The following is a 54,316-nucleotide window of genomic DNA, read 5'->3' as shown; positions in this document are numbered from 1 at the left end:
CAGGTCGGCGGCGATCCGCTCGTGCAGCGAGCGACGGTCGGCGGCGTCTGCTTCGGTTCTGTGCACGGTCATCCGATCGCGATCTCGTAGTGCAGGCGCTGGCGGTGTGCGGGCATGGTCATGAGGTCCACCTGGACCGGGCGCCCCCGGCTGTCCAGCGTGAGCCGCGTCAGCTGCAGAACCGGCTCGTCGGCGGCGGTCTCGAGCACCGACCGCTCTTCAGCGCTCGGCATGCGGGCGGTCACGTCCTCCCGGACCGTCGTACCGACGTGCCCGAGTTCGGCGAGCAGGGTGACCGCGCCGCCGCGGATCCTGGCCGTCTCCGCGAGACGGGTGCCACGCGCAATGGCCACTGGGTAGTACGTGTCGGTCAGCTCATTGGGCACGCCGTCCAGCAGCATCATCCGGCGGCGCACGACAACAGGCGCTCCTTCGCTCAGCCCCAGCAGCTCGGCAACGACGGGAGGGGCAGGCGCCTCACCGGCGTGGAGGATGCGCTGGCTGCCCCGGCGGTTCGCGACGGTGGTCTCGGCAGTCCACGCGTCGGTCGAACCCGGCCGGCGAGGTGTCAGGTACGGCATCGAGCTGCTGACCCATTGTCCGTTGCTCACGCTTCCTCCTCCGGCCGGCGCCCACTTCGGCACCAACGGTATGCGACGTCGCTGACGGCTACAGCAGAGCCAAACCCAGGTCCGGCGGCCGGGTGGGGGCCTGGAATGGGAGGTGCCGCACTCGGCGCTCCGACCCGCCACGTTCGACGAGCGCAGGGCTGCGGGAGCGTACGTGGGCGACGCCAAGTCGCCGGTGGGCTGTATGGATTGCGTGCGGCTGGAGGCGGCACGGCGACAGGCCGTGGCCGAATGCCACGACCACGATGCCGTCGTCGACGCCACCGTTGCGATCCGCAGCCACTTCCGTGACGCCCACCTGCTGTTCAGGACGGCCTGATGGCGCGCGCCCGATCAGCCACAGCGCACACCGTGGGTCGCCTGATGCGTCATTGTGAGCATCAGGCGGGATGGACCCACGCCGCCGGACGGTCGCACTGCCGGCGCTGCGGCGTGCTGCGGTTCACCGACTACGGCGCCCTGCGGCCGCCCCGTCTGCCCCAAAGGACGCCCTTCTGATCCAGCCGGTGCCCCCCTCACAACCGTGACAGGGACGCCGTCGCGTACAGCACGTCGCGGACCGCCTCCTGGTCGCCGATGGCGCCTGCTGCTGCGTCCTCCGGGTGGACGTGACCCGCGGCGAGGCGGGAGAACTCGACGCCGTCCAGGGCGATGTGGGCCACCGCGTCGTCCGGGGTGGGGGCCGCGGCCGGGGTGTCGAGGGGGATGTACCAGTGGCCGGCGCCGCGGCCCTCGATCTCCAGGTGGAGGGCGCGGCCCGGGGAGCCGGCCGTGGTGAGGGTGCGGGGCGGCGGGGCCAGGCCGGCGCGGCGGCGGCCGGCTATCGCTGTGGGCAGGAGGCGCGCCGACAGGTCGATCATGCGGTGCAGGTGGGCGGAGGAGGGCGGCTCGTAGGGATAGTCGACGGCGTCCGCGATGTCCTCGGCGTGCACCCAGCACTCGAAGGCGCGGTCGAGGAAGGCGTCGCTCAGGGCGAGGCTGTAGGGGCCGTAGTCGACGTCGCGGCCGGCCACGTCCTCGTCGGCGAAGGAGACGGTACGGACCAGGGAGCGGCCCTGGTCGCGCCAGGCGGAGCGCACTTCGGCGGGCGGCGCTCCGGACGGTGCGCAGGCCCAGGCGGCCTCGGTGCGCTCGGTGGGCGAGCCGGTGCCGAGCGGGTCAGGGAGGCCCAGCGGGCCGGCGACCAGGCCGTCGACGGCGGCGAGGTGGCTGATGACGCAGGCGACCGTGGCGTCCCGGCCGACGCCGCGGTCGCGGCTGCCGTCGAACCACGACAGCCGCACCGGGGCCCGCCAGTCCGCCTCGCCGATGTCGTGCAGCAGCGCGTCGAGCCGGGCGGCCTCGGCCTCGTACGGCGCGGCCCAGCCGGGGACCGGTATGCGGGCGGGGCGGCGGCCCAGGGCTCCGGCGAGCACGCGGGTGCGCAGCGCCGGGTCGAGGTCGAGGCCGTCCTCGGGGTGCAGCAGGGCGACGGCGTCCCGCAGCCGTACCGCTTCCTCCGCGCAGCCGGCGCAGTCGGTGAGGTGTGCCTCGACAGCCACTGTCTCCTCCGGGGAGCAGGCGGCCAGCGCCCACGCGCCGAGCAGCGACTTCAGCACGGCGTGCGAGGTGCCCGGGGAGAGCGTGGCCCCGGAGGGTACGGGGGTCATCGGAGCGCCCCCGGGTCGGGCGGGGAGACGGCGCGCGGTCCGTCGTGCGCGGTGGAGAGCAGTTGTAAGCCGAGGCGCAGCCGGCGCCGTGCCTCGTCCTCCGTGACGCCGAGCCGGGCGGCGGTCTGGTGGTAGTCGAGGCGGCGGAAGTACGCGAGGTCGAGGGCGGCGCGCAGGGGCGCGGGCATGGACGTGACGATGTAGTCGGCGCGGGCATGGACGTGACGATGTAGTCGGCGCGGGCCGCGGCGCTGGCCGCGCGGACCTTGCGCTCGACGTCGGCGGCGGGCCGCTCGCCGTCGTCGGCGGAGCGGCGCAGCCGGCTGACGGCGTACCGGCGGGCGAGCCCGGCGACCCACGAGCGCAGGGAGCCGTGCCGCGGGTCGTACTCCTCGGGGTGCTCCCACACGTGCGCGAACACCTCGCGGGTGACCTGGTCGGCGCCGGCCTCGTCGGCCAGGACGCGGTGGGCCAGGCCGTGCACCAGGCAGGCGAAGCGGTCGTACAGCTCGCCGAGCGCCGCGGCCTCGCCGTGCGCGAGGCGCTGGCGCATTCTGCGGTCCCAGTGCTGCGGTGCGTCGTTCGTCATGCGGCCCCTCCCCACGCCCTGCCCCTACGCACGGCTGTACGCCCTCCACCGAATGTAACCGCCGGGTAGGACACCGCACGAGCGTTTGAGCGGAAACCCCGGATGAAACCGGGGAAGACCCCGATCAAGCCCGGAGAGTGTGATACGCGGTTGTCAACCCCTCCGGGCGTTGACCGATGTTGACCGTGTAACGACCGAGCTCGTTCGAATGTGCCGATGTGTTATGCGGGTGTGACCGGATCTAGGGGGATTAGGGCCTCCCGCTGGGCATAGGCTCATCAGCGGTCGGCTTATGCCAGGTGATCATGCGCCCGGTCCCCGGAGGAGCCGCATGGGGGTTCCATGGGGGTCCGCGGGGGTCCACGGGGGTTTCGCCCTCTCCTGCACGGGGGAAGCGCCAGGCAGCCACACCGCGGAAGGGTCCATTCCATCTGAGTGACTGACCGAGTGAAGGGGCTCGAGCGCGTGACGTTGAAGGTGTTGGAGCACGAGCAGGGGGACTGGGCCGTGCTCCAGGTCTGCGGGGAAATGGATCTCATGACCTCGCCGGCCGTCCGCCAGCATGTGCACCACGCGGTGGCGGAGGGCCGGCGCAGTCTGGTGCTCGACCTCGGTGAAGTCCGCTTCTGCGACTCCAGCGGCGTGGGCGTCCTCATCGCGGCGCGCCGGCTGATGCGCTCCTGCCGGGGCAGACTCCGGATCGTCCTGCCCGCCCAGGACGCGCCCGAGGGCTCGCACGTCAACAGGGTCCTCGCCGCGCTGGGCGTGCGCCGGCTGTTCGACGTCTACCCCGACCTGCCCAGCGCCACCGCCGAGGCCACCGACCCGCTCTCCGCCTGAGCCGCAGGGCCCGAGGGCCCGAGGGCCTGTCCTACTCCCGCGGGAAGCGCGCCCGTACGGCGAACCCGCCGTCGTCCGTCCGCCCCGCCTCCAGCGTGCCGCCCAGGCTCTGCGCCCGCTCCCGCAACCCCACCAGACCGTGCCCGCCCCCGGGCAGCCCGGGCGCCGGAACCGCCGCGTCCGGCGGCCCGTTGCGGACCTCCACCACCAGCCCCGCCCCGCCCGGCTCCTGCCGGACGGCCACCCGCACCTTCGCCCCCGGCGCGTGCTTGCGCACGTTCGTCAGCGCCTCCTGCACCGTACGGAACGCCGCCCGCTCCACCGCCTCGGAGTACGCGCCCGACTCCCCCTGCCCGGCGCCGTTCTCGTACGTCACGTCGAGCGCGCTCAGCTCGATCAGCCGGTCCAGGTCGGCCAGGCGCGGCTGCGGGCTGAGCTCCTCGGTGTCCGCCCCGGCCGCCCGCAGGATGCCGACCATGTGGCGCAGCTCGTCGAGCGTGCGGACGGACAGCTCGCGGATCGTCCGCGCGCCCTCCCGTGCCCGGTCGTCGTCCGTGCTCACCTGCACCGCACCGGCCTGGAGGCTGATGAGGCTCACCTGGTGGGCGACGACGTCGTGCATCTCGCGGGCGAGCCGGGCGCGTTCGGTGGCCAGCACCCGGTCGGCGAGCAGCCGGTCCTCCCGCTCGCGGCTGCGCGTCAGTTCCTCCAGCCGCCAGGCGAGTTCGCGCCGGGTCCGGGTGAGCAGCCCGAGGGCGAGCGGGGTGGCCGCCACGACGAACGCGTCCACCAGGTCGACGCCGAGCTGGCGGTGACCGGCCACCGTCAGGGCCGCCAGGTCCGTCACGGGGTACGGGACGAACTGCGCGCCCGCCATCAGCAGCCCCGCCGCCCCCAGCACCCACCGGTTGGAGTGACGCACCGCCACCGAGTACAGAGCGATCATGGCGGCGATCCAGGTGTACGACAGGTACATGCCCGGCAGCGTGAGGAGGAAGGCCGTCAGCGGGAACCGGCGGCGCCACAGCAGCGCCACGGCCGCCAGCAGGGACGCCCCCAGCGGCGCTCCCGGGCGGACGCCGTTGACCAGCAGCGCGTCCCCGAAGGCGACCAGGGGTGGCAGCACCAGGGGCGCCCAGCCCGGCAGCCAGGGCGGCAGGGAGGCGCGCCAGACGCTCATGCCCGGCCGCCCCCGTGCCCTGCGGGCGGCCGGACCAGCCCGGCGCGGTCGGCGACGATCGCCGCCTGGACGCGGTTGACGCCGCCCAGCTTGGCCAGCACGGCCCGCACGTGGTCCTTGACGGTGCTGGGCGCCAGGCCCATGCGCTCGGCGATCCGCTGGTTGCCCAGGCCCTCGCCCAGGTGGGCCAGCACCTCGCGCTCGCGCGGCGTGAGCGCCCGTACGGCCTCGGCCGCGCTCCGGTCCGCCGCCGCGGAACCCGTCGCCTTACCCGCCGCCGCACCTGGGGCGCCCGGGTCGCCCGTACCCGCCGCCACGTAGCCGCCGATCACCGCGCCCGTGACCGCCGGGTCCAGTACGCTGCCGCCCGCCGCGAGCGTGCGCACTGCGCGGACGAGCTGCTCGGGGTCGGTGTCCTTGAGCAGGAAGCCGGTGGCACCGCCGTGCAGCGCGGCGGCCAGGTACTCGTCCGCGTCGAAGGTGGTGAGCATGGCCACGGCCGGCGGGCGCGGCAGGGCGCGCAGTCCGCGCAGCACGGTGAGGCCGTCGACGTCCGGCATCCGTATGTCGAGCAGGACGACGTCGGGCAGGAGGGCGGCCACCGTCCGTACGGCGTCGCCGCCGCCGCAGTCGGCGACGACCTCCAGGTCCGGGGCCGTGCCCAGGATGAGGCGCAGCCCCGACCGGACGAGCTGTTCGTCGTCCACCACCACGACACGGACCACCGGCCGCTCCCCTTCTGTCGTCCGTCTTCCGGCTCCCGGCCGGTCACCCGACCGGACGCCTGACCGATTTCGCCCCTCCAGCCTGCCTGACGGCACGGACATACGCGGCACGGGCCTACGCCCGACGGCCCTGCGCCCACGGCGTACGCCCTACGGCCGCCCCCACTGCGGCGGCGCGGTCGGGGCCGGTCCCAGGGTCGTCGTGCCGGGGGCCGCGCGGTGGCCCAGGCCGGTGCGGTACGCGTCCAGGGCCGCCTCCGTACGGCCCGTACGGCGCAGCAGGTCGCCCAGGAGCCGGCACAGGTCGGCGAGGTCGCAGGCGGCGCCGGTGCGCTCCAGCAGCGACAGGGCGGCGCAGTAGTGCTCCTCGGCGGCCTCCGTGTCGCCGCGCTCCTCGGCGATCAGGCCCAGCAGCCGGTGTGCGCCCCCCGCGTGCACCGCGCCGCGCTCGGCGCCCAGTGCCGTGGGGGCCAGCAGCGGCCGCAGCAGTGCCTCGGCCTCGTCGGCCTTGCCGCGCCGCCGCAGCACGTCGGCGAGCTCGACCTCCACCTGCACGGTGAAGAGGGCGGCGCGCTTGGAGGCCAGCATGTCGCGGGCGGTGCGCAGCTCGGTCTCGGCCTTGCGCAGGTTGCCGTCCTGGGCGTGCACGTAGCCGCGCATCCAGTGGCAGTGGGCGAGCTCGGTGCGGATGTGCAGCTGCTGGTAGAGGTCCTGTGCCTTGGCGAGGGAGGCGTCCGCCTCGGCGATGCGCCCCTCGGCAATGAGCGTGCGCGCCACGCCGCGGTGCATGGCGGCGACGAGCGCCGGCTCGTGGACCTGCGGCGCCAGCGCGAGGGCCAGTTCGGCGGCGTGCGCGGCCCGCGCGTGCGCCCCCATGTCCATATAGGGCGCGATGGACGCCGTATAGAGCAGCAGCAGGGCGTCGGGGTCGTGCAGACCGGAGGCGTTGAGCTCGTCGACGGCCGTCTCCAGCAGGTAGCAGGCGTAGCGCAGCTCGCCGGCCAGGAGGTGGGCGGTGGCGCGGCCGCGCAGCGCGGGCACGCGGCGCGGCAGGGGCTCGTCGGCGTACAGCGCCTCGGCCTCCGCGAACAGGTCGCGGGCGTCGGCGAGGTCGCCGGTCTCCAGGGCGCAGTCGCCGAGCCCCAGCAGCGCCGTGAACTGCTCGGGGACGAGCGCGAGCACCGCCGCCTCGGCGCGCAGCGCGCGGAAGAGCACGGCGGCGTCCTCGGCGTGCCCCGTGGCGAGGATGCGCCGGGCGTCGGTGAGCCGCAGCCGCAGTGCGGTGGCCAGGTGCGGCGGGCGGCCGGTGGCCAGTTCCTCGACGGTGGTGCCCAGCCGCTGCGCCAGGTGCCGCAGTGCGGCCTCGGAGGGGCGTACGCGGCCCGCCTCCAGGGTGGAGATGTAGGCGGCGGTGTAGGCGGGTTCGGCCAGCTGCCGCTGGGTGAGGCCCTTTTGGGTGCGTAGTCTCAGGACGCGCCGTCCGATGTCGGAGGGCTCGTCCACCGGTATGCCGTGGGTGCTGTTCTCGGCCAATTCCGCCCCTTGGTGCGTTGTCGCCGCGTCACCACGGCGCGCGTTCGATCCGTGTGACGAGGACGAGGACCGCGCCACTGCCCATTTATGCCCAGGACGGACGCGCGTCGCACGGGGCCGCGGGTGCCGGACACCCCCAATCACCGCAGCTCGAACGCCACTTCGACAGAAGATCACACTTTCCCGGGAGCCTGTGCATTGTCATGCACCGCTCCACACCCCTAGGTTGAGCGGCACCTCAACCCGGTTTAACCCGCCGCTTAACATGCCACATCCCGAGGCGGCGGGCCCACAGGAGGACAACCCCCCATGCAGAACAGACGAATACGGGCAGCCGTGCTCACCGCGGCCGCCCTCTCGGCCCTCGTCGCCGCCCCCGCCGCAGCCACCACCCCGGCCGCGCCCGGCCGCACCGCCCAGCACGTCGAGTACTTCACCGAGGACGGCCACCCGGCGCACACCACCGTCGCCGCGTCGCCCACCCCCGCCCGGCCGCTGCGCCCCGCCGTCCGGGGCGACGGCGCCGTGACGCCCGTCGTCACCAACGGCCCCGTCGGCACCAAGCTCGACGTCGTCTTCGTCGGCGACGGCTACACCGCCGGCGAGCAGGACGCCTTCCACGCCGCCGTGCGCGCCAAGTGGGCGAAGATCTCGGCCGTCGAGCCGTACGCCTCCTACCGGCAGCTGTTCAACGTCTGGGCCGTCGACGCCGTCTCGCGCGAGTCGGGCGTCTCCGGCGACCCCGCCCCGGACGTGGTCAAGGACACCGCGCTGCGCTCCCGCTTCTTCTGCGACGGCATCGAACGGCTGCTGTGCGTGGACACCGGCCGGGTCGAGCAGTACGCGGCCAAGGCCCCGGCGGCCGACCTGGTGGTGGTCCTGTCGCACTCCTCCAAGTACGGCGGCGCCGGCTACAACGACGTGGTGTCCGGACCGGGTTACGACGGCGTCGCCACCGCGTCGTCCGACAACGCCCGCTCCGACCAGATCGCCGTCCACGAGACCGGCCACTCCCTGGGCAAGCTGGCCGACGAGTACCAGTACGACGAGTACGGCACCTACACCGGCGCCGAGCCCGGCGAGTCCAACATCAGCACCCTCACGGCGGACCCCATGGGCGCGCAGCGGGCGAAGTGGTACCGCTGGCTCGGCCGCACCTCGCCGGACGGCGGTACGGTCGGCACGTACGAGGGCGGCGGCTACTACCCCAAGGGCCTCTACCGGCCCACCGACAACTCCCTCATGCGGTCACTGGGGCGGGAGTTCAACCTGCCCGGCCGCGAGGCGATGATCGCGGGCTTCTACCGGCACGCGCGCGTGCTCTCGCCCGCGCCCGGCACGCCGGACAACGGCGGCACGGTCCGCCGCGGCCAGGGCGTCGGCGTGCGGCTGCCGGTGCCGACCGCCACGCTGCACTGGTACGTGGACGGGCGCGAGGCGCGGGCCGCGCGCGGGAAGACGACGGTCGTGCCGGCCCGGCTGGGCGTGCCCGCCGACGGCCGCCCGCACACGCTGACGGCCAAGGGCGCCGACCTCACCGACGCGGTCCTCGACCCGGAGCTGGGCAAGCGGCTGCGCGGTGAACTGACGTGGCGGGTGGTGCGCTGACCCGGACGCGGGCCGGCGCCGGCCCGTAAGGGTCAGTGACGTGCGTAGGAGGGCTCGGCGTCGAGGACGTCCGAGCCCTCGTACGCGCGGGCCAGCCGCCCGAAGCCGCGGTCGAGGGCGGCCGTGGCGGCGGCCCGCACCCGCTCCGCGGGCTCGCCGGCCGCGAGCCCCTCGTGCACCACGCGGAACGCGTTCTCGCCCACCGTGCCGGCCAGCGCCGCGAACAGCCGCAGCTCCTCGCGGTCGGCGTGCGGGGCGCGTTCGGCGAGCAGGGCGGCCATCACGTCCTGCCGTTCCTGCGCTATCTGCAGGTAGCTGCGGGTGAGCGCGGGGCTGTCGAGCAGGACGCGGGAGAAGGTCCGGGCGTTGACCGGGCCGGCGGCGCCGCCGGCGCCCTCGTCGCCACTGCTGTCGTCACCGCTGCTGTCATCACAGCTGCCGTCGTCGCCGTGCAGCACGGTGCGGATCGCGCGGTCGTAGAAGCCCCGTACGGCCTCGACGACGTCCGGGCCGGCGGGCCCGGCGGCCGCCAGTGCCTCGGGCAGTCCCGCCCGGAACTCCTCCCGGCGGCGGAAGAAGATCTCCTCCTTCGACGCGAAGTGCGTGAAGACGGTCGCCGGCGCGACGTCCGCCTCGGCGGCGATGCGCGTCAGCGTCACGGCGTCGAACCCCTCGTCGGCGAAGAGCCGGTACGCCGCGTCGAAGATCGCGCGGCGCGTGCGCTCGCGCTTGCGGCCGCGCAGCGTCGTACTGGCGGCCGGCCCGGGGGTCGGAGTCATGGCCACAGGATAGCCCCTCAAGGCCGTCAGAAATAGAGTTGCTCTATTTTTAGAGGAGCTCTAGTCTCGCCGTCATGCAGACCGCCACCTCACCCGGGCCCACCGGGACAGCCCCCGCCCGTCCCGCCGCGGCCGGGCCGCGCTCCACCGCCGCGATCCTGGCCATCGCCTGCGTGGCCCAGTTCATGGTCATCCTCGACGTGTCGATCGTGAACGTGGCGCTCCCCGCCATGCGCACCGAGCTGCACCTCAGCGGCGCCGGCCAGCAGTGGATCGTCAACGCCTACACGCTCGGCTTCGCCGGGCTGCTGCTGCTCGGCGGCCGCCTGGCCGACCTGGTCGGCACCAAGCGGGCGTTCCTCACCGGCGTCACCGCCTTCACCCTCGCCTCGCTCGCCGGCGGCCTGGCCACCGACGGCGCCTGGCTCGTCGCCGCACGGGCCGTGCAGGGCGTCGGCGGCGCGCTGCTCGCCCCGGCCACGCTCACGCTGATCATGACGACGTTCACCGAACCCGCCGCACGCACCCGCGCGATGGGCGCCTGGAGCGCCGTCATGGCGGCCGGCGGCGCCACCGGGGCCGTCGTCGGCGGCCTGCTCACGCAGTACGCGGGCTGGCGCTGGGTCCTCTTCGTCAACGTGCCCATCGGCGCGGCGCTGCTGGCGGCCGCCCTCGTATGGGTGCCGGCGGCCACCGGCGCCCAGGGCGGGCTGCGCCGCCTCGACCTGCCGGGCGCGCTGACGGTGACGGCCGGTCTGACCGCCCTCGTCTACGGGATCATCTCCGCCGAGACGCACGGCTGGGACGCGCCCGTGGTCTGGGGCCCGCTGCTCGCCGCCGTCGCCCTGCTCGCCGGCTTCGTCGCCCTTGAGGCGCGCGTCGCCCACCCGCTCGTGCCGCTGCGCGTACTGCGCCGCCGCACCCTGGCGACCGCCAACGTCGTCGTGCTGGCGATCGGCGCGGCCATGTTCTCGATGTGGTTCCTGCTGTCGCTCTACTTCCAGCAGGTCCTGCACTACAGCGCCATGAAGGCCGGCCTGTGCTTCCTGCCCGGCTCGCTGTCCATCATCGTCGGCGCGCGCATCGCCACGCGCCTGATGCCGCGCACCGGCAGCCGCCCCCTGCTGATCACCGGTGCCTTGCTGAGCACGGCCGGCTTCGCCTGGCTGTCGCGCATCAGCGCCGACGGCTCGTTCGCCACGGACGTGGCCGCACCGCTCGTGCTGGCCACGCTGGGCACGGGCCTGGCGACGATGCCCACGACAGTCGCCGCCACCAGCAGCGCCGCCCGCGACGAGGCCGGCCTCGCCTCCGGCCTGGTCAACACCTCACGCCAGATCGGCGGTGCGCTGGGCCTCGCCGTCCTGGCCACCGTCGCCTCGCACGTCACCGCCGACCGCCTGGCCACCGGTGGTCACGACCTCCCCGCCGCCCTGGCCGCCGGGTACGGGCGCGGCTTCCTCATCGCCTCGGCCGTCATGGTGTGCGCCGCCCTGGGCGGGCTCGCGCTGCCGTCACGCAACGGCGCCAAGCGCTGAAGGACACGAAGCGCCGAAGGGTGCGCGCCGGGGGGCGGGAGCGCCCCACCGCGCCCCCTCACCGCACCAGTTCGCGCTCCAGCGGCGTGCGGAAACGGGGCGTCACGCGGACGTCCCCCAGCCAGCCGGAGAGCCGGGCCGCCTCCGCCTCGATCGCGGTGCGCGCCGCCCGGCCCACGTCCGTCAGGGTCCGCCACACCACCTCGCCGTTCGCGCGCTGCGCCCAGCCCCCGACCACCCGGCCGTTCCACCACACCGTCGGGCCCACGTTGCCCGCCCGGTCGAAGAGGAACGGCACGTGCTCCGGGTCCAGGTACCAGTCGCGGTCGCGCCAGCCCATCGCCGTCGGGTCGAGACCCGGCAGCAGCGCCGCCCAGTCGCCGCCGTCCGCGACGGGCTCCACGTCACTGGGGAGCGCCAGCCCGGGCCCGTGGTCCAGCCGTACGGACACGGCCCCCACGTCCGCCAGCGCCGCCCGCGTGTCGCGTAGCGACCAGCCCGTCCACCACTTGAGGTCGGCCTCCGACGACGGCCCGTACGAGGCCAGCCAGCGCCGCACCAGCTCCGCGCGCGCCTCCCGCTCCGGCGGCTCCGGCAGCTCCGCCGCCACCGCCCAGCGGTGCAGGCTGCTCGTCCACGAGCCGCGCGGCCGGCCGCGCCGGATGTGCCCGTCCGCCGCCAGCACCCCCAGCACCCAGCTGCCGACGCTGCGCCGCGCCTCGTACGGCTTGCCCGGCGACATGACGACCGTCTCGCGCAGCGCCGGCACGTCCTGCGCCAGCTCCGACGTCGTCGCCTCGCCCCGCGCGGCCAGGGCGGCCAGCGCCGCCCGCTCCGTCTCCGCCAGCCGCCGCTCGTCCCACGGTTCGGCCGCGTCCGCGCACGTGGCCAGCGCCTTCATCATCTGCGCCCGCTCGCGCCGGGCGATGCCACGGGCCGTGGACGCGTTCACGTACGGCGCCAGCTCCGTCGTCACCGCGAACAGGGTGCGGCGCATCGACAGCAGCCGCACCACCGACACGTCCTCGTACAGCACCCGGTCGACCTCGGCGGCCGACGGCTCGGCCAGCCGCGCGCAGGCGGCGAGGTAGACGGTGGCGGGATCGGTGGCGTGCAGTCCCACGACGGCGTCGGCCACGTCCTCGGCACGGGCCGCACGGCGGGCGGGCGCCAGCAGGTGGCGGCGGGCGAGGCGGGCCCGGCGCTGCTCGTCACTGATGTGAGGGCTGTGCGTCATGGGACGACGGTAGCCGCGCTATAGGACGAATCCTGTCCTGAAAGGGTCCTGAAAGGGTCCTGAGAGGTCCGGACAATGAGAAGACCCCCGGGCCACTGGCCCGGGGGTCTTCTCTGCTGTGCGCTCGGCAGGATTCGAACCTGCAACCTCTTGATCCGTAGTCAAGTGCTCTATCCGTTAAGCTACGAGCGCTCGGCTTCCCGGCTGGTCTCCCTGCCGGTCGGCGTTGCGGGAACAACTGTACATGACTCATTCCGGTGCTCCGTACACACCCGCAGGCCGTCGGGCAATATGAGCTCATGGGGACCTACGCTGCACACGGCGGTCTCATCGCCGGGCGGTACCGGCTGGGCCGGAAGATCGGGCGCGGCGGGATGGGCACCGTATGGCGTGCCACGGACGAGTTGCTCGGCCGCGAGGTGGCGGTCAAGGAGCTCCACGTGGACGACCCGCGTTCGGGGCGGGACGCCCGCGCCCAGTACGACCGGACGCTGCGGGAGGCGCGCACGGTCGCCCAGATCAAGCACCCCAACGTGATCGTGATGCACGACATCGTCGAGCAGGACGGCCGGCCGTGGATCGTCATGGAGCTGGTCGAGGGGTGCTCCCTGGCGGGCCGGCTGGCGGCGGACGGGCCGCTCGGCCCGGAGGAGGCGGCCCGCATCGGCCTGGGCCTGCTGGGGGCGCTGCGCGCCGCCCACGCCCGCGGGGTGCTGCACCGCGACATCAAACCGCCCAACGTGCTGCTGGAGGCCGGCACGGGGCGCGCGGTCCTCACCGACTTCGGGATCGCCCAGGTGCCGGGCGCGACGACGATCACGGAGGCGGGCGCGTTCGTGGGCTCGCCCGAGTACACGGCGCCGGAGCGCATGTCGGGCGGGGCGGCGGGGCCGGGCTCGGACCTGTGGTCGCTGGGCGTGCTGCTGTGCACGTCGCTCAGCGGCGCCTCGCCCTTCCACCGCGACTCGCTGGGCGGCATCCTGCACGCCGTCGTGCACGACGAGATCCGGCCACCGGAGGCCGCCGGTCCGCTGCTGCCCGTCGTCCGCGGCCTGCTGGAGCGCGATCCCGGGCGGCGGCTGACGGCCGAGGAGGCCGAGGCGATGCTGCGGGCGTACCTCGACACCGGCCGGATGCCCGCGGCCGCCCCGCGCCCGCCGGCCCGGCGCGGCACCACGCATGTGCTCCGTACGTCGCCCCGCACGCTCACCCGTACGCTGACGCGCCGGGGCGTGCCCGTCGCGCGCGCCGCCCCGGCGTACCGCGGCAGCCCCGCCCGTACGGCGCTGATGGCCGCGCTGACGGTGGTGGCCCTGGCCGCGCTGGCCGCCGGGATGGCGGCGCTGCTGGTGGACCGCGACAGCACCGCGGGCGACAACCGGGCCGCCCGCCTCACCACCCGCCCGGCCACGGCCGTCGTCGCCGAACCGCCGGCCAGCGCCTCCGTCGCCGCCCCGCCGGGCTACCGCTCCGTCCAGGACCCGGCCGGCTTCGCGCTCGCCGTGCCCGAGGGGTTCACCCGGTCCTTCGAGCCGCCGCGCGTCTTCTACTACTCGCCGGGCAAGGAGTTCCGCATCGGCGTCCTCATCCAGGACGTGCAGGAGGGCGGCCCCATCGGGGTGATGCGCAGCTCGGCCGCCATCGCCCCCGACCGCTACCCCGGCTACCGCGACGGCACGGTGGAGCGCACGACGCACAACGGGCACCGTGCGGCGTCGTGGGAGTTCAGCTGGGACGGCTTCGACGAGAACGAGAACAAGGCGCCGGGCGGTTCCCGCCACACCTATGACGTGGCGTGGGACGAGGGGGAGAAGATGTACGACGTGTGGGTCTCCTCCCCCGTCGGCAAGGCGGCCGAGGGCCGCCGCTACTTCGACACGATGCTGGCGACGTTCGTCCGGACGAAGCCGGTCTCGTCGCCGTAGAGCGCCTGTCGCCGTAGGGCGCCGCCGCCCCTTACGCGAACCCTTACGCGAAGACGACCGTACGGGTGCCGTTGAGCAGCACGCGGTGCTCGCTGTGCCACTTCACGGCGCGGGCCAGTGCCTGGCACTCCACGTCGCGGCCGATGGCCACCAGCTGCTCCGGGCTGACCTCGTGGCCGACGCGCTCGACCTCCTGCTCGATGATCGGGCCCTCGTCGAGGTCCGCGGTGACGTAGTGCGCGGTGGCACCGATCAGCTTGACGCCGCGGGCGTGCGCCTGGTGGTACGGCTTCGCGCCCTTGAAGCTCGGCAGGAAGGAGTGGTGGATGTTGATGATCCGCCCGGCCAGCGCCTTGCACAGGTCGTCGGAGAGCACCTGCATGTAGCGGGCGAGCACGACCAGCTCGACCTTCTCGGCCTGGACGAGCTCCAGCAGCCGCGCCTCCGCCTCCGGCTTGTTCTCCTTCGTTACCGGAATGTGATGGAAGGGGACGCCGTACGAGCCGACGAGCTCGGCGAAGTCGGTGTGGTTGGAGACGACCGCCGCGATCTCCACCGGGAGCGCCCCGATCCGGCTGCGGAAGAGCAGGTCGTTGAGGCAGTGCCCGAACTTGGACACCATCAGGACGATCCGCATCTTCTCGTCCGCGCGATGGATCTGCCAGTCCATGTGGAACGAGTCGCCGATCGCCGCGAAGCTGGCGCGCAGCTTGTCGACGGTGACGGGGGCCTCGGCACTGAAGTGGACGCGCATGAAGAACAGGCCCGTGTCGTGGTCGCCGAACTGCCGGCTGTCCTCGATGTTGCATCCGGTCATGAACAGGTAGCTGGACACCGCGTGGACGATGCCCTGCTTGTCCGGGCAGGAGAGGGTGAGGACGTACTGGTCGCGCGGCGCGGCCGCGGGCGCGGACGCTTCGGCAGGGGTCTGGGCGGCGTTCATAGCCCTATAGCGTGGCACATTCCGGTGGGGTGCCGGACCGCGCGACGGAGCACGGGACGGGATGCGGGCGGGATGCGGGCGGGATGCGTGCGGGGTGCGGGCCGGGTCAGGCGATCCGGGTGAGCATCTCCAGGACGCCGAGCGGGCGGGGCGGCAGGTCCGGGTCCTCGCCGTCGTTGACGGCCAGCCGTACGTGGGCCTCGCGGGCGGCGTGCACCGCCTCCGGCCAACCGGGGTGGTCCAGGTACGCGGAGACGTGGGCGTCCGCCCCGACCTGGTGCATGATCCGCAACACGCGCAGCACGGCGACGTCGACGAGGGCGGCCTCGCCGGAGTCCCGGAAGACGGCACCGACGTACTTCTCGGCCGACCAGTTGTCCAGCCAGGTGTCCTCGACCAGGCGGTAGACGGCGTCCGTCACGTCCCCGTAGCCCTCGTGGCCCGCGAGCCAGCACTCCCTCTGGAAGACCGGGTCCGAGAGCATGTGCAGCGCCGAGCGCACGTTCGCGCGCCAGCGCCACCACGGCATGTCATAGAGCGGCATACCGCCCATGGTGGTCGAGCGGCGGCCGCGACGGGAAGACTTCTCCGAACCCTGCACAGCGTTCGATCGTACGTTCCCGGGCGCCGGCGGCACCTCTCGGGTCCCTACAACTGCGACCACTCCCGCTTCGGGAGGCCGTACTTCTCCGCGATCGGGTTCCACAGGGCGGCGGCCCGCTTCTTGGCGTCGGTGGCGTCGGCACTGGCCCGGTCGCCGGCCACGCTGTCCTTGGTGGGCCGGGCGTGGCCCTTGACGCAGCCCTTCTTGCTGTCGGCCTGCTTGGCCCACGTCGCGTACTTGCTGTCGGCCGTGCCCGACGACTGCCAGGCGCGCGTGAGCTGCGCGGTGAGGTCGTCGTGGTTGGGCAGCTGGTCGGTGGCGGTCTTGCCGAGGCGCGTCACGAGCGTGTTGCGCTCCTTGGCGGCGGCGCGCAGGTCGGACGCGGCGTTGTCGAGGTTCTTGCAGTCCTTGACGGAGTCCACCGCCTTGATGACGGCGTCGCGGCTGTTGTTGCTGTCCTTGAGCAGCGCGTCCAGCGCCTTGGCCTGGGCCTGTACGGGGTCGGCGGGCGTGGCCGACGCGGCGGCGGACGGGCTCGCGGACGCCGGCGCGGACGTCGCCGGGCCGGCGGCGGGCACGGACGCCCCGGCCGGCTGCGGCTGCTTCTTCCCGTCGCCGTCGCCACTGAGCAGCGCGCCGACGCCGAGCCCGGCGACGATGCACCCGCCGACGACCGCGGCCCCTATGAGGAGGGTCTTCCTACGTCCTGCGGGGCCGGCGGGCGCCGGGCCGGATGCCGGCGCCGGTGCGGGCGCGGGCGCGGCCCTACGGGACCGGGGCCGGGGCGCGGCTGCGCCTACGGGTGCGGGTGCCGGCGCCGGCGCCGGTGTGCCGGCGGCGGGCACAGGGGGCAGCTGCTGGGTGGGCGTGGCGGCGCGGAAGAGAGTGTCGAACTCGGCGGGCGGGGTGCGCTCACCGGGCGGCGCGATGACGGAGAAGGGCGCGGCGGGGGTGTGCCCGCCTCCGGGCGCCTGCGGAGAGGCGGCGTTGCCACCGACGGGGGGCAGGACAGTGGTGGCCTCACCGGCACCCGCGGCACCGCCCCCTATGGGCGGCAGGACGGTCGTAGCCTCGCCCGCACCGCCGACGGGCGGCAGCACCGTCGTCGCCTCACCCGCACCACCGACGGGCGGCAGCACCGTCGTCGCCTCACCCGCCCCGGTGACAGGGGGCAGCACCGTCGTCGCCTCACCGGCACCGCCCCCTATGGGCGGCAGCACCGTCGTGGCCTCACTCGCACTGCCGACGGGCGGCAGCACCGTCGTCGCCTCGCCCGCCCCGGTGACAGGGGGCAGCACCGTCGTGGCCTCGCTCTCGCCCGCCGGCACCCCCGCGTGCCGGCCCGCGCGCGTGCCGCTCTCCGCCTGCGGCGTGCCGACCGAGCCCTCGGCCACCGGCCACACGCCCAACTGCGGTGCCCCGCCCGGAGGAACCGGTGGAGGGGCCGACGGCATCGGGGGGTAGGCGTGGCCCTGGGAGACGCCCGGAGGGGTTTCCGGGGGGAGGGGGGCGCGCGGGGCGGTGGCCGCGCCCCATTCCTGGGGGCCGTTCCCCTGTCCGCTCTGCGTCACCAGGAACTCCTCAAGGCTCTACGGACCTACGACAAGCGGCGGCTCACGCTACCGGTTCGTACTCTCGCACGAACACACAGCGTCCGTTCGCCGCGCCCCGCAGGCCCGGGCCTTGGTTGCCCCAGACCCCGGAGAGCGTGCCATCCGGGCCCTGGGGCCGTCCCTCATGTCGCGCTATGCCGCTGCCAGCTCCATCCGCGCCCCGAACTCCCGTACCGCGGGCTCGTCCCGGAACGGCGCCAGCCGCTGCTGGAAGTCCTCCAGGTACTCCGCGCCCCGGTTGGAGCGCAGCGTCCCCAGGAGTTCCAGCGCCCGGGCGCCCGTGGCGCACGCCTCCTCGACCTCGCGCTGCTGGACGTGCGTCGTCGCCAGCAGCAGCAGATCGATGGCGCGGCGCCGGACGCGGCTCTTGGGGTGCACGGCCAGCGCCTCCTCCGCCTGCCGGCGGGCCGGCTCGGCCTGCCCCAGGTCGCGGTGGCAGTGGGCGAGTTCGTCCGCGAGGTACGCGCGGTCGAAGTGGCGGATCCACGGCGGGTCGTCGCCCGTGTCGGTCGCGTTCTCCGCGGCGTCCAGCCGGGAGACGGCCCGCGCCGCCACCGTCTGGCAGGACCGCGCGTCGCCGAGCAGCGCGTGCCCGCGCGCCTCGGCGGCGTAGAACATGGCCTCCGCCCGCGGCGGGACCTTGCCGCGCGCCCCCTCCTGCGCCGCCTTCGCCAGCTGGGCGATCTCCCGGGGGTTGCCCAGGGAGGCCGCGAGGTGGCTCATGCTGGCCGCCAGCACGTACCCGCCGTAGCCGCGGTCGCCCGCGGCCTGCGCCAGGCGCAGCGCCTGGATGTAGTACCGCTGGGCGAGCCCCGGCTGCCCGGTGTCCACCGCCATGTAGCCGGCGAGTTCCGTCAGGCGCGCGACCGCCGCGAACAGCTCGCGGCCGACGGCCTCCCGGTACGAGCCGGCCAGCAGCCCGGAGACGACGCTGTTGAGGTAGTGCACCACCACGGGGCGCACGTGCCCGCTGCCGTAGCGGTGGTCGAGTTCGACCAGCGCCTCGGTCGTGGCGCGCACCGCCTCGACGTCGGCCACGCCGACCCGTGCGCCCGCGCTCCGTGCGACCTGTGCGTCGGCCGCGGTGATCAGCCAGTCGCGGCTGGGCTCGACCAGCGCGGAGGAGGCCACCGACGTCCCGCTGAGGAAGTCGCGGCGGCCCACGTCACTGCGCCACAGCTCGCAGACCTGCTCGATGGCGCCGAGGACGGTGGGCGAGAACTGCAGGCCCACGCCCGAGGCGAGGTTCTTGCCGTTGGCCATGCCGATCTCGTCGATCGTGACCGTACGGCCCAGCTTGCGGCCCAGGGCCTCGGCGATGATGGCCGGCGCGCGCCCGCGCGGCTGCTGGCCGCGCAGCCAGCGGGCCACGGACGTCTTGTCGTACCGCAGGTCCAGGCCGTGCTCGGCGCCGCACATGTTGACGCGGCGGGCGAGGCCGGCGTTGGAACAGCCGGCTTCCTGGATGAGCGCCTGCAGCCGTTCGTTCGGCTGCCGCGCCACGAGTGGCCGTGCGGCCATGGTCAACCCCCTGAGACTGCTGTGCGTTCGCGATGCACCCCACTGGATGCGGGGCACCGCCCACGGCGGATTCCGCCTTCTCCTGTTTCTCCTTCTCCTGTGATCTTTGCCCCCCTGATATGCGGAGAATGCAGGATTTTCCCGGTATTGCGGTGTGTTGACGCCGCAGGTCCCGGTGACACCGCGGTGACCTGCCCGGTCAACCGCCGCCCAGGTGGCTACCCCTTCGCGGCGGCGAACCCTCGCCTGCGCCCCCGTACATGCATCCGTGCGCCCCGTGTGCTGTCGCCCGTGGTTGCGAGGAGCCCGTGCCGGGGCCGTAACCCCTGGTGGCAGGGGGAGTTGTGATGAACGTGGAAGAGACCCAAGAGACCATCGGAGTAGGAGCCCCGCACATCCCCCAGCAACGCGGCGAGCGCGCGCTCGACGCGGCCGTCAGGTACGCGGAGGACCGGCACTGGGACGTGAGCCCCGGCACCTGGCTGGAGGCCGTGGACGGGCGCGAGTGCTGCTCGTGCGGCGAGGTGGACTGCCCCGCGCCGGGGGCGCACCCGGCCCGCCCCGACTGGGCGACACAGGCCACCGGCAGCGCCTCGACGGCGCGCCGGATCTGGACGAAGCAGCCGCGCGCCTCCATCCTGCTGCCCACGGGCCGCACGTTCGACGCCCTGGAGGTCTCCGATTCCGCCGGCTTCCTCGCGCTGGCGCGCATGGAGCGGATGGAGATCCAGCTGGGGCCGGTCACCTGCACGCCGTTCCGCCGCATGCTGTTCTTCGTGCTGCCCGGCGGCGCGGCGAAGGTCGGCGAGCACGCGCGCCGGCTCGGCTGGTCGCCCGCCACGCTCGACCTGGTCGCGCGCGGCGAGGGCGACTACGTGGTGGCGCCGCCGACCCGCATCGGCAACCGCGGCCCGGTGCAGTGGGCGCGCCAGCCCACGGCCGCCAACCGCTGGCTGCCGGACGCGGAGGAGCTGGTCAGCGCGCTGGCCTACGCGTGCGGGCGCGAGGCGGCCCTGACCCGCGGCCGCTGAGCCCTCGTCCCCCGCCGAGCCCCGCCCGCTCCTGACAAACGTCATCAGGGTCCTGACAAACGTCACCGGGATCCGTCGCCGTCCCCCTCTAGGGTGAATTCCGGGGGCCGGGGAGAAACCTCCTGGCCCCCTTCGTATCACCAGCAAGCACCACCTCACGGGGACGAGGACGTAGCAGTGGGACGGGACACGGAGACCGCCGTACCGGCGGTTCGCATCGAGGGACTGTGGAAGCGGTTCGGCGAACAGGTCGCGGTCGCCGGGGTCGACCTCGCCCTGCCGGCAGGGCAGTTCATCGGCCTGGTCGGCCCGAACGGTGCCGGCAAGACGACGACCCTGTCGATGGTCACCGGGCTCCTCCGGCCCGACCAGGGCCGGGTCGAGATCTGCGGGCAGGACGTGTGGCAGGACCCCGCCGCCGTCAAGGCACGCATCGGCGTCCTGCCCGAGGGGCTCCGCATGTTCGAGCGGCTGTCCGGCCGTGAGCTGCTCGCCTACACCGGGCGGCTGCGCGGCCTGCCGGGCGCCGAGGTCGACAAGCGCGCCACCCAGCTGCTCGACGTCCTCGACCTCGCCGGCTCGCAGCACAAGCTCGTCGTCGACTACTCCACCGGCATGCGCAAGAAGATCGGCCTGGCCGCCGCGCTGCTGCACAACCCCGAGGCCCTCTTCCTCGACGAGCCCTTCGAGGGCGTCGACCCCGTCTCGGCCCAGACGATCCGCGCGGTCCTGGAGCGCTACACGGCCTCCGGCGCCACCGTCGTCTTCTCCAGCCACGTGATGGAGCTGGTCGAGTCCCTCTGCTCCTGGGTCGCGGTGATGGCGGGCGGCCGCGTCCGCACCCACGGCCCGGTCGCCGAGGTGCGCGGCGACGCCCCGACCCTCCAGGACGCCTTCCTGGAGCTGGTCGGCGTACGGGGCCGGGCGGCCGGCGAGGACCTCGACTGGCTCGGCGGCGGTGCCCGATGACGACCGCGGCCCCCGCCCCCGCTCCCGTCGCCGGGGCCGGCGCGGCACCGACCGCCTCGGCCGCCGTCCTCACCCGCACGCTGGCCGGCCTGAAGCTGGCACTGCTGCGCAACGGCCTCAAGCAGTCCTCCGGCCGCAAGGCCGTGTGGATCACCTCGATCGTCCTGACCGCGCTCTTCGCGGCGCTCCAGCTGCTCGGCCTGATCGCCCTGCGCGGCAACGACCACGCCGCCACGTTCACCGTGCTCCTCGCGGTGCTCTGGGCGTTCGGGTGGGCGGTGATGCCGCTGTTCTTCCCCGCCGGTGACGAGACGATGGACCCCAGCCGGCTGGTGATGCTGCCGCTGCGTCCCGCCCCGCTGATGGTCGCGCTGCTCACCGCGGCCCTGATCGGCATAGGCCCCGGCTTCACCGTCGTCCTCTTCGTCGGTTCGGCGATCGCCACGGCGCACGGCGCCGCCGCGGTGGCCGTCGCCGTCCTCGCCGTGCCCCTCGCCCTGCTCATATGCGTGGCGCTGTCCCGCGCCGTGACCACGGCCAACGTCCGTCTGCTGACGAGCCGCCGGGGCCGCGACCTCGCCCTGCTCAGCGGCATCGTCATCGCCGTCGGCGCCCAGTTCGTCAACCTCGGCCTGAACAGGCTGAGCAAGGCGGGCGGCCTGGAGGCCCTCCAGCCGGTCGCCGACGTGGTGCGCTGGATACCGCCGGGCTCCGCGCTCGACGCCGTCCGTGCGGCGAGCGAGGGACAGTACGGTCTCGCCGCGGCCGAACTGGCGCTGAGCGCCGCCGTGCTGGCCGCCCTGATGACCTGGTGGCAGCAGGGCCTGACGAAGATCATGACCGCGCCCGACGCGTCCACGATCGGTGCCGCGGCGCCGGAGCGGAAGCGCGGCGGACGGGCCGGGCGTGACGGTGCCGCCGCGGACCACCGCCCGGCCGGCCTCGCCGGACTGCTGCCCGACACCCGTACGGGCGCCGTCATGCTCCGCTCCCTGCGCTACGCGTGGCGCGACCCGAAAACGAAGGCGTCGTGGGTGTCCGGCCTGGCGGCCGGCGCGCTCGTACCGTTCGTCAACGCCGTGCAGGGCTCGGGCAGCGTCTGGCTGGCGCTGTTCGCCGCGACGATGCTCGGGCTCCAGATGTACAACCAGTTCGGGCAGGACGGCCCGGCGTTCTGGATGGTGCTCCAGACCCTGGGCACGGCCCGGGAGGCGTACGCGGAGCTGCGCGCCCGCACCCTGGCGCTGGCGCTGATCGCCCTGCCGTACATCACGCTGATCGTCACGACGACGGCCTGGCTGCTGGGCAAGTGGCAGCAGTGGGCGGAGGTCATGGGCGTGTCCCTGGCACTGCTGGGCGGGCTGTTCGCGACGGGCGCCCTGACGTCCGTGCTGGCGCCGTACTCGATCCCGCAGGACAGCGGCTTCAAGAACGTCGCGCCCGGTCAGGCGTCCATCGCCTGGCTCGGCATGCTGGGCAGCGTGGTGGGCGCGGCGCTGTGCGCGCCGCTGCTGGGCCTGGTGATCGCCCTGCACGTCACGGACACGCACGACCTCCTGTGGACCGTGCTGCCGCTGGGCGCGGCCTATGGCCTGCTGGTGACCTGGGCGGGACTGCGCGTGGCGGCGCCGAAGGCGCTGGCGCGGCTGCCGGAGATCCTGACGGCGGTCACGAAGGCGTAGGAGCCCGAGGGGGGAAGGTGCTGAGGGGGGAGGGGCCCGGGGCCGCTCCCCCCCTCAGCCGTACGCGCCCCTACACGGGCGTCACATCACCGCCGGCCCCTCCGACGCCTCCGCGATGTACCCGTCGGGCCGGACGAGCAGCGTGGTCGTGTCCGCGTCGGCGCGCGTGACGGTGGTGACGCCGGCCTCGGGCACCGGCTTGGCGCCGCGCGGCAGGACGCGCACGTAGGTACCGGCGCGCAGGGCCTCGTACAGCCGCACCGGCCCGTCCGTGGTCTCGGCGAGCGCCAGGTCGGGCGCGCGGCGCCCGGTGAGGGGGTGCGAGCCGGGCGGTGCGGGGTAGCGGATACCGATGCCGGAGACGAAGCCGGCGACGCGGCGCGTGGCGAACGGCGCGAAGCGGGCGGCGCTCCCCACGACGCCGCGCAGGGCCCGCGCCGCGGGCGAGGTGACGAGCGCGCCGCGCACGAGGGCGTGGCTGACGCGCAGCACCTTCGTGCCGATGGGGTGCCGCTCGTCGTGGTACGTGTCGAGCAGTGCGTCGCCGTCGCGGCCGGCGAGCACGGCGGCGAGCTTCCAGCCGAGGTTGGCGGCGTCCTGGAGGCCGGCGTTCATGCCGAGGCCGCCGGCCGGCGAGTGGACGTGGGCGGCGTCGCCGGCGAGGAGGACGCGGCCGGAGCGATAACGGGGCACCTGGCGCTCGTCACTGTGGAAGCGCGACGTCCAACGGGTCTCCCCCATGCCGAAGTCGGTGCCGAACACGGCCCGGGTGAGGGCACGGAGGCGGTCCATGTCGACGGGCGCGTCGACGGGTTCCTCCCGGCCCCGCTCCCAGGCGATGACGCGGTACCAGCCGTCGCCGAAGGGCACGATCAGACAGAAGCCCTCGACCCCGCTGTTGAACGCGAGCGTCTTCGCCGGGGCGGTGTCGAGCCGTACATCGGCCAGCATCACCGAGCGGAGGACGGCACGGCCGGGGAAGGGCATGCCGATCGCCTCCCGGACGGCGCTGCGGACACCGTCGGCACCGACGACGTAGCGGGCGCGCAGGGTCGCCGTCGCGTCGTCGCTGCTGTTGTCAGCGGTGCCGGGGGCGCGGAACTCGACGTCCACGCCGTCCGCGTCCTGCCGCAGGCCGGTGACGCGCACGCCGCGCCGGATGTCCGCGCCGCAGGCGCGGGCGCGCTCCTCCAGCAGGCGCTCGGTCTCGTACTGCGGGGTGACGAGGACACCGGGGAAGCGCGTGTCCAGCCCGCCGAGGTCCACGCGCAGCCGCCCGAACAGCCGGGCGCCGCGCAGGAACGTACCGGTGGCCAGCAGGGGTTCGGCCAGTCCACGGGCGTCGAGCAGCTCCAGGCTGCGGGCGTGGACGGCGAAGGCGCGGGTGAGGTTGGACTCCTCGGCGCGGCGCTCCAGCAGGACGACGCGCACTCCGGCGGCGGCCAGGTCGCCGGCGAGCAGCAGTCCCGTGGGGCCGGCCCCGACGACCACGACGTCGGTGAGGGGTTCTTCGGTGCGGTCGGCGCGTTCGGTGCTGACGGTCGGCATGTCGACTCCTCGGTTCCTGGCGGGGTGTGCGGGCCCCGTACGTCCAGTGCACACCCGCCGAGGAAGAATGTCAACGGTCGTTGAATTAATGGGGAGGGCGGTGGCCCAGGGGCAGCCCAGGGGCGGCTCCGGGGCCCAGAAGAGGCGCGTTCCCTGTCACATCGCCTCGGACGACGAGGGGGTGCAAGGCAGCGAAACCAGCAGGGCACCATCGACACCGACCAGAAGGAGAACCCCATGCGCTACCTGATGACGACCAAGGAGTCCGTCGGCGCCGCCGCCCCGGACGAGAAGCTGATGGCCGAGATGGCCGCGTTCGTGGAGGAGCTGACCTCCGCCGGCGTCCTGCTGGCCACCGGCGGCCTGATGCCCGGCGGCCCCCGCGTCGCCTCGCGCGGCGACGACATCACGGTGACGGACGGCCCGTTCACCGAGGCCAAGGAGGCCGTGGTGGGCTTCGCGCTGGTCGAGTGCCGCAGCAAGGAGGAGGCCATCGAGGTCGCCCGCCGCTTCCGCCGCATCGCCGGTGACGGCGAGAGCCTGATCCAGGAGGTCTTCGACGGGTGCGGCGGGTGACGGCGGAGGACGACGCACGGGCCGCGGTCGCGGCCGCCTGGAAGCTGGAGGCGGCCAAGGTCGTGGCGTCCGTCGCCCGCATGGTGCACGACGTCGGCCTCGCCGAGGAACTGGCCCAGGACGCGCTCGTCGCGGCGCTGGAACAGTGGCCGGCCGACGGCGTGCCCGCGAACCCCGGCGCCTGGCTGACGACCACCGCCAGGCGCCGCGCGGTCGACCACATCCGGCGGGCGCAACGCCTGGAGCGCAAACGGGAGCAGCTCGCGCACCGGTGCCCAGGTGAGCCGGAGGCCGACGGGGACGACGCCGGCCACGACAGCCACGACGTCCTGCGGCTGATGTTCGTCTCCTGCCACCCGCTCCTGCGCACGGAGGCGCGGGTGGCCCTGACGCTGCGGCTGCTCGGCGGCCTGACGGACGAGGAGATCGCGCGGGCCTTCCTCGTCGGCAGGACGGTGATCGCCCGGCGCGTGGCCGACGCGAAGCGCACCCTCGCCGAGGCGGGGGTGGGCTTCGCGATGCCGCCGCGCACCGAGCTGGCCGAGCGGCTCTCCTCCGTCCTGGAGGTCGTCTACCTGATCTTCAACGAGGGGTACGCGGCCACGTCCGGGGACGACCTCATGCGGCCGGGGCTGTGCCTGGAGGCGCTGCGGCTCGGCCGTCTGCTGGCCGGGCTCGCGCCCGACGAGGCCGAGGTGCACGGGCTGGTGGCGCTGATGGAGCTCCAGTCGTCCCGGTCCGCGGCGCGTACGGGCCCGTCCGGCGAGCCGGTGCCGCTGCACGAGCAGAACCGCGGCCGCTGGGACCAGTTGCTGATCCGGCGCGGCTTCGCGGCGATGCTGCGCGCCCGCGAGGCGGGCGGCCCGCCGGGCCCGTACCTGCTCCAGGCGGCGATCGCCGTGTGCCACGCGCAGGCGCGGACGGCGGAGGAGACCGACTGGCGGCGGATAGCGACGCTGTACGGCACGCTGGAACGGCTCCTGCCGACCCCGGTCGTACGGCTGAACCGCGCCGTGGCCGTCGGCATGGCGGACGGCCCGGCGGCGGGCCTGGCCCTCACGGCGCCCCTGGCCGAGGACCCGGCGCTGCGCGATTACCACCTGCTGCCGTGCGTCCGGGCCGACCTCCTGCACCGGCTGGGCCGGTACGAGGAGGCCCGCCGGGAGTTCCTGCGGGCGGCGTCGCTGACGGCGAACGCGGCGGAGGAAGCGTTCCTGCGCGGAAGAGCGGCGGCCGCCACGACCGCCGCCCGGCCGGCCGGGATGCCCACCCTGGGCGAGGCCGTACGGGCGTTCCTGGAGCGGGACGGCATGGACCCGGGAACCGCCCGTTCCTACGGGCAGACGTTGCGGCGGCTGTGCCGGAGCCTGGGCGACGAGTTGCCGCTCGCCGCCCTGACCTCCGCCGACGTGGCGCGCGTGTTCGCGCTGGCCTGGGACGGCGCCGCGGCGCGGACGTGGAACCGGCACCGTTCCGCGCTGCGGTCCTTCGCGGCCTGGGCGTCGGTCGGGCACGTGGCGGAGGGGATCGGCCGCCGGGCCGCCGGCCGCGAGCGGGCCCGGCCCCTGGACGAGGCGGAGTTCACGGCGCTGGCCGGCCGCCCGGACGTGGCGCTGCGCGAGCGCACCCTGTGGTGGCTGCTGCGCGAGTCCGGCGCCCCGGTGAGCACGGTGCTGGCCCTGGACGTCACCGACCTCGACGTACGGGCCCGGCGCGCCCGGACGCGCGGCGGCGAGGGGTGGCTCACCTGGGGCGCGGGTACGGCGGAGTGGCTGCCGGGGCTGCTGGCCGGACGGCGCCGGGGGCCGGTGTTCCTGGCGGAACGCCGCCCGGGTCCGGGCCGGCCGCCGGCGCCGGGCGACCTGTGCCCGGAGACGGGCCGCGGCCGGCTGTCGTACGAGCGCGCGGAGTACCTGTTCAAGCAGGCCACGGCCGGCCACACCCTCCGCCGCCTGCGCGTCGGCCCCCGGCCGCCGTCCCGGCCCTCTACTTCTTGATGTCGTCCTGGTCCGCGCCGACCCGCAGGGTGTAACCGGCCGGAATGCCGTGCTCCTGGTCTCCCTTGACGGATACCGCGGACACCTGCGCCGAGAACTGCCGTCCGGCCGGCAGCATCGGCGTGTACTTGGTGTGCCCGGTGAGCACCGCCGCGCGTTGCCGCTGGGCCGGCGAGGTCATGATCTCGATCGTGTCGCCGACCTGCGCACCGGTGAGCTTGCCCCAGACGGCCTGGCAGCGGCTGCTGTACCGGATCTCCAGATGCATTGTGGAGACCCAGTCCTCCCCGATCGTCCCGGCCCCGTCCGCGCATCCGGCGTCCTTCGGGTCCACGCCGGTACAGGTGGTGCTGAAACAGCCGGGAGGGGCGGTCGGTGCCGCTGCTGCGGACGAGGCGGCGGCCGACGGCGGGCGGGCCTTGGCGTCGGCGTCGTCACCGCCGGTCCATGACGTCGCCAGCGCCCCGGCCACCGAGCCGGCCACCGCCACGATCAGCGCACCCACGAGCGTCTGGGGACCGAGGCCCCCTCTGGCCCACCGGACGCACCGGTCCCACCAGTCCTTCACGTTCAGCCTGCCGCCCGACATGCCGGGAGGCTAAGCCCACCGGCATATGGCACGAGGAGCGTTCCGCCCCCGCATCACCTCATCGAGTGGCCCCGGCCCCCTGCGCCCCCACTCCCCCCATCGCCTATCCCACCGCCTCCAGGAACGGCTCCGTCACCCGCCGCCAGCCCTCCGGCTGCTCGTAGTGGATCAGGTGGCCGGCGTCCGGCACCTCCGCGTACCGGCCGCGCGGGAGCACCCGCACCATCTCGTGCGCCTCGGCCCGGCCCAGAGCGCCGTCCAGGCCCCGGACCACGAGCGTCGGGCACTTCACCAGCGCCAGCTCCTCCCAGTGCGCGTCCCGCGCGTACTCCTCCCGCACCTGGAGCATCTGGCGGCGGAAGAACAGCGGCCGCCAGCCGTCCGCCCGCTCAGCCATGACCTCGGCGTAGAAGTCGCCGCGCGCCGGGGCCGGCCGCTCCAGCGTCGGGTCCTCCTCCGCGAACCACTGCCGCACGTCCGCCAGCGTCGCGAACGGCACCGGCCACGACCGGAACCACTCCCGCCACTCCCGCTGCGTGGCCGTGCCCAGCGCCGACGCCCGCATGTCGCAGATGACGAGGGCCCGTACGAGGTCCGGCCGGCGGGCGGCCAGCTGCCAGGCCGTGAGCGCGCCCATCGCATGGCCGATCAGCGTGACCGGTGCGAGCCCCAGCTGCTCGACGGCCGCCTCGGCGTCGGCCACGTACGCGTCACGCGCGTACGGACCGCCGACCGGCTTGCCGCTGCGGCCGTGGCCCCGCTGGTCGAGGGCGACCGTGCGGTACCGCCGGGAGAGCCAGCGGGCCGCCTGCGCCCAGTGCGCCGCCCGCCCCAGCAGCCCGTGCAGCAGCAGGATCCCGCCCGGCCCCCTGGGGCCCGTGGCGGCCGGCGGCGGGTCCGCGAACTCCCAGGCCGCGAGCCGCACTCCACCGCTTCCCGTCACCTCGATGCGCCGCACCATGCCCTGGCACCCCCTCGTCTCCCCCGAGCAGCTCCACCCTAGGAACTTCCATTCGAATAAAGCGGTTCTCGCGCGCAACACCCCTCGTACGAGTGACCTGGCGGCAGGATTGACCGTCTGCGCCCCGGGGAGAAATCGACCGGGCGCGGATCGCTCGGGGAAGAAGGTCCGCGCGGCGCACCCTGAGAGCTCGGGGCTCCGGGTCGCCACGGGGGAGAAACGGGGAGGTGGGGCCCCGGCCGCCCGTGCGGGCGGCCGGGGCCCCTTTTCGTGCTCATCGAGCCCTCCCCGGGTCGTCGTGGGCGGCGGCGCGCGCGCATATGCGCAACGGCTGACAGCGCCAGACTGACACGCCCGGGGCCCGGCCGCGCCCGTTTCGCGGCGGCTCGGCAGCTTGGTGTAAGGCGGTATGCGTATACGTGCCCGCGCGGGCACGCACGGACGTCAGCGCACGGACGTCAGCGCACGGACGTCAGCGCTTGGCGACGAAGACGTGCGCCGCGATGTCCGGCGACAGCTCCGCGGCCTCGCCGCTGCTGCCGACCATCACCCCACCGGGGGACTCCGTCACGCTCACCACGGCGCCCGGCTGCACCCCGGCGCGGCGCAGCGTGTACATCAGCTGCGCGTCGTTCTGGATCGGCTCGCCGATGCGCCGCACCACCACGGTCTTGCCCTCGCCGCCCGGCTCCAGGTCCATCAGGCTGACCATGGCGTCACCGAGGAAGGGGTCGGTCTCGGCCTTCTCGCCCAGCTCCTCCAGGCCCGGGATCGGGTTGCCGTACGGCGACTCGGTGGGGTGCCGCAGCAGCTCCAGCACGCGCCGCTCGACGGCCTCGCTCATCACGTGCTCCCAGCGGCACGCCTCGGCGTGCACCTGCTCCCACTCCAGGCCGATCACGTCGACGAGCAGGCACTCGGCGAGCCGGTGCTTGCGCATGACGCGCGTGGCCAGCTTGCGGCCCTCCTCGGTCAGCTCCAGGTGCCGGTCGCCGGCGACCATGACCAGGCCGTCCCGCTCCATGCGGGCCACGGTCTGGCTCACCGTCGGACCGCTCTGGTCCAGCCGCTCGGCGATGCGGGCACGCATGGGGACCACACCTTCCTCTTCCAGCTCAAGGATGGTGCGGAGATACATCTCCGTGGTGTCGATCAGTCCGGACATGCGGTGCCCCTCGATAAGTCGTGCGCTGGCCCTGCACCCCCAATTCTGACGCATGCCGGTGACAAGGGGGCCGCCTACGGCACGACCCGGCGCCCTCTTCTTGACAGCCCCTGGCCCGCGGGACGCGTCATGGCCGAGAATCCCCGAGAATCGCCGAGAATTCCCGCAGAGCCCCGTCCGCCACCCGCCCCGACCCGAGGAGCCCAGCGATGAGCGAGAGCAAGCCGGCCCGGCAGTTCCTCGACGCCGCCATCGGGCTGCTCCAGCGCGTGCGCGACGAGGAGGAGCACCACGTCGGTGAGGCCGCCGCCCTGATCGCCGACACGGTGGAGGCGGGCGGCCGCCTCTTCGTCTTCGGCGCCGGCCACTCCTCGCTGGCCGCGCAGGACGTCGTCTACCGCGCCGGCGGCCTCGCCCTGATGAACCTGCTGGCCGTGCCCGGCGCCGTCGGCGTCGACGTCATGCCCGCCACCCTCGGCAGCGCCCTGGAGCGCGTCGACGGCCTGGCCGGCGCCGTCCTCGACACCAGCCCCGCGCAGCCCGGCGACGTCCTGGTCGTCGTCTCGCTCTCCGGGCGGAACGCGCTCCCCGTCGAGATGGCGATGAACGCCCGGGCGCTCGGCCTGAAGGTCGTCGGCGTGACGTCGCTCGCCTACGCGGAGCAGACGAAGTCGCGGCACGGCTCCGGCACGTTCCTGAAGGACCACTGCGACGTGGTGATCGACACGAAGATCGCCCCGGGGGACGCGGAGCTGTCGGCGGAGGGGGTCTCGGCCCCCTTCGGCCCGGCCTCCACGGTGGTGAGCGCGGCGGTGATGCAGTCCCTCGTGGCCGCGGCGGCCGGCGAACTGGCCGCCCGCGGCATCGACCCGCCGATGCTCCGCTCCGGCAACGTGGACGGCGGCCACGAGTGGAACGGCCGGGTGCTGGAGGAGTACGGGGACCGGATCTTCTTCCGGCACGGATAGACGGGCCGGGGGTAAGGGGCGCCCCGCGTAGGGGCAGCGCTCCTTACAGCCGTACTCCTTACAGCTGCCCCGCCAGGTCCACCGCCGCCGCCACCCGCGTCGCGATGTCCTCCGCGTACGCCGCGTCGCCCCGGTCGAACCCGCGCCGCGACCCGCCCCGCAGGAACGTCACCACCCCCACCGTCCGGCCCCGGCTGCGCAGCACCGTCGCGAGGGCGTGCCGGGTGCCCTCCGGCCAGCGGCGGGCCGCCGCCCAGTCCTCGGTGCGGTCCGCGGCCGCCCGTACGGAGCCGCAGCGCTCGACCGCCTGCACCGCCGGGTGGTCGTCCCGGTACGTCACCGGCAGCCCGCCGCCCGCCGCCGCGCACGCGGCGGCCTGGCCCGCCAGGCCCGACGGCGTGGCCGCCGCCCGGACCAGCCGCACCGGCTGCTCCGGCACGGCCTCCGGCCGCGGCAGCAGGTCGATGAAGGCGTGGTCCGCGAAACCGGCCAGCGCGAACTCCAGGTAGAGCGCCGCCGCCTCCATCGGGTCCTCGCACTCGGCGACCGCCCGGCCCGCCCGGTGCAGCTGGCTGCACCGGAACCGCAGCCGCGCGCTCTCCTGCTCGGCCAGCCGCGTCTTCGTCACGTCCGTGAACAGCCAGGCCACGCCCAGCGGCACCGGCTCCTCCGTGAGGGGGCTCGACAGCCGCAGGAACCCGCTGCGCCAGCAGCGCCGTTCCGGGCCGCCCGCCGCGGCCGCGGTGCCCTTGCGCAGCGTGACCCACAACTCCGACGGCGCGGGCGGCGCCCCGGCCGCCAGCACGTGCTGCAACGCGCCCTCCAGCTCCTCCACGCCCTGCTCCAGCAGGTCGCCCAGGGGCCGGCCCAGCAGCGCCGTACGACTGGTCCGCAGCGCCCGTGCGGCGTGCACGTTGGCCAGCGCCGGCCGCAGGTCGGCGTCGACCAGCACCACGCCCCACGCCGAGCCCTCGCCGAACAGCGCCTCGCTCAGCGCCACCGACCGCTCCAGGTCGATCTGGGTGTGCACCTCGCTGAACGCGCAGTACACGCCGGCCAGCCTGCCGTCCGCGCCCGGCACGGCCGCCGACTGGACGCGGACGAGCACCCGTCCGCCGCCCTTGGTCAGCAGCGCGAACTCGTCCACCTGCCGCCGGCCCGGCGTCTTCATCACGCCCAGCAGCCGCTGGGTGACCTCCGGCGCGTCCGCCTCGCGCACCGCCCAGCCGGCCAGCCCGTGCCGCCCCACGGCGTCCCCCGCGGACCAGCCGAGTATCCGCTCGGCCTCACGGTTCCAGTGCGTCACCGTGCCGTCCGCGTCGAAGGCGCAGAGCGCGGCGTCCATGCCGTCGAGAAGGGCCACGAGGAGGTCGTGGTCGTCGCTTTCCGCCGCCGCCGGACGGGCGGCTCCGGATGACTGGTGCGGAGTCGTCACGGGGTACCCCCTGCTGGACGCGTCTGCGAACCGTGCGAGTCCTGCGAAGCCTGCACGACCGGCATTCAACTCGACCCCGCCGCACACCACACCGTCTTCGCCGAAATCGGCGCCACGGAAATTCGGTTGTGGGGTGTCGGGGGCGTGCCTAGGGTGTGGAGCACACGAGAAGGGAGGTGGTTCGGGACATGATTTCTTACCGGACGCGTGAGGTGACTGCGGGCTAGCGCCCGTCGTCTCGCGATACGCGATGCCGGCGGTTCCGCCGGCCAATCCCAGGCAGTCACCCGATCCGTGGGCCGCCGAGTCGTCCGGCTCGGCCGCCACGCTCGCGCCGCACGGTGCGCGGGCGCGGCGACGAGGCCCACGGATCGTCTGCGTTCCTGGGCACCGCCAGGGACTGCTGGAGACCGCCAGGGACGGCTAGGGACAGAGCCGCTCGACCGTCCACCGGCTGCCGTCCTCGTCCCACACGTACCGCAGCCGGTCGTGCAGCCGGTTCTCGCGGCCCTGCCAGAACTCGACGCTCAGCGGCGTCACCCGGAAGCCGCCCCAGTGCGGCGGTACGGGCACGGGCTCGCCCTCCGGGAAGCGGGCCGTCATCCGCGCGTACGCCGCGTCGAGCTCGGCCCGCGAGGCCACGGCGGTCGACTGCGCGCTCGCCCACGCCCCGATCTGCGAGCCGTACGGGCGCGACGTGAAGTACGCGGTGGTCTCCTCGCGGCTCACGCGCTGGGCCGTTCCGGTGACGACCACTTGCCGCGACAGCGCGTACCAGGGGAAGAGCAGCGAGACGTACGGATTGACCTCGATCTCGCGCGCCTTGCGGGAGCCGTAGTTGGTGTAGAAGACGAAGCCGCGCTCGTCGTGCCCCTTGAGCAGCACCGTGCGCGAACTGGGCCGCCCGGTGGCGTCGGCCGTGGAGACGACCATGGCGTTGGGTTCGTGCAGGTCGCTCGCGGCGGCCTCGCGGAACCAGCGCGTGAACTGCGCGTGCGGGTCCGCGGGCAGGTCCGCCTCCGCCAGCCCCTCGGACTGGTAGTGGCGGCGCATGGCGGCGAGGTCGTGCTCTTCTTCGGCGAATTCGACGGAGTTGGCCACGGCCACATCTTGCAGGAGCCGGGTGCCCCGCGGTCGCGGGCTGTGCCGCAACTCACGGGCCGGACCGCTGGCGCGTACGGCCCCACTGGATATCGTTTTCCACCCCGGGCCACGCGTGCTGCCGCACGGGCTGCGGAGGCCGGGTGAAGGTCCGGGTGAACCACCGCCCCACGGGGCATGACCGGTGCAGCAATCGCTTGTCGTCACGCCAGTCGAACCTGCTTGTCGAAACCTGTTCGTCGAACCACTTCTCGAACGCTTGTCGAACGTTTGCAGAACCCGTTAGTGGAACACTTGAGGAACACGAGGAGCCGCCTGATGTCCGACTTCGTACCCGGGCTCGAAGGAGTCGTCGCCTTCGAGACGGAGATCGCCGAGCCCGACAAGGAAGGCGGCGCGCTCCGCTACCGCGGCGTCGACATCGAGGACCTCGTCGGTCACGTCTCCTTCGGGAACGTCTGGGGCCTGCTGGTCGACGGCTCCTTCAACCCCGGCCTGCCGCCCGCCGAGCCCTTCCCCATCCCCGTCCACTCGGGCGACATCCGCGTCGACGTCCAGTCGGCCCTCGCGATGCTCGCCCCGGTGTGGGGCCTGAAACCCCTCCTCGACATCGACGAGGCCACCGCCCGCGACAACCTCGCCCGCGCCGCCGTCATGGCCCTGTCGTACGTCGCCCAGTCGGCGCGCGGCCAGGGCCTGCCGATGGTTCCGCAGCGCGAGATCGACAAGGCCGGCACCATCGTGGAGCGCTTCATGAAGCGCTGGCGCGGCGAGCCCGACCCGAAGCACGTCAAGGCCGTCGACGCGTACTGGACGTCGGCCGCGGAGCACGGCATGAACGCCTCGACGTTCACCGCCCGCGTCATCGCCTCGACGGGCGCCGACGTCGCCGCCGCCCTCTCGGGCGCGGTCGGCGCCATGTCGGGCCCCCTCCACGGCGGCGCGCCGTCCCGCGTCCTCCACATGATCGAGGAGATCGAGCGGACGGGTGACGCGGCGGCCTACGTCCGGCGCACCCTCGACAAGGGCGAGCGCCTGATGGGCTTCGGCCACCGCGTCTACCGCGCCGAGGACCCGCGCGCCCGCGTCCTCCGCCGTACGGCGCGGGAGCTCGGCGCCCCGCGCTTCGAGGTCGCCGAAGCGCTGGAGAAGGCGGCCCTGGAGGAGCTCCACAACCGCCGCCCGGACCGCGTCCTCGCGACGAACGTCGAGTTCTGGGCGGCGATCGTCCTGGACTTCGCGGAGGTCCCGGCCCACATGTTCACGTCGATGTTCACGTGCGCCCGCACGGCGGGCTGGAGCGCGCACATCCTGGAACAGAAGCGCACGGGCCGCCTCGTCCGCCCCTCCGCCCGCTACGTGGGCCCGGGCCCCCGCAACCCGCGCGAGGTGGCGGGGTACGGCGACATCGCGGCGTCGTAACGGCGCCGTTCGGCGGCGGTGGGAGTACGAAGGTTGAACGCGTACGCCTTCCAGCTGTACCCGTTGGGGTACTGGAGGCGCACGAGCCCCTCGGAGACGACCTCGACGAGCGCGCCGATGCCGCCGGAGTACGTGTCGACGTACACGACCCCGAGCGCGCTCACCTCCCCCACCGCCGCCACCCGTTGACGGCCCGCACCTTGGCACTGAGCTCCTCGGCGCCGGTGGCGGGCCGCACGTTCTGCGCCTCGGCCTCCCAGGTCCGCCCACCGGCGGGCGGCCGCAGGCGGAGGCGGGCGCCGTTGACGCCCATGACCTGGCCGATGAGGTCGCGTTCGGTGTCGACGACGTAGGAACCGGCGGAGGGGCCGGTGTCGCGGGGGACGAGGTTGAAGCCGTGGGCCCCGAAGGTGAGGGCGAAGGGGTGGGCGGCGCAAGGCGCGGGTGCCGCCGGTGCCGGCGGATTGAACAGAGCCCTGAACCAGAGCAGGGCTCGGACGATAGGCTTCGTCATGTCGACGCTCCTAGAGCAGCGTTGGCCATGCCCCCGGACCGGTTGCAGCGGTCGCGGGGGCGTCTTGTCTGCGCAGCAGTAGACCCCATTCCCCCCTGTACCTGCCCCGCCATGGCGATAACTGTCTAGGATTGACTGCATACCACTGAGTACAGTCACCCGGGTGATGGAGTTTAATCCGACGCGACCGAAGTGGGCCCAGATTGCGGAGGACATCCGCAGGCGGATCGAGTCCGGCGAGTACCCGCCCAACCACCTCATCTCGGAGGTGAAGATGGAGCAGGAGTACAACGTGGCCCGCAACACCGTCAGAAAGGTCACGGCTGCCCTCCGCAAGGATGGCCTGATCGTCACGACGCCCGGCATGGGGTCGTTCGTGGCCGCACGGGAGACGTAGAGGTCGCCGGGCTCCGGCCTGGCTACGGGCCTGGACGCGCAACCCGGACGCAACCGCCGACGCATTCCACATGTTCGCGCAGAACGGGGCGGGCGGAATGGTCGCGTCCTGGCTGGTACGGGAGGGCCGCCCGCTCGCGGACCAACCGGTGGTGTTCCTGGGCTCGGAAGGCGAGACGGCCGTCCTCGCCCCCGACATGGCCGGCTTCCGCCGTGTACTGGCGGACGGCTTCAGCCCGCACGAGGCGTTCTACGGCCGGGACGAGCCGGACGGCCGGCACGCGGCGGAGGCGATAGTGGAGGCGGCGGCGCGGGAGTTTCCCAACTTCGAGGCGGCGGTCGAGGCGCTGCTCATTTGACGAGGTGAAAGTCCGGGTGCCGGAGCCACGCCGCGAGGAAGTCCGCGTCGCCGACGTGCGTGGCGTCGTCAACTTCGACGATGCGCCCCGGCGCGGAGGAAACGTCACCGCGTAGGCGCCCGGCGAAGTCGATTCAGGCGCCGAAGCGCGGGGCGAGGTCGAGCGCGAGCTGCCCGAGCAGGCGGTGGTCCTCAGGAGAGGCGCAGCCGGCGCTGAGGACCAGTTCCTGCACCGGGGGCGCGGGGAGCGCGGAGTAGTCCTCACCGTCGGCACCGGGCAGAACGTCGTCCTCGGCGAGGACGAACAGACGCCCGTGCAACCAGAACGCGAGGTCACCGTCGCTGTCGTACCCGACTGACTCGCAGAAGGCCCGGAGCCACGGGGTGACGTCGGCGACGACGTCGTCGAACGACCGCTGCTCGAAGAGCAGCAACCCGACTACGGGCCCGGCCACCGCTAGGCCGCCGGCGCGTAGTGGCGGCGGATGACGTCCAGAGTGTTCTGCACGCCCCGTTCCGTGGTGGCGCGCAGCTGCTCGACGTCGGGGGCCTGGCCGCCATGGAACTGCATCTCGGCGGAGAAGGTCAAGGTCAGGGCCCCGCCCTCGTCTTCACCGATGTCGTTGCGAATCACCCACGTCGCACGCTCGTCGGCGCGACGGAAGCTGACCCGCCACCCGTCCTCGAACGTGACGACCTCGCGGATGCGCTCGCCGCGCATGACGACGTCGCGCACCAGCCCGGCACCGGTGCGCTCCAGCACCGTGCACTCCGAAATGTCGGCCACGTACGGGACGGCGTACTCGGCCTTCTGCAGGAGGCCGTCCCAGAGCTGACGGCGGTCGAGGGGGTGTTCACCGGCCCGCGTGGGGTCGTTGACGGGCAGCGTCACACTGATTTCGATCACGTCGGTGCCAACCACCGCCCTGTCGGAGCTATTCCGCCTCGGCGGGGCACGGGTGGGCGAGGAGACGGTTCGGGGAGCAGGCCACGACCGCGATGCTGAGGAAGAGGGGGCGGGTCAGGTAGTACCCGTACGAGACGTCGCCGCCCCACCGCAGGGTGTCCGTGGCGAGTGCGACGCGGGCGGCGAGCAGGGCCGGGTCCCGGCCGGCGCGGGAGGCGAAGCGCGGGGCGTACTCCGCGAGGCGCTGCCCCAGCCACGCGGCGGCGTCCTCGGGACGCTGCCATGTGCCGCGGATGAGCCGGGCCGGCTTCACCAGCCAGTTGGCGGTCTCCAGGGGCGGGACGTCGGTGACGCGCCACTCGGCGACGGCCTCGCGGTAGCGGGCGAGGAGGTCGGGCGGGCTGTCGGGCGTCGGCTCGACGGTGGAGGGCGGGCGGCGCACGCTCTCCTTGTCGAAGAGGGCTTTGTCGCCGGCCCACAGGTAGCCGTGGAAGTGCACGGGGCCTCACGGGGGTGCGGTGGGGGAACGGTTCCCGCCCGCGCCGCCGGTGCGGCGGCGGGGGCGGAGGCAGGGCGCCAGGTCAGGCGGTGAGGCCGAAGCGGGCGGGGTCGATGCCGGCGGCGGCCAGCTCGGCGCCGGTGAACCGCAGCGGCTGCGCGTCGGGCCGCTTGCTGTCACCGAGCGCCCACGCGTCCTGGCCGATGGGGGCGAGCGTGACGCACCCCTCGGTGCACAGCCCGCCGCAGGCCTTGGCGAACTCCGCACCGCGAATGTCGAGCCCGTACAGGTCGGATGCCTTCATGGCGTCCCCTTCCTGAGCGTTGCTGAACGTTTGGACCGGATGCTCAGACGCTAGGGACACGGGCGGCTCGGCAGCCACGAAGTTGCACGTTGTTGCAGGGCTTCACCCGAGCGCGTCGATGGCGTCACGGATCAGCTCCTGGGCGCGCGGCCCGTACACGGCCATGCGCTGCAACGCGGCATGGGCCTTCACGTAGAGACTGATCTCGCCGGGTGTCGTGACGGTGACCTTGGCCGAGATCAGCTCGACGGCCACCTGCTCCTCATCGAAGATCGTGAACGTCTCCACCGGCCACATATGGCGGTCGGCGTCGAAAGGGATGACGCCGAGGGACACACGCGGGAGCGACATCACCTCGATGAGGTGGCCGAGCTGCTCGCGCATGACGGCCGTACCGCCGAGGCGGTGGCGCAGCACCTCTTCCTCGATCAGCAGGCCGAAGCGGTGGTTGCCCTCATGGATGACGCGGGAACGCGCCAGTCTGGCCGCCACGGCCGCCTCGATGTCGTCGGGTGTGGCCCGGAACGCGGCGATGGTGGACAGCAGGGCCGTCGCGTAGCCCTCGGTCTGGAGAAACCCGGGGACGACGGTGGAGCAGTAGGCCCGGAAGAGACGCGTCCGTCTGTACAGCGGCAGTCCGCGCTCCTGCAGGCGTCGCAGACCGGTCGGCTGGAGCCGCCGCCACTCGACGTACATGGAGTTCGCGTTCCGCGAGGCGGCGATCAGATCGACGGCCTGCTCGGTGCAGCCGCACGCGGCACACCACGCACGGATGTCCGCGTCGGATGGCATCGTCTTCATGTTCTCGATGCGCGACGACTTGGATTTGCTCCAGCCGCATCGTTCCGCCAGCGAGTCGACGGTCAGCCCGGCGTCGAGGCGCATCTCGCGCAACCGCGTGGAGATGGCCTCGCGGGCCTTCATGACGCTGGAGGAAGGGGAAACTGACATGGAGGTCTGGTGCGTTAACGATCAGACCGTATAGCTGGCGTGCGGCACAGCTCGTTCCCATACGGCCTCGAAAGCCGAGGCGAGCTGCTTGAGCAGTCCCGGATCAGAGCAGAGCTCGTCCTCGACGTGGGAGCCGTCACCTGCGAAGTGGTGGATGCGTGCCACCCGGTCGTCGAACAACCAGTAGTCGTTCGGCGGCAGCAGAAGGTCGGTGGCAAGCCGCCTGGGAAGCCAGCGCACCTCTTCCCCGGCTTCGACGTTGGCGTGCGTGACGTAGTGCTCCCACCGGATGTACTCCGAAACCGGCTCGCTCACGATCCGGGCACGACGGACGGTCACGCCCCGATGCACGGCCTGCGCAATCTGCTCATGGAAGTCGCGCCACCAGGACACCCGGTCGTTCCAGTCGATGCGGCCTCCGCGCCGCCACGCCTGCAGCCGCGGGTTGTCGCCGTAGCCATCGCGCAGTTCGAGATGAACCGCCGAGTGCGCTGTGGAGGCCAGAAGCTCAGCGAAGCTCGGCTGCGCGTTCTGCGGCATCACACGCCTCCCTGATCAGCGCCACCATCCGCGCGGGAATACGGATGACTGCCTCGGTGTCGGGCCGGGGGCTGTTCTTCGAGCACTCCCGGTTGGTCGCCTCGTCGGCCAGCCATCCTTGCAGAAGGAGATGCGGTTCGTGGGGTGCCTCGGTGTCGACCCACACAGCCGGACAGTGGTCGTCGTCGCTGTCCGGATCGATTCCGATGAACCACAGCGCCATGGGTGCCTCCTGCGTCGTGTGGCCTGCGCCAACGTGCAGGAGCGTCGTGGCAGGGAGCCGCCGCCGTCAAGGGTGCGACACTTCCGGTCATGACGACGACGTACGCGATACCGCTGGGCGACGACGGGGCCGTGCTGTGTCCCCTGGAGCCTTGGCAGGCCGAGGAGTTCCTCGCCCATATCGACCGGGGGCGGGAGTTCATCGGGCAGTTCAATCCGCTTCCCGAGGTCGTCGGCGATCTGGAGGGGAGCCGGGCGTTCCTTCAGGCGTACGCCGAGAAGGCCGCCGCCGACACCGGGCGCCTGTACGGCATCCGGACGGCGGCGGACGGGACGCTGGTCGGGGCCTTCCTGCTGCGGCGGCTGGACGTGACGCAGGGGGTTGCCGAGGCCGGGTGCTGGCTGGAGCCGGCGGCGGTGGGGCGGGGGCTGGTGACGCGTGCGGCGCGGGTCGTCATCGACTGGGCCGTCGAACAGCGCGGCATCCACCGCGTCGAGTGGTGGGTCGCCTCCGGCAACGAGCCGAGCATCGCCGTCGCCCGCCGGCTCGGCATGACGAAGGACGGCGTGCTGCGGCAGAGCCACCTCCACCGCGGGAAGCGGTACGACGAGGAGATCTGGTCCGTCCTCGCCCCGGAGTGGCGGGCGGCCAGGGGCTAGCGGGGCCGGAGGGAACGGGCGGCGCCGCCGTCGAGATGCCGTGGCAGATCAGTTGTCCCGTCGTGCCACTGTGGCCCGTGGCTCCTGGACCGCACCGGCCCCGACCGGTTCCGTCTCCCGGCTCCGGCCCGCGGGCACTGCTCCGGGCGAGGCCACGAATCCCTGGGACAGGTCGAGCTGGAAGGGAGAACCGGGACGATCCGGGGTCCAGCCTCGGGTCAGCGCAGTGCGGATGTGGTCCGCGACGTCGGAGGGAAGCACCGGAACACCCGGTCTGCCGACCCAATTGCTGCCATGCGGACGGTCCGTGGTGACCACCAGCGTCGTCCCCGGACGACCGGCGTGCTCGACGGCATAGGTGCACGGTGACCAGCACAGCGCCTGGTCATAGGTGGGCCGACGGCGCAGCCGCCACCGATACGTCACCTCGTCCACGACAATGCGGCGCGAGCCCTTCTTCCCCGGTGCCACGGCCTCTCCTCGGGTCACCACAGACAGTAACCCGGGCGGTGAAGAGATGCCTGGAGGAGAGCGCGGCGCCCGGCCCCCTCACCCCCTGCGTGTCTCCAGCAGGAAGCAGCCGAACTCGACCGCCCGTACGTGGACCAGCGCCACCTCCGGGTCCGCGTACAGCTCCGTCAGGCCCTCCTCCACCGTCGTGCCGTCCTCCTCCCCCTCGGCCACGTAGCGGCCGCCGAGGATCGTGCCGTCGGCGCGGTACGCGCGCAGGACGCGGCGGGCGCCGCGCATCGCGTCCGGGAAGCCGGCGGTGCCGGCGGTACCGGCGGTCCCGGGGCCTCCGCAGTCGTGGGGGTGGATGAAGACCGGGCCGACCTCGTCGTACGGGCCCGGCGTCGCGCCCGTTTCGCGGGCCCAGCGGCGCAGGGGGGCGTACGAGACGAGGGCGATCGACTCGTGCGGCTTGCTCCGCGACAGGCAGCAGCGCAGCGGGTTGCCGCCCTCGCCGTCCTCCGTCACCGGTCGCGGCGGGTTTCCGGCGTCGTCGCGCTTCCGCAGCTCGGCCAGTACGTCCTGGGGGATGGCCCGGATCACGTAGTCAGTGTTGCCAGTGCTCATGCCCCCATCCTCGGCAGCCGGGCGCTGCGGTGCTGGCGGTCTTCGGACGTCGCATTGCGGGCTGCGATCCAGCCCGCCATGGCGCGTACGCCCACGGCTATGGCGCGCTCGTCCGGGGCGAAGCCGGGGTAGTGCGGGTAGCAGGACGTGACCGGGGCGCCGGGGGCCCGGACGCCGAGGAATGTGTACGTGCCGGGGACGCGGTCCAGGTAGAGGGCGAAGTCCTCGCCGCTGAAGGGGATGGCGGCGTGGAGCGTGGTCACCGGGTCGTGGCTGCGGTCGTGGCCGAGCGCGCGGCGCAGGTGGCGGGCCAGGGCGTGGGCGTCGTCCTCGGGGCAGACCATCGCGGGGAACGGTTCGCCGGGGAACCTGACGCCCGCCCCCGGGTATCCCCGGGCCAGGCGGCGGATGTCCTCGCGCACCTCCACGTACCGTTCCTGCGGCCAGCAGCGGTACGACACCGTCACGCTCGCCGCCTCGGTCACTCCGGCCCGGACGGCCACGAAGCGGGCCAGCGGGCCGTCCGGGGTCTGGAGGTCGGCGACGAGGCGTTCCAGGGCTTCGGGTGTCTGCGGCGGCGTCACCGTGGCGAGCGCCCCGATGTCGGCGGCCAGCCGCCGCGCCGCCTCGGGGGCGTCGGGGCCGGTGAGCGTCACCTCGGCGTGGTCCTGGCCCGGCAGGCCGTACCCCGGCATGACCCCGAACTGCCCGACGGGGAACGGCCCGCAGTGGAGCGCGTGGATCTCCTCGACGCCCGTGCGCTCGAACACCCCCGCGTCGAGGACCGCCCGCGCCCCGGCCAGGGCCTCTTCCGCCGGCTGGAAGACGAACACCGCCGTGCCGCTCAGCCGCCGCCGCAACCGCGCCAGCACCTGCGCCACGCCGACCGCCACCGTCGTGTGGATGTCGTGCCCGCAGACGTGGGCCACGGCCTGGCCGCCGCCCACGATGCCGCCGGGCGGCACCGCGTCCATGTCCGCGCGGTAGGCCACCGTGCGGCCGGGGCGCGCACCCCGCAGCACGCCGACGACGCCGTTCCCGCCCACCCCGGTGGTGACGGCCAGCCCCGCCGCCCGCAGCGCCTCAGCGACCAGGCCGGCCGTGCGGTACTCCTTGCCCGGCGCCTCGGGATACGCATGGAGGTCGCGCCTCAGCGCGATCAGTCTGCTCTCCAGCCGTGCCGTCTCGGCGTCGACCGCGCCCTGGTCGAGCGGCGACGACCGCCCCCCGCTGCCGGCCGCCGCGGCCCGTCCGCCCCCGCTCCCCCACAGAAGCGCGGCGGCCCCCGTCCCCGCCGCGCCTCCGATGACCATGCGACGTGCCACCATGGCCGTTCCCCCGTCCCATCCCCCGTTGTTTCGTGACGCGACAAGTCTTTCGCGGGGCGGTGCCGCCGCCCATCCGGCCAACCGCCGGACCCCGGGTGGGGTTAACCCCCTCATCACGATGCGGCCATCACGATGCGGCCATCACGATGCGGCGAGGAAGTCGCCCACGACCTTCACGAACGCCTCCGGCTGCTCGAAGAACATGACATGACCCGCGTCGATCTCCTCGTACGTGCTGTCGGCGACCGCGGCGTGCAGCGCGCGGCTGTGCTCGACGGGGACGGTGATGTCCTGCGTGCCGCCGACGACGAGGGTCCGGGCGGTGACGCGGGGCAGCAGCGCGCGGATGTCGATGCGCGTGTCGAGGTCGACGTGGCGCAGCGTGCCGGGCGTGGGCGGGAGGTTGGGCACCATGCGCTCGACCTCCTCGTTGCCCAGTGCGCGGAGGAAGTCGCGGCTGAAGCCGGTCATCGTGATGTAGCGCCCGAAGGTCTCCGCGTCGGCCTGCTGCCCCAGGCGCTGCCAGACACCGAAGAAGTTGCGGAGGTACGGGTCGCCGTCCGTGTGTGCCCAGCCGGCGACGAGGACGAGGCGGCGGACGAGGTCGGGGCGGAGCGCGGCGACGGCGGCGGCGACGGGGGCGCCCATCGAGAAGCCGAGGAGGTCGGCCGGGCCGGTGCCGGAGTCCTCGATGACGGCGATGACCTGCGCGGCGAGGCCCTCGACGGTCAGCGGGGCGCCGTCGTCGGTGGTGTTGCCGGCGCCGGACAGGTCGGGCGTGACGATTTCGCGGTCGGCGGCGAACCGGGGGCCGATGCCGCCCCAGGTGAGCGCGGCGCCGGCCGACCCGGTGCCGTGCACGAGGACCAGCCGGGGCAGCGGGCCCGAGCCGGAACGCTCGTAGTGCACCTGGGCGTCGGCGACGGTGACGATGGGCATGGGGAACTCCTCGCTGGGCAGTGAAGTGAAGGGGCCTCGGCCGGTGTTTTCCGTCCGGCCGGTGCGGCAGGAGCAACACTGCCCGGGGCCGGAAGGGGCCGGGAGAGCAGCGCCGATCCTGGTACCGGCGGTCCCTGGACCGGGGAAATCGCCTGGTGGACGATGACCGCATGATGATCAACCGGCGCGAGCTCGCCGATTTCCTGCGCCGTTGCCGCGACCGTGTACGCCCCCAGGACGTGGGCCTGCCCGCGGGGCCCCGGCGGCGCGCGCCGGGGCTGCGGCGCGAGGAGATCGCCCAGCTCGCGGGCATGTCGGCCGACTACTACGTGCGGCTGGAACAGGCCCGGAGCCCGCAGCCCTCGCCCCAGATGCTGGCGGCGCTGGCGCGGGCGCTGCGACTGAGCGGTGACGAGCGCGACCACCTCTACCTGCTGGCCGGGCAACGGCCGCCGGCGGGACGGAGCACGGACCACGTGGCGCCGGCGCTGCTGCACCTGCTGGACCAGCTGGCCACGACCCCGGCGCAGGTGCTCAGCGACCTGGGCGACGTCCTGGCGCAGAACGCGGCCGCGCGGGCGCTGCTGGGCGGCGTGTGCGAGGTGTCGGAACACGGCCGCAACGTGGTCTGGCGCTGGTTCGCCGACCCGGCCGTACGTGCCGCGTACCCCGAGGAGGAGCACGCCTACTACAGCCGGCTGCACGTCGCCGACCTGCGGGCGGCCACGGCGCGGCGCGCCGGGGACCCGGCGGCGGTCCGGCTCGTGGAGCGGCTGCGGGGCGCGAGCGAGGAGTTCGCGGCGCTGTGGGAGCTGCACGAGGTGGCGGTGCGCCGGCACAGCCGCGTACGGGTGCTGCACTCCGTGGTCGGGCCGGTGGACCTCGACTGCCAGGTGCTGCTCGCCCCGGAGGGCGACCAGCGGCTGGTGTTCTTCACGCCCCCGCCCGGCAGCGACACCGCCGACCGGCTGGCGCTGCTGAAGGTGGTGGGGACGGAACAGTTCGCGTAACGGCTCGGGCAACGGCTTCGCGCAGCGGCTTCGCGCACCCGCTACGGAAGCACCGGCGGCAGCACCTCCAGCACCGTGGCCGTGCCCGCCGGCGGGCGGCGCTCGTGCATCGTGATGACGTCGCCGGGCGTGAGGTGCCGCCACTGCCCGGGGGTCAGCGGCGCCAGGCGTACGGTGGCGCGGCCGCCGGGCGGTATGGCCGCGGTGTGCTCGGCCCAGAGGGAGGCGATGTTCCACGCGGGGCCGCCGTCCGGGGCCCGGCTGCCGATGTCCCACATGGGGCGCAGGACGCCGGCGCCCGGCACGGGGAGCCGGCGGCCTCCGTCCGCCTCCTCCGGTGGGAACAGCGTGAGGACCGCCCGGATCCCGCCGCGGCGCGCCTCTGTGTGCCGCCAGTGGCACCAGGCGGTGCCGCGTTCCATGCGCAGCTGCCCCACGGCCTCCGCGAGCGACGCCCAGAAGGCGGGCGGCAGCGGCGGGCCCCCGCGGCACTCCTCCAGCACGCCCAGCACCTGCTCCCACTCGTCCCGTGCCAGCTGGTCCCAGACGTCCCGCTCGGTGAGGTCGCCGGGACCGGCGGCCTCCTCCGGCGTCAGCAGGCCGGCGTCCTCGAGCAGCCTGATCGCCTCCACGGCCCCCACTCTTCCCCACCTTCCCCTTCCGGCTTTTCGTCCGGTCTCTTCCGCTCTCCTCCACCCCTTTAGCGAAATGCCGGATTCCGCTGGGCAAGGGGCACTTGTGTGTTTACGATCATGCCTAATGGATCATTCGTTCGCATTACGCATGTGGAGTGAGTCGTACGTGAAGATCGCCTCCAGGGTCGCTGCGCTGGCGGCCTCCGGTGCCGCCGTCGCCCTGCTGACCCCCGGTGTGAGCAGCGCCGCGCCGGTACCGGGCCCGTACCAGTACCTCGTCAACAACTACAGCAACCAGTGCCTGCAGCTGGCCTCCACCTCGGGCCAGAACGGCGACTTCGCGGTTCAGGGCTTCTGCGAGAACGGGCTCAAGGCGCAGTGGCGCATCGAGCGCGTGAACAGCAGCCGTGACTTCCGCATCATCAACGCGCTCACCGGCAAGTGCCTGGAGATAGCCGACTCCCGCAAGGACAACGGCGCGCCCGCCCAGCAGTGGACCTGCGCCAACGGCTACGACACCCAGCTGTGGCAGTTCGACTTCGCGAACGACCGCGGCCTCGTCATCAACAAGAACAGCGGCAAGATCCTGGAGATCAGCAACTCCAGCATCGAGCCCGGCGCCCCCGCCCAGCAGTGGCAGTACGGCGGCATGCGCGGCCAGATCTGGCGCACCCCGGTCGTCCCGGGCAGCGGCACGCCGACGCCGGACCCGCAGCCGCCCACGCCCACGCCGGGCCCCACGACCCAGCCGTCGAGCAAGCCCACGGTGGAGCCCACCAAGGCCCCGACCGACCCGACCAAGCCCACGCCGGGCCCCACGTCCACGCCGCCGTCGCGCCCGAGCGCCACTCCGGCGCCGGCTCTCCGCTGACGCAGGCGCGCCCCCTCGCAGACCGTCCGCCGGGCTCCCGGCGGACGACTCAGCGCGCGCCCGTCGCCGCTTCCGCGGCCAGCCGCTCCTCCAGCCGGTCCAGCGCCCCGCGTATGCCCTCGCCGTACGCGTCGTCCCCGAGCGCGTCCGTGTGCGCACGGGCCTTCGCCAGGTGGGTGCGCGCCCGGTCCGGGGCGCCCACCTTCTCGTACGCCGCGGCCACGTTCAGGTGCAGCGACGGGTAGAAGCCACGGACGGCGAGCGTCGCGTGGTGCTGCTGCACGCGCGCGTCCGTGAGCGAGTCCGCCGCCTCCAGGGCGCGCAGGTCCCAGGCGAGCTCCTCGTGCGGGTCGTCCTGCACGTCCGCCATGTAGTGCGCGAGTACGCACCGGTGGAACGCGTCCCCGTCCTCGCCGATCGCCGCCCACAGCTCGTCGAACCGCCGCCGCGCACCCGCCGCGTCACCGCTCTGAAGCAGCGCAATCGCTTCCCCGATGCGCTCCATGGTCACGTCCCCGCCCCCGACCTCATCCATGCTGTGCAGCCTACGAAGGGGGTCTGACAGTCGCCCTCACATCAGCCTTCCCCCACGTAGTCAAATTTGACTACACTGCCGTGCATGGCTGAGCAGACCATCCCGATCCTGCCGTGCCCCACCCTCCAACCCGTCCTCGACTTCTACACCGCACTCGGCTTCGAGGTCGTGTTCCGGCAGCAGAGCCCCAATCCCTACGCCGTCGTCCAACGCGGCGGCATCACCCTGCACTTCTTCGCCGTCAAGCACCACGACCCCACCACCTCGTACAGCACCTGCTACGTCCTCACCGACGACGTCGACACCCTCCACCACGACTTCCGGACCCGCCTCAAGGCGGCCTACGGGCGCGTACCCACCCGTGGCCTGCCGCGCATCGGGCCGCTGCGCGACACCTCGTACGGTGTGCGGCAGTTCCTGGTGACCGACCCGGGCGGCAACTGCATCCGCATCGGGCGGCAGACGAGCGACGACCTCCACCACCGGTCCGCGCCCAAGGAGTTCCACGCCCGGGCGCTGCACCACGCCGCGCTTCTCGCCGACTCCAAGGAGGACCTCACGGCCGCCGCCGGCGTCCTCGACCGCGCCCTGCGCCACGACGGCGAACAGCCCACTCCCGTTCAGCTGCTGCGCCTCCTGGTGCTGCGCGCGGACGTGGCCGGGCGGCTCGGCGACGCGGCCACCGCCGCGTCGGTGCTGGCCCGCGCCACGGACGCCGCACAGCGCCTCACCGCCGGCGAACGGGACGCCGCCCGCGACGACCTGCGGCGCCTCGACGATCTCCGTCAGGAGGAATGAGACACCCCCGCCTCCGCCTCCACCACCGAGGCGGGCGCCCCCGTCGGCACGACGCGCGTCCGCCGCAGTCCCGCCGCCGCGAACAGCGCGTCCAGTTCCGCCAGGTCGCGGTGGCGGCCACCGCCCAGCGTCATCATCATGACGTCCACCGCCTTGCCGGGGTGCGGCGCGTTGTCCGGCCCCAGCACCGCGTCGACCACCAGGACCCGGCCGCCGGGCGCCATGGCGCGCCGGCACGCGCCGAGGATGCGTACAGCGTTCTCGTCGTCCCAGTCGGGCAGCACCTGCTTGACGACGTAGACGTCGGCCCCGTCGGGGACGGACGTCAGGAAGTCGCCCGCGACGGCCTGCCAGCGCCCGGCCACCGCCGGGTCGCCGACGAGCAGCGGCTCCCGTACGGCCGCGGCCTGGTCGAGGAGGACGCCCGTCAGGCCCGGGTGGTGCCGCAGGGCGCTGCCCAGCAGGCCGCCGCGGCCGCCGCCGACGTCCACGACCGTGCCCTTCGCCGGGAACGGGTACGCGGCCGCGACCGCGTCGTTCACCGGGTCCGAGTAGGCTGCCATGCCGCTGTGGAAGAGCGCGCGGGCGGCCGGGTCGGTCTCCAAGTGCTCCCAGAGCGTGCGCCCGTGGACGCGCGGGAAGCCGGGCTCACCGGTCCGTACCGTCTCCGTCAGCTCCGTCGCCGCCCGCACGAACATGCCGTCCGTCATCATCAGCACCGCCGTCCGCAACGATCCCGGCTCGTCCGTGCGCAACATCCGTGCCGCGGGCGTGACATGGAAGGCGCCCGCCTCGTCCTCGCGGAAGATGCCGCGGGACGCGAGCAGACGCAGGACGCGGCGCAGCACGGTCGCGTCCGCCCCGATCGTGCCGGCCAGCTCCTCGGGCGTGCGCGGTCCGGCGCCGAGGTGGTCGGCGATGCGGAGCTCGGCGGCGCTGCGCAGTGCGGCGGTGTGGAGATGGCCGAGGGCCTGCTCCATGAGGAGCTGAGCGGCAACGTCCTTCGGTGCAGAGGTAGTCATGGCCGCCACGCTTCCAGCCGCCCACCTGCCCGGCCACGGGCCGTGGTCCGGTGCGTCCTCGGTCCCGGGCCCTAGGCGCATGCCCGGAACCCCTGCCCGAACGGTGGTGTTCACACCTATGCTGATCACACGTTCGAGTGGCGCCTGCCGAGGGGGAGCATGATCGACGTCGACGGCTATCTGGCCGCGCTGGGGGTGGACCGGCCGGCGGCCCCGACCGCCGAGGCGCTCCGTGCACTGCACCGGGCGCAGGTGGAGCGGATCGCCTACGAGAACCTCGACATCCACCTGGGGCGCCCGCCGGGCATCGGCGCCGGGGAATCCGTGGCCCGGTTCGTGCGCGGGCGCGGCGGCTACTGCTTCCACCTCAACGGAGCCCTGGCCGCGCTGCTGACGGCCCTCGGCTACGACGTCACCCTGCACCGGGCCGGGGTGCAGCGCGCGCCCGAGGACCCCGCGGGCGCGCACGGCGACCATCTCGCCCTTACGGTGCGGCTCGACGGCGAGCGGTGGCTGGTCGACACGGGGCTCGCCGGTGCCCTCCACGAGCCGCTGCCACTGCGCGAAGGCAGCTACTCCGAGGGGCCGTTCACCTATGGGCTGGCCCCGTCGGTGGCGGAGCCGGGTGGCTGGCGGTTCACCCATGACCCGCTCGGCCCCTTCACGGCCATGGACTTCGCGCCGGACCCCGTGCAGCTGTCGTCCTTCGCCGCGAAGCACGTCCAACTGTCCACCTCCCCCGAGTCCCCCTTCGTCCGGGTCGTCACCGTCGGCCGCCGCGACGCCAAGGGCATGGACCTGCTGCGCGGCTGCGTACTGCGCCGGACCGACGCCGGGGGCGCGGACGAGCGGACCATCGACACGGCCGACGACTGGTACGACGTACTGGCCGGCGTGTTCCGGCTGGACCTGAGCGACGTCGACGCGTCGGCGCGGGCGGCGCTCTGGCACCGCGTCCGTACGGCGCACCAGGAGTGGGAGGCCGCGAACCAGTAAGGGGTGCCGTCGGACGTCGGCAGGGGCGTCGACGAATATCGAATATAGGGTGCCTTCGTGTTCCTTCTCCGCACCCGCGCCGCTTGCGCCGCCGTGGTCCTGTCCACGTTTTTTGTCACAGCCTGTTCTGCCACCGGAACGGACCAGGGCGACGACCCCCAGGAAGCCGCGCACCCCACCGCCGAGGGCCCGGACACCGCTGCCCCGGCGAACGTGCGCCGACCGAGCCCGGATGCCGTCTTCGACTACCAGCTCGGCGGCGCATACCCGCCTCCCGGCAAGGTGCGGGCCGTCTCCCGCGACCGTGAGGCCAAGCCGGCCGACGGGCTCTACAACATTTGCTACGTCAACGCCTTCCAGACGCAACCGGGCGAAGCCGTCGGCTGGTGGAAGAAAGAGCACCCGGACCTGCTCCTGAAGAACGACGACGGCCGGCTGATCGTCGACAAGGACTGGGACGAACCCCTCCTGGACATCTCGACGCCGGCCAAGCGCGAGGCCCTGATGAACATCGTCGGCCCATGGATCGACGGCTGCGCCGCAGCGCATTACGACGCGGTGGAACCGGACAACCTCGACTCCTACGAGCGCTCCGACGGCAGGCTCACCTCCGAGCACGCGGTCGCCTTCGCTCGCCTCCTGGCCGACCGCGCGCACAAGCGGAACCTGGCCGTCGCCCAGAAGAACACCACCGACCTGCTTCCCCAGCACGCCCGCATCGGTTTCGACTTCGCCGTCGTCGAAGAGTGCGGACGCTACAAGGAGTGCCCCGAATTCAGCCGCGCCTACGGCGGCAGGGTCTTCGACATCGAGTACGGGAAGAAGGACTTCACCGCTGCCTGCCAGGCGTGGGGGAAGGAGTTGTCCATCACCCTGCGCGATCGCGAGGTCAGCCCTGCCGGTAAGCGCGGCTACGTGTACGAGTCCTGCTGAACACTCTTCTATCCGGCTGAAGTACTAGGGGCGGGACCCCTTGCCCAGCCGTGACGCCAGGATCTCCGTCCACTGGTCGACCACCCGGGCCCGCCGTGCCGCGTCGTCCGTCAGCAGGTTGGCCAGCCCCAGGCCGCGCGCCATGTCCAGCAGGCCCTGCACCGTCTCGCGCACGCCCGGCGCCGCGTCGTCCACGCCCAGCAGACGCACCGCGACGCGGTGCGTCTCGCGGCCGACCCGTGCCTCCAGGTCCGCGACGCGCGGACGCAGCACCGCGTGGTGATCGTGCGACGCCGCCACCCACAAGTGGAGGGCCGCCCGGAACAGCGGACCCGTATAGAGGGCGACCAGCTCCCGCACCACAGGCCGGGCACCCGCCGGCGCCGCCCTCTCGTGGGCCATCTCGTCCGCCAGTCGCCGCAGCGCGGCCAGCCGCTCCTCCGCGACGTGTTCCACCGCCGCCGTGAACAGCTCCTCGCGCGTACGGAAGTGGTGCTGTGCCGCGCCCCGCGACACCCCGGCGCGCTCGGCCACCACGGCCACCGTCGACCGCGCCCAGCCGTGCTCCGCCAGGCAGTCGATGGCCGCGCGCAGCAGCCGCTGCCGCGTCGCCCGGCTGCGTTCCTGCTTGGGGCCGGTGACAGCCGCAGCCGCCTCCTCCGCCCTCGCCCTGATGGCACTCACCCCTGGTACGACCGCGGCAGACCGAGCGAGTGCTGCGCCACGTAGTTGAGGACCATCTCCCGGCTGACCGGCGCCACCCTGGCCACCCGTGCCGCCGTGATCAGTGACGCGAGCCCGTACTCCGTGGTCAACCCGTTGCCGCCCAGCGTGTGCACCGCCTGGTCGACCGCGGTCACCGCCGCCTCCGCGGCCGCGTACTTCGCCATGTTCGCCGCCTCGCCCGCGCCCCTGTCGTCCCCCGCGTCGTACAGGGCCGCCGCCTTGTACATCATCAGCCGGGCCAGCTCCAGCTCGACGTGCGACCGCGCCAGCGGGTGCGCGATCGCCTGGTGCGCGCCGATGGGCTGATCCCACACCCGGCGCGTACGGGCGTACTCCACCGCCCGCGCGAGCGCGTACCGGCCCATGCCCGTCGCGAACGCCGCCGTCATGATGCGCTCGGGGTTCAGGCCCGCGAACAGCTGGAGCAGGCCGGCGTTCTCCTCCCCCACCAGCGCGTCGCCGGGCAGCCGCACGTCGTCCATGACCAGCTCGAACTGTTTCTCCGGCGCCGCCACCTCCATCGGGATGCGGTGGTACGCGAACCCGGGCGTCTCCCGCCCCACGACGAACAGGCACGGCCGCAGCCGTCCCGTGCGGGCGTCCTCCGTCCGCCCCACGATCAGCGTCGCGTCGGCCGCGTCGACCCCCGACACGAACACCTTCCGGCCCGTGAGCAGCCAGTCGTCGCCGTCCCGGCGCGCCGTCGTCGTCAGCCGGTGCGCGTTCGAGCCCGCGTCGGGCTCCGTGATGCCGAACGCCATCGTGAACGTGCCGGCCGCCAGGCCCGGCAGCCAGCGCCGCTTCTGCTCCTCCGTGCCGAAGCGGGCGATCACCGTGCCGCAGATGGCGGGCGAGACCACCAGCATCAACAACGGGCAGCCGGCCGTGCCGAGTTCCTCCAGCACGATGGTCAGCTCGGTGATGCCGCCGCCCCCGCCGCCGTACTCCTCCGGCAGGTTCACGCCGAGGTAGCCGAGCCTGCCGGCCTCGGCCCACAGCTCCTCCGGCCGCCGTCCCTCCCGCACGGCCGCGGCGAAGTACGCGCGCCCGTAGCGGGCGGCGAGGGCTCCCACGGCCCGGCGCAGCTCCCGGTGCTCGGCCGGCTCGGACGACCTGCTCGTGCTGCCGCCGTACGCGTCTTCCCGGCTCATGATGCTCCGCTCCCCTCGGACCGTACGTCCCCCTCGGCCTCGTCCCTCGCCACCACCACCGCCAGCAGCTCCCCCGCCGCCACCTGCCGCCCCGCCTCGGCGTGCAGGGCGGTGAGCGTCCCGGCGGCCGGGGCCACCACGCGGTGCTCCATCTTCATCGCCTCCAGCCACAGCAGCGTCTGCCCCTCCGCCACGGGCTTCCCTGCCGCCACACCCTCCGCGACGCGCACGACGGTGCCGGGTACGGGCGCCAGCAGCGAACCGGGTTCCGTACGCGTCTCGGGGCGCGGCAGCCGGGGCAGCGGCGTGAAGGCGTACGCGCCGGCGTGCGGGGTGTCCACATACACGGCGCCCCCGTCCCCCTCTTCCTCGTACGTGGCCACGTCCACCCCGTACCGCACGCCCGCCGCCTCCAGCAGCACCCTCTCCCCGCCCGCCTCCAGCACCCGCACCCCCGGCCGGTCCTCGACCACCGGGCCACTGCGCCCCCACCGGTAACGGACCTCGTGCAGCGTGCCGTCCGGCTCCTGCCGGTACCGCTTCACCTGCGCCTGCGAGGGAACGTTCCGCCAGGCGCCGGCCCCGCCCCGGGCCGCCTGCGCCACCGCCGCCGCGACCACCGCAAGGCCGGCGCCATCAGAAGGTCCCCCCACCAGCTCGCCCAGCCGCCGCCCGTAGAACCCCGTGTCCACCGGCCCGGCAGCGAACTCCGGGTGCCGCAGCGTCCGTACGAGCAGGTCGCGGTTGGTCACCGGTCCGTGGATGCGCGCCCGTTCCAGCGCCCGCGCCAGCCGGCGCACCGCCTCGGCGCGCGTCGGCGCCCACGCCACCACCTTCGCCACCAGCGCGTCGTAATGCGCCCCAACCACATCACCCGCCTCGTATCCTGCGTCGAGACGTATCCCGCCCTCCCCCGGGACCTCCAGTCGCCGCACCACCCCCACCGACGGCGCGAACCCGCGCGCCGGGTCCTCCGCGTACAGCCGCGCCTCCACCGCGTGCCCCGACGGCGCGGGCGGTTCCGGTGGCAGCGCCGCGCCCTCCGCCACGCGCAGCTGCCAGGCCACGAGGTCGATGCCGTACACGCACTCGGTGACGGGGTGCTCGACCTGGAGCCGGGTGTTCATCTCCAGGAAGTACGGCCGCCCGTCGGCCGCCACCAGGAACTCCGCCGTGCCCGCGCCCACGTAGCCGATCGCCCGCGCCGCCCCGGCCGCCGCCGACAGCAGCGCCTCCTCGCAACCGGCCGGCAGCCCCGGCGCCGGCGCCTCCTCGATCACCTTCTGGTGCCGCCGCTGCGCCGAGCAGTCGCGCGTGCCGAGCATCCACACGGTGCCGTGGGTGTCGGCCAGGAGCTGCACCTCCACGTGCCGGGCGCCGTCGACGTACGGCTCGGCGAAGACCTCGCCGTCACCGAACGCCGCCTCCGCCTCGGCCCGCGCCGACTCCAGCACGGCCGCCAGACCGGCCCCCAGCTCCGCCGCGTCCCGCACGACGCGCATCCCGCGCCCGCCCCCGCCCGCCGCCGCCTTCACCATCAGGGGAAGGTCCGCCGCGGTCACGGCCGCCGGGTCCAGCGGCGCGAGCAGCGGCACGCCGGCCGCCGCCATGAGCCGCTTCGCGCGCGTCTTCGACGCCATCGCCGCGATCGCCTCCGGCGGCGGCCCCACCCACACCAGCCCCGCGTCCCGCACGGCGCGCGCGAACTCCGCGCTCTCCGACAGGAACCCGTACCCCGGGTGCACGGCGTCCGCGCCGGCCGCGAGCGCCGCCCGCACCAGCAGGTCGCCCCGCAAGTACGTGTCGCGGGGCGCCACGCCCGGCAGCCGTACGGCCGCGTCGGCGTGGCGTACGTGGGCGGCGCCCGCGTCCGCGTCGGAGTGCACGGCCACCGTGGCGAGGCCCAGCTCCCGGCACGTACGGAAGACCCGGCAGGCGATCTCGCCCCGGTTGGCGACCAGCACGGACCCGATCACAGCACCACCTCTTCCCAGCCGGCCGGTCACATCCGGAACACGCCGAACCCGCCCCGCGCCCCCTCCACCGGCGCGCCGTGCACCGCCGACAGGCAGATCCCCAGCACCGTCCGCGTGTCGCGCGGGTCGATCACCCCGTCGTCGTACAGCCGGCCGGAGAGGAACAGCGGCAGCGACTCGGCCTCGACCTGCGCCTCCACGGCCGCCCGCAGCGCCGCGTCGGCCTCGTCGTCGTACGGCCGTCCCTTCGCCTCGGCCGCCGCCCGCGACACGATCGACAGCACCCCCGCCAGCTGCTGCGGGCCCATCACGGCGGCCTTCGCGCTCGGCCAGGAGAACAGGAAGCGCGGCTCGTAGGCGCGCCCGCACATGCCGTAGTGCCCGGCGCCGTACGACGCGCCGAGGAGCACCGACAGGTGCGGCACCCGCGAGTTCGACACCGCGTTGATCATCATCGCGCCGTGCTTGACGATGCCGCCCTGCTCGTACTGCCGGCCCACCATGTAGCCGGTGGTGTTGTGCAGGAAGAGCAACGGGGTGTCGCGCCGGTTCGCGAGCTGGATGAACTGCGCCGCCTTCTGCGCCTCCGCGCTGAACAACACGCCGTGCGC

General features: G+C 73.8%; 57 protein-coding genes, 1 tRNA gene and 3 pseudogenes (2 of these 61 cut by a window edge). 21 read left to right on the top strand and 40 right to left on the bottom strand.

From position 1 onward, the window contains the following. Nucleotides 1-72: the 5' portion of a GntR family transcriptional regulator gene (locus IE305_RS15510; protein ID WP_190130146.1), read on the bottom strand. 726 nt of this gene lie to the left of the window's left edge; only the first 72 of its 798 coding nucleotides appear in the window; the start codon lies at nt 70-72; its stop codon lies beyond the left edge, outside the window. Next, complete coding sequence (locus IE305_RS15505; RefSeq protein ID WP_190130145.1) at nt 69-611, bottom strand: GntR family transcriptional regulator; 543 nt, start codon at nt 609-611, stop codon at nt 69-71. The genes IE305_RS15510 and IE305_RS15505 overlap by 4 nt, the downstream gene beginning before the upstream one ends. Nucleotides 612-783: 172 nt before the next feature. Here IE305_RS15505 and IE305_RS15500 point away from each other — a divergent pair, with 172 nt between their 5' ends. Further along, complete coding sequence (locus tag IE305_RS15500) at nt 784-948, top strand: hypothetical protein (RefSeq protein WP_190130144.1); 165 nt, start codon at nt 784-786, stop codon at nt 946-948. Beyond that, nucleotides 948-1,127 carry a DUF6255 family natural product biosynthesis protein gene (locus tag IE305_RS33790; protein WP_373311639.1) on the top strand — a complete coding sequence of 60 codons (180 nt, stop codon included), beginning with the start codon at nt 948-950 and terminating at the stop codon, nt 1,125-1,127. The genes IE305_RS15500 and IE305_RS33790 overlap by 1 nt, the downstream gene beginning before the upstream one ends. A 17-nt stretch (nt 1,128-1,144) precedes the next feature. On the opposite strand, the gene IE305_RS15495 is transcribed toward IE305_RS33790, so the two are convergent. Together IE305_RS15495 and IE305_RS15490 are read right to left on the bottom strand one after the other, a co-directional pair. Continuing rightward, a complete protein-coding gene (locus IE305_RS15495; RefSeq protein ID WP_190130143.1) occupies nt 1,145-2,278 on the bottom strand; it encodes a maleylpyruvate isomerase N-terminal domain-containing protein in 1,134 nt (377 codons plus the stop codon). Continuing rightward, a pseudogene (locus IE305_RS15490) lies at nt 2,275-2,867 on the bottom strand (sigma-70 family RNA polymerase sigma factor). Before IE305_RS15490 ends, IE305_RS15495 begins: the two are co-directional and overlap by 4 nt. Before the next feature lie 465 nt (nt 2,868-3,332). On the opposite strand from IE305_RS15490, the gene IE305_RS15485 reads away from it, so the two are divergent. Next, on the top strand, nt 3,333-3,707 hold the full coding sequence (locus tag IE305_RS15485) for an STAS domain-containing protein (RefSeq protein ID WP_190130142.1): 375 nt from the start codon (nt 3,333-3,335) through the stop codon (nt 3,705-3,707). 31 nt (nt 3,708-3,738) lie between these two features. Here IE305_RS15485 and IE305_RS15480 read toward each other — a convergent pair whose 3' ends face one another. The 3 genes from IE305_RS15480 to IE305_RS15470 form a co-directional block, all read right to left on the bottom strand. Beyond that, a complete protein-coding gene (locus IE305_RS15480) occupies nt 3,739-4,887 on the bottom strand; it encodes a sensor histidine kinase (protein WP_190130141.1) in 1,149 nt (382 codons plus the stop codon). Further along, the gene (locus tag IE305_RS15475; protein WP_190130140.1) at nt 4,884-5,612 is read right to left on the bottom strand and encodes a response regulator; all 729 of its coding nucleotides are present in this window, start codon (nt 5,610-5,612) and stop codon (nt 4,884-4,886) included. The genes IE305_RS15480 and IE305_RS15475 overlap by 4 nt, the downstream gene beginning before the upstream one ends. A gap of 150 nt (nt 5,613-5,762) precedes the next feature. Next, a complete protein-coding gene (locus IE305_RS15470) occupies nt 5,763-7,115 on the bottom strand; it encodes a helix-turn-helix domain-containing protein (RefSeq protein ID WP_190130336.1) in 1,353 nt (450 codons plus the stop codon). Nucleotides 7,116-7,454: 339 nt separating this feature from the next. On the opposite strand from IE305_RS15470, the gene IE305_RS15465 reads away from it, so the two are divergent. Then, nucleotides 7,455-8,753, top strand: coding sequence for a M64 family metallopeptidase (locus tag IE305_RS15465; RefSeq protein ID WP_190130139.1), 1,299 nt, complete (start codon nt 7,455-7,457; stop codon nt 8,751-8,753). 32 nt (nt 8,754-8,785) lie between these two features. Here the strand turns inward: IE305_RS15465 and IE305_RS15460 are convergent, their stop codons facing one another. Then, entirely contained in the window at nt 8,786-9,532 is a 747-nt protein-coding gene (locus tag IE305_RS15460; RefSeq protein WP_190130138.1) for a helix-turn-helix domain-containing protein, read from the bottom strand. A 74-nt stretch (nt 9,533-9,606) separates the two neighbouring features. On the opposite strand from IE305_RS15460, the gene IE305_RS15455 reads away from it, so the two are divergent. Continuing rightward, nucleotides 9,607-11,070: an MFS transporter gene (locus IE305_RS15455; RefSeq protein ID WP_190130137.1), complete on the top strand. Its 1,464-nt coding sequence runs from the start codon at nt 9,607-9,609 to the stop codon at nt 11,068-11,070. A 58-nt stretch (nt 11,071-11,128) separates the two neighbouring features. Here the strand turns inward: IE305_RS15455 and IE305_RS15450 are convergent, their stop codons facing one another. Together IE305_RS15450 and IE305_RS15445 are read right to left on the bottom strand one after the other, a co-directional pair. Continuing rightward, a complete protein-coding gene (locus IE305_RS15450) occupies nt 11,129-12,307 on the bottom strand; it encodes a winged helix DNA-binding domain-containing protein (protein WP_190130136.1) in 1,179 nt (392 codons plus the stop codon). 119 nt (nt 12,308-12,426) lie between these two features. Further along, nucleotides 12,427-12,499: transfer RNA gene (locus IE305_RS15445), tRNA-Arg, on the bottom strand. A 107-nt stretch (nt 12,500-12,606) separates the two neighbouring features. Here IE305_RS15445 and IE305_RS15440 point away from each other — a divergent pair. Beyond that, nucleotides 12,607-14,232, top strand: coding sequence for a serine/threonine-protein kinase (locus tag IE305_RS15440; protein ID WP_190130135.1), 1,626 nt, complete (start codon nt 12,607-12,609; stop codon nt 14,230-14,232). Nucleotides 14,233-14,275: 43 nt separating this feature from the next. On the opposite strand, the gene purU is transcribed toward IE305_RS15440, so the two are convergent. The 4 genes from purU to IE305_RS15420 all read right to left on the bottom strand — a co-directional run bounded on the left by purU (nt 14,276) and on the right by IE305_RS15420 (nt 18,913). Continuing rightward, complete coding sequence (purU, locus tag IE305_RS15435; RefSeq protein ID WP_190130134.1) at nt 14,276-15,175, bottom strand: formyltetrahydrofolate deformylase; 900 nt, start codon at nt 15,173-15,175, stop codon at nt 14,276-14,278. A 106-nt stretch (nt 15,176-15,281) separates the two neighbouring features. Further along, nucleotides 15,282-15,728: an SCO4402 family protein gene (locus IE305_RS15430; protein ID WP_444546162.1), complete on the bottom strand. Its 447-nt coding sequence runs from the start codon at nt 15,726-15,728 to the stop codon at nt 15,282-15,284. Between the two features lie 95 nt (nt 15,729-15,823). Then, nucleotides 15,824-17,350 carry a hypothetical protein gene (locus IE305_RS15425; protein ID WP_190130132.1) on the bottom strand — a complete coding sequence of 509 codons (1,527 nt, stop codon included), beginning with the start codon at nt 17,348-17,350 and terminating at the stop codon, nt 15,824-15,826. 174 nt (nt 17,351-17,524) lie between these two features. After that, nucleotides 17,525-18,913 carry an NsdA family TPR-like regulatory protein gene (locus tag IE305_RS15420; RefSeq protein ID WP_190130131.1) on the bottom strand — a complete coding sequence of 463 codons (1,389 nt, stop codon included), beginning with the start codon at nt 18,911-18,913 and terminating at the stop codon, nt 17,525-17,527. Nucleotides 18,914-19,260: 347 nt separating this feature from the next. On the opposite strand from IE305_RS15420, the gene IE305_RS15415 reads away from it, so the two are divergent. The 3 genes from IE305_RS15415 to IE305_RS15405 all read left to right on the top strand — a co-directional run bounded on the left by IE305_RS15415 (nt 19,261) and on the right by IE305_RS15405 (nt 22,595). Continuing rightward, nucleotides 19,261-19,944: a bifunctional DNA primase/polymerase gene (locus IE305_RS15415; RefSeq protein WP_190130130.1), complete on the top strand. Its 684-nt coding sequence runs from the start codon at nt 19,261-19,263 to the stop codon at nt 19,942-19,944. A 177-nt stretch (nt 19,945-20,121) separates the two neighbouring features. After that, nucleotides 20,122-20,913: an ABC transporter ATP-binding protein gene (locus IE305_RS15410; protein ID WP_190130129.1), complete on the top strand. Its 792-nt coding sequence runs from the start codon at nt 20,122-20,124 to the stop codon at nt 20,911-20,913. Beyond that, a complete protein-coding gene (locus IE305_RS15405) occupies nt 20,910-22,595 on the top strand; it encodes a transporter (protein ID WP_229890994.1) in 1,686 nt (561 codons plus the stop codon). Before IE305_RS15410 ends, IE305_RS15405 begins: the two co-directional genes overlap by 4 nt. Before the next feature lie 81 nt (nt 22,596-22,676). Here IE305_RS15405 and IE305_RS15400 read toward each other — a convergent pair whose 3' ends face one another. Then, entirely contained in the window at nt 22,677-24,143 is a 1,467-nt protein-coding gene (locus IE305_RS15400) for an FAD-dependent monooxygenase (protein ID WP_190130128.1), read from the bottom strand. A gap of 237 nt (nt 24,144-24,380) precedes the next feature. Between IE305_RS15400 and IE305_RS15395 the strand changes: the two genes are divergently transcribed. Beyond that, complete coding sequence (locus IE305_RS15395) at nt 24,381-24,719, top strand: YciI family protein (protein WP_190130127.1); 339 nt, start codon at nt 24,381-24,383, stop codon at nt 24,717-24,719. Beyond that, nucleotides 24,716-26,716: a DUF6596 domain-containing protein gene (locus IE305_RS15390; RefSeq protein ID WP_190130126.1), complete on the top strand. Its 2,001-nt coding sequence runs from the start codon at nt 24,716-24,718 to the stop codon at nt 26,714-26,716. The genes IE305_RS15395 and IE305_RS15390 overlap by 4 nt, the downstream gene beginning before the upstream one ends. On the opposite strand, the gene IE305_RS15385 is transcribed toward IE305_RS15390, so the two are convergent. The 3 genes from IE305_RS15385 to IE305_RS15375 form a co-directional block, all read right to left on the bottom strand. After that, nucleotides 26,706-27,305: a DUF2690 domain-containing protein gene (locus IE305_RS15385; protein WP_190130125.1), complete on the bottom strand. Its 600-nt coding sequence runs from the start codon at nt 27,303-27,305 to the stop codon at nt 26,706-26,708. The two genes, IE305_RS15390 and IE305_RS15385, sit on opposite strands and share 11 nt — an antisense overlap. Nucleotides 27,306-27,408: 103 nt before the next feature. Then, entirely contained in the window at nt 27,409-28,266 is an 858-nt protein-coding gene (locus IE305_RS15380) for an alpha/beta fold hydrolase (RefSeq protein ID WP_190130124.1), read from the bottom strand. A 472-nt stretch (nt 28,267-28,738) separates the two neighbouring features. Then, on the bottom strand, nt 28,739-29,431 hold the full coding sequence (locus IE305_RS15375) for an iron-dependent transcriptional repressor DtxR (protein WP_190130123.1): 693 nt from the start codon (nt 29,429-29,431) through the stop codon (nt 28,739-28,741). A 209-nt stretch (nt 29,432-29,640) separates the two neighbouring features. Between IE305_RS15375 and IE305_RS15370 the strand changes: the two genes are divergently transcribed. Then, the gene (locus IE305_RS15370) at nt 29,641-30,399 is read left to right on the top strand and encodes an SIS domain-containing protein (protein ID WP_190130122.1); all 759 of its coding nucleotides are present in this window, start codon (nt 29,641-29,643) and stop codon (nt 30,397-30,399) included. 58 nt (nt 30,400-30,457) lie between these two features. Here IE305_RS15370 and IE305_RS15365 read toward each other — a convergent pair whose 3' ends face one another. Beyond that, entirely contained in the window at nt 30,458-31,834 is a 1,377-nt protein-coding gene (locus IE305_RS15365) for a PAS domain-containing protein (RefSeq protein ID WP_229890992.1), read from the bottom strand. A gap of 423 nt (nt 31,835-32,257) precedes the next feature. Continuing rightward, on the bottom strand, nt 32,258-32,935 hold the full coding sequence (pdxH, locus tag IE305_RS15360) for a pyridoxamine 5'-phosphate oxidase (protein WP_373311637.1): 678 nt from the start codon (nt 32,933-32,935) through the stop codon (nt 32,258-32,260). A 318-nt stretch (nt 32,936-33,253) separates the two neighbouring features. Here pdxH and IE305_RS15355 point away from each other — a divergent pair, with 318 nt between their 5' ends. Continuing rightward, a complete protein-coding gene (locus IE305_RS15355; protein ID WP_190130120.1) occupies nt 33,254-34,357 on the top strand; it encodes a citrate synthase 2 in 1,104 nt (367 codons plus the stop codon). On the opposite strand, the gene IE305_RS15350 is transcribed toward IE305_RS15355, so the two are convergent. Then, nucleotides 34,291-34,521 carry a hypothetical protein gene (locus tag IE305_RS15350; RefSeq protein WP_190130119.1) on the bottom strand — a complete coding sequence of 77 codons (231 nt, stop codon included), beginning with the start codon at nt 34,519-34,521 and terminating at the stop codon, nt 34,291-34,293. The two genes, IE305_RS15355 and IE305_RS15350, sit on opposite strands and share 67 nt — an antisense overlap. Next, complete coding sequence (locus IE305_RS15345; protein WP_190130361.1) at nt 34,518-34,871, bottom strand: hypothetical protein; 354 nt, start codon at nt 34,869-34,871, stop codon at nt 34,518-34,520. The genes IE305_RS15350 and IE305_RS15345 overlap by 4 nt, the downstream gene beginning before the upstream one ends. 166 nt (nt 34,872-35,037) lie before the next feature. Between IE305_RS15345 and IE305_RS15340 the strand changes: the two genes are divergently transcribed. After that, nucleotides 35,038-35,268: a GntR family transcriptional regulator gene (locus tag IE305_RS15340; RefSeq protein WP_229891048.1), complete on the top strand. Its 231-nt coding sequence runs from the start codon at nt 35,038-35,040 to the stop codon at nt 35,266-35,268. A gap of 70 nt (nt 35,269-35,338) precedes the next feature. Further along, nucleotides 35,339-35,626, top strand: coding sequence for a hypothetical protein (locus IE305_RS15335; protein ID WP_190130117.1), 288 nt, complete (start codon nt 35,339-35,341; stop codon nt 35,624-35,626). Here IE305_RS15335 and IE305_RS15330 read toward each other — a convergent pair. The 7 genes and pseudogenes from IE305_RS15330 to IE305_RS15300 all read right to left on the bottom strand — a co-directional run bounded on the left by IE305_RS15330 (nt 35,619) and on the right by IE305_RS15300 (nt 39,049). Next, nucleotides 35,619-36,080: pseudogene (locus tag IE305_RS15330) on the bottom strand (DUF6368 family protein). The gene IE305_RS15335 and the pseudogene IE305_RS15330 overlap by 8 nt on opposite strands. Before the next feature lie 2 nt (nt 36,081-36,082). Beyond that, entirely contained in the window at nt 36,083-36,532 is a 450-nt protein-coding gene (locus tag IE305_RS15325; protein ID WP_190130115.1) for an SRPBCC family protein, read from the bottom strand. Between the two features lie 28 nt (nt 36,533-36,560). Further along, nucleotides 36,561-37,031 carry a hypothetical protein gene (locus IE305_RS15320; RefSeq protein ID WP_190130114.1) on the bottom strand — a complete coding sequence of 157 codons (471 nt, stop codon included), beginning with the start codon at nt 37,029-37,031 and terminating at the stop codon, nt 36,561-36,563. A gap of 82 nt (nt 37,032-37,113) precedes the next feature. Further along, complete coding sequence (locus IE305_RS15315) at nt 37,114-37,335, bottom strand: DUF397 domain-containing protein (RefSeq protein ID WP_190130113.1); 222 nt, start codon at nt 37,333-37,335, stop codon at nt 37,114-37,116. Nucleotides 37,336-37,437: 102 nt separating this feature from the next. Then, complete coding sequence (locus IE305_RS15310) at nt 37,438-38,286, bottom strand: helix-turn-helix domain-containing protein (RefSeq protein WP_190130112.1); 849 nt, start codon at nt 38,284-38,286, stop codon at nt 37,438-37,440. Nucleotides 38,287-38,307: 21 nt separating this feature from the next. Continuing rightward, nucleotides 38,308-38,826, bottom strand: coding sequence for a DUF6879 family protein (locus IE305_RS15305; protein WP_190130111.1), 519 nt, complete (start codon nt 38,824-38,826; stop codon nt 38,308-38,310). Next, nucleotides 38,795-39,049, bottom strand: a complete 255-nt coding sequence (locus IE305_RS15300) for a hypothetical protein (protein ID WP_190130110.1) — start codon at nt 39,047-39,049, stop codon at nt 38,795-38,797. The genes IE305_RS15305 and IE305_RS15300 overlap by 32 nt, the downstream gene beginning before the upstream one ends. Nucleotides 39,050-39,138: 89 nt before the next feature. Here IE305_RS15300 and IE305_RS15295 point away from each other — a divergent pair, with 89 nt between their 5' ends. Beyond that, nucleotides 39,139-39,708: a GNAT family N-acetyltransferase gene (locus IE305_RS15295; RefSeq protein ID WP_190130109.1), complete on the top strand. Its 570-nt coding sequence runs from the start codon at nt 39,139-39,141 to the stop codon at nt 39,706-39,708. Nucleotides 39,709-39,864: 156 nt separating this feature from the next. Here the strand turns inward: IE305_RS15295 and IE305_RS33015 are convergent. The 4 genes and pseudogenes from IE305_RS33015 to IE305_RS15280 form a co-directional block, all read right to left on the bottom strand. Next, nucleotides 39,865-40,179, bottom strand: a pseudogene (locus IE305_RS33015) (hypothetical protein); the annotation flags it as partial. A gap of 78 nt (nt 40,180-40,257) precedes the next feature. Further along, the gene (locus tag IE305_RS15290; protein ID WP_190130108.1) at nt 40,258-40,785 is read right to left on the bottom strand and encodes a DUF1203 domain-containing protein; all 528 of its coding nucleotides are present in this window, start codon (nt 40,783-40,785) and stop codon (nt 40,258-40,260) included. Next, nucleotides 40,782-42,113, bottom strand: coding sequence for a M20 metallopeptidase family protein (locus IE305_RS15285; RefSeq protein ID WP_190130107.1), 1,332 nt, complete (start codon nt 42,111-42,113; stop codon nt 40,782-40,784). The genes IE305_RS15290 and IE305_RS15285 overlap by 4 nt, the downstream gene beginning before the upstream one ends. 141 nt (nt 42,114-42,254) lie before the next feature. Continuing rightward, nucleotides 42,255-43,052 carry an alpha/beta fold hydrolase gene (locus IE305_RS15280; protein ID WP_190130106.1) on the bottom strand — a complete coding sequence of 266 codons (798 nt, stop codon included), beginning with the start codon at nt 43,050-43,052 and terminating at the stop codon, nt 42,255-42,257. A 170-nt stretch (nt 43,053-43,222) separates the two neighbouring features. Here IE305_RS15280 and IE305_RS15275 point away from each other — a divergent pair, with 170 nt between their 5' ends. After that, nucleotides 43,223-44,062: a helix-turn-helix transcriptional regulator gene (locus IE305_RS15275; RefSeq protein WP_190130333.1), complete on the top strand. Its 840-nt coding sequence runs from the start codon at nt 43,223-43,225 to the stop codon at nt 44,060-44,062. A gap of 41 nt (nt 44,063-44,103) precedes the next feature. On the opposite strand, the gene IE305_RS15270 is transcribed toward IE305_RS15275, so the two are convergent. After that, complete coding sequence (locus IE305_RS15270) at nt 44,104-44,694, bottom strand: hypothetical protein (protein ID WP_190130105.1); 591 nt, start codon at nt 44,692-44,694, stop codon at nt 44,104-44,106. Nucleotides 44,695-44,845: 151 nt separating this feature from the next. Here IE305_RS15270 and IE305_RS15265 point away from each other — a divergent pair, with 151 nt between their 5' ends. Continuing rightward, entirely contained in the window at nt 44,846-45,568 is a 723-nt protein-coding gene (locus IE305_RS15265; RefSeq protein WP_190130104.1) for an RICIN domain-containing protein, read from the top strand. A gap of 49 nt (nt 45,569-45,617) precedes the next feature. Here the strand turns inward: IE305_RS15265 and IE305_RS15260 are convergent, their stop codons facing one another. Next, nucleotides 45,618-46,103, bottom strand: a complete 486-nt coding sequence (locus IE305_RS15260) for a hypothetical protein (RefSeq protein ID WP_190130103.1) — start codon at nt 46,101-46,103, stop codon at nt 45,618-45,620. An 84-nt stretch (nt 46,104-46,187) separates the two neighbouring features. Here IE305_RS15260 and IE305_RS15255 point away from each other — a divergent pair, with 84 nt between their 5' ends. Beyond that, nucleotides 46,188-46,901 (top strand): bleomycin resistance protein, encoded by a 714-nt coding sequence (locus IE305_RS15255; RefSeq protein WP_190130102.1) that lies wholly within the window; start codon nt 46,188-46,190, stop codon nt 46,899-46,901. Here the strand turns inward: IE305_RS15255 and IE305_RS15250 are convergent. Continuing rightward, nucleotides 46,889-47,923, bottom strand: a complete 1,035-nt coding sequence (locus tag IE305_RS15250) for a methyltransferase (RefSeq protein WP_190130101.1) — start codon at nt 47,921-47,923, stop codon at nt 46,889-46,891. The genes IE305_RS15255 and IE305_RS15250 overlap by 13 nt on opposite strands. Before the next feature lie 159 nt (nt 47,924-48,082). Here IE305_RS15250 and IE305_RS15245 point away from each other — a divergent pair, with 159 nt between their 5' ends. Together IE305_RS15245 and IE305_RS15240 are read left to right on the top strand one after the other, a co-directional pair. Next, entirely contained in the window at nt 48,083-48,919 is an 837-nt protein-coding gene (locus IE305_RS15245) for an arylamine N-acetyltransferase family protein (RefSeq protein WP_190130100.1), read from the top strand. A 57-nt stretch (nt 48,920-48,976) separates the two neighbouring features. Next, the gene (locus IE305_RS15240) at nt 48,977-49,852 is read left to right on the top strand and encodes an endo alpha-1,4 polygalactosaminidase (protein ID WP_190130099.1); all 876 of its coding nucleotides are present in this window, start codon (nt 48,977-48,979) and stop codon (nt 49,850-49,852) included. A gap of 24 nt (nt 49,853-49,876) precedes the next feature. On the opposite strand, the gene IE305_RS15235 is transcribed toward IE305_RS15240, so the two are convergent. The 4 genes in view from IE305_RS15235 to IE305_RS15220 are tightly spaced (at most 26 nt apart) and all read right to left on the bottom strand, a layout consistent with a single transcriptional unit that may run on beyond the window. Further along, on the bottom strand, nt 49,877-50,536 hold the full coding sequence (locus IE305_RS15235; protein WP_229890990.1) for a TetR/AcrR family transcriptional regulator: 660 nt from the start codon (nt 50,534-50,536) through the stop codon (nt 49,877-49,879). Continuing rightward, complete coding sequence (locus IE305_RS15230) at nt 50,533-51,729, bottom strand: acyl-CoA dehydrogenase family protein (RefSeq protein WP_190130098.1); 1,197 nt, start codon at nt 51,727-51,729, stop codon at nt 50,533-50,535. Before IE305_RS15230 ends, IE305_RS15235 begins: the two co-directional genes overlap by 4 nt. Then, nucleotides 51,726-53,705, bottom strand: a complete 1,980-nt coding sequence (locus IE305_RS15225; protein ID WP_190130097.1) for an ATP-binding protein — start codon at nt 53,703-53,705, stop codon at nt 51,726-51,728. The genes IE305_RS15230 and IE305_RS15225 overlap by 4 nt, the downstream gene beginning before the upstream one ends. Nucleotides 53,706-53,731: 26 nt before the next feature. Next, nucleotides 53,732-54,316, bottom strand: the final stretch of a protein-coding gene (locus tag IE305_RS15220) for an acyl-CoA carboxylase subunit beta (RefSeq protein ID WP_190130096.1). Its footprint extends 1,017 nt past the window's final position; the window shows 585 of its 1,602 coding nt (coding positions 1,018-1,602); its start codon lies beyond the right edge, outside the window; its stop codon occupies nt 53,732-53,734.

The organism is Streptomyces mashuensis, from assembly GCF_014654785.1.
Lineage (GTDB): Bacteria > Actinomycetota > Actinomycetes > Streptomycetales > Streptomycetaceae > Streptomyces > Streptomyces mashuensis.
Note: the sequence above shows the minus strand (reverse complement) of the source record. Positions and strands in the feature narration are given on the sequence as shown.

Excerpts from the sequence above, each read along its gene's own strand:
- IE305_RS15335 (WP_190130117.1), top strand. The coding sequence starts at position 35,339 with ATGTTCGCGCAGAACGGGGCGGGCGGAATGGTCGCGTCCTGGCTGGTA.
- IE305_RS15300 (WP_190130110.1), bottom strand. The coding sequence starts at position 39,049 with ATGGCGCTGTGGTTCATCGGAATCGATCCGGACAGCGACGACGACCAC.
- IE305_RS15340 (WP_229891048.1), top strand. The coding sequence starts at position 35,038 with ATGGAGTTTAATCCGACGCGACCGAAGTGGGCCCAGATTGCGGAGGAC.
- IE305_RS15260 (WP_190130103.1), bottom strand. The coding sequence starts at position 46,103 with ATGGATGAGGTCGGGGGCGGGGACGTGACCATGGAGCGCATCGGGGAA.
- IE305_RS15430 (WP_444546162.1), bottom strand. The coding sequence starts at position 15,728 with ATGGGCGGTATGCCGCTCTATGACATGCCGTGGTGGCGCTGGCGCGCG.
- IE305_RS15265 (WP_190130104.1), top strand. The coding sequence starts at position 44,846 with ATGTGGAGTGAGTCGTACGTGAAGATCGCCTCCAGGGTCGCTGCGCTG.
- IE305_RS15250 (WP_190130101.1), bottom strand. The coding sequence starts at position 47,923 with ATGACTACCTCTGCACCGAAGGACGTTGCCGCTCAGCTCCTCATGGAG.
- IE305_RS15275 (WP_190130333.1), top strand. The coding sequence starts at position 43,223 with ATGATGATCAACCGGCGCGAGCTCGCCGATTTCCTGCGCCGTTGCCGC.
- IE305_RS15415 (WP_190130130.1), top strand. The coding sequence starts at position 19,261 with ATGAACGTGGAAGAGACCCAAGAGACCATCGGAGTAGGAGCCCCGCAC.
- IE305_RS15380 (WP_190130124.1), bottom strand. The coding sequence starts at position 28,266 with ATGGTGCGGCGCATCGAGGTGACGGGAAGCGGTGGAGTGCGGCTCGCG.
- IE305_RS15465 (WP_190130139.1), top strand. The coding sequence starts at position 7,455 with ATGCAGAACAGACGAATACGGGCAGCCGTGCTCACCGCGGCCGCCCTC.
- IE305_RS15285 (WP_190130107.1), bottom strand. The coding sequence starts at position 42,113 with ATGGTGGCACGTCGCATGGTCATCGGAGGCGCGGCGGGGACGGGGGCC.
- IE305_RS15345 (WP_190130361.1), bottom strand. The coding sequence starts at position 34,871 with ATGACGAAGCCTATCGTCCGAGCCCTGCTCTGGTTCAGGGCTCTGTTC.
- IE305_RS15230 (WP_190130098.1), bottom strand. The coding sequence starts at position 51,729 with ATGAGCCGGGAAGACGCGTACGGCGGCAGCACGAGCAGGTCGTCCGAG.
- IE305_RS15355 (WP_190130120.1), top strand. The coding sequence starts at position 33,254 with ATGTCCGACTTCGTACCCGGGCTCGAAGGAGTCGTCGCCTTCGAGACG.
- IE305_RS15480 (WP_190130141.1), bottom strand. The coding sequence starts at position 4,887 with ATGAGCGTCTGGCGCGCCTCCCTGCCGCCCTGGCTGCCGGGCTGGGCG.
- IE305_RS15245 (WP_190130100.1), top strand. The coding sequence starts at position 48,083 with ATGATCGACGTCGACGGCTATCTGGCCGCGCTGGGGGTGGACCGGCCG.
- IE305_RS15400 (WP_190130128.1), bottom strand. The coding sequence starts at position 24,143 with ATGCCGACCGTCAGCACCGAACGCGCCGACCGCACCGAAGAACCCCTC.
- IE305_RS33790 (WP_373311639.1), top strand. The coding sequence starts at position 948 with ATGGCGCGCGCCCGATCAGCCACAGCGCACACCGTGGGTCGCCTGATG.
- IE305_RS15295 (WP_190130109.1), top strand. The coding sequence starts at position 39,139 with ATGACGACGACGTACGCGATACCGCTGGGCGACGACGGGGCCGTGCTG.
- IE305_RS15280 (WP_190130106.1), bottom strand. The coding sequence starts at position 43,052 with ATGCCCATCGTCACCGTCGCCGACGCCCAGGTGCACTACGAGCGTTCC.
- IE305_RS15305 (WP_190130111.1), bottom strand. The coding sequence starts at position 38,826 with ATGCCGCAGAACGCGCAGCCGAGCTTCGCTGAGCTTCTGGCCTCCACA.
- IE305_RS15395 (WP_190130127.1), top strand. The coding sequence starts at position 24,381 with ATGCGCTACCTGATGACGACCAAGGAGTCCGTCGGCGCCGCCGCCCCG.
- IE305_RS15455 (WP_190130137.1), top strand. The coding sequence starts at position 9,607 with ATGCAGACCGCCACCTCACCCGGGCCCACCGGGACAGCCCCCGCCCGT.
- IE305_RS15385 (WP_190130125.1), bottom strand. The coding sequence starts at position 27,305 with ATGTCGGGCGGCAGGCTGAACGTGAAGGACTGGTGGGACCGGTGCGTC.
- IE305_RS15495 (WP_190130143.1), bottom strand. The coding sequence starts at position 2,278 with ATGACCCCCGTACCCTCCGGGGCCACGCTCTCCCCGGGCACCTCGCAC.
- IE305_RS15315 (WP_190130113.1), bottom strand. The coding sequence starts at position 37,335 with ATGAAGGCATCCGACCTGTACGGGCTCGACATTCGCGGTGCGGAGTTC.
- IE305_RS15460 (WP_190130138.1), bottom strand. The coding sequence starts at position 9,532 with ATGACTCCGACCCCCGGGCCGGCCGCCAGTACGACGCTGCGCGGCCGC.
- IE305_RS15450 (WP_190130136.1), bottom strand. The coding sequence starts at position 12,307 with ATGACGCACAGCCCTCACATCAGTGACGAGCAGCGCCGGGCCCGCCTC.
- IE305_RS15405 (WP_229890994.1), top strand. The coding sequence starts at position 20,910 with ATGACGACCGCGGCCCCCGCCCCCGCTCCCGTCGCCGGGGCCGGCGCG.
- IE305_RS15290 (WP_190130108.1), bottom strand. The coding sequence starts at position 40,785 with ATGAGCACTGGCAACACTGACTACGTGATCCGGGCCATCCCCCAGGAC.
- IE305_RS15370 (WP_190130122.1), top strand. The coding sequence starts at position 29,641 with ATGAGCGAGAGCAAGCCGGCCCGGCAGTTCCTCGACGCCGCCATCGGG.
- IE305_RS15310 (WP_190130112.1), bottom strand. The coding sequence starts at position 38,286 with ATGTCAGTTTCCCCTTCCTCCAGCGTCATGAAGGCCCGCGAGGCCATC.
- IE305_RS15440 (WP_190130135.1), top strand. The coding sequence starts at position 12,607 with ATGGGGACCTACGCTGCACACGGCGGTCTCATCGCCGGGCGGTACCGG.
- IE305_RS15375 (WP_190130123.1), bottom strand. The coding sequence starts at position 29,431 with ATGTCCGGACTGATCGACACCACGGAGATGTATCTCCGCACCATCCTT.
- purU (WP_190130134.1), bottom strand. The coding sequence starts at position 15,175 with ATGAACGCCGCCCAGACCCCTGCCGAAGCGTCCGCGCCCGCGGCCGCG.
- IE305_RS15420 (WP_190130131.1), bottom strand. The coding sequence starts at position 18,913 with ATGGCCGCACGGCCACTCGTGGCGCGGCAGCCGAACGAACGGCTGCAG.
- IE305_RS15255 (WP_190130102.1), top strand. The coding sequence starts at position 46,188 with ATGGCTGAGCAGACCATCCCGATCCTGCCGTGCCCCACCCTCCAACCC.